This window comes from Actinomyces succiniciruminis (genome assembly GCF_900002405.1).
Classification (GTDB): Bacteria; Actinomycetota; Actinomycetes; order Actinomycetales; family Actinomycetaceae; genus Actinomyces; species Actinomyces succiniciruminis.
This window is the reverse complement of sequence record NZ_LK995470.1, coordinates 1-56915: the sequence shown is the minus strand read 5'-3', so window position 1 is coordinate 56915 and position 56915 is coordinate 1. Positions and strand designations below refer to the sequence as shown.

Annotated in this window: 53 protein-coding genes and 7 tRNA genes (1 of these 60 running past the window's edge); 19 read left to right on the top strand and 41 right to left on the bottom strand. The window is 70.1% G+C overall.

From position 1 onward, the window contains the following. The 10 genes from BN1056_RS01810 to BN1056_RS01760 form a co-directional block, all read left to right on the top strand. Window positions 1-573, top strand: partial view of a fibronectin type III domain-containing protein gene (locus BN1056_RS01810; RefSeq protein ID WP_210578561.1) — the 3' portion only. 1470 nt of this gene lie to the left of the window's left edge; 573 of the gene's 2043 nt are visible here — the last part of the coding sequence; its start codon lies off the left edge, out of view; the stop codon is at window positions 571-573. Window positions 574-602: 29 nt separating this feature from the next. Beyond that, window positions 603-1220, top strand: coding sequence for a hypothetical protein (locus BN1056_RS01805; protein ID WP_210578559.1), 618 nt, complete (start codon window positions 603-605; stop codon window positions 1218-1220). Window positions 1221-1346: 126 nt separating this feature from the next. Next, window positions 1347-2609, top strand: coding sequence for a hypothetical protein (locus BN1056_RS01800; protein WP_210578558.1), 1263 nt, complete (start codon window positions 1347-1349; stop codon window positions 2607-2609). Between the two features lie 10 nt (window positions 2610-2619). Further along, window positions 2620-2766 carry a hypothetical protein gene (locus BN1056_RS01795; RefSeq protein WP_210578556.1) on the top strand — a complete coding sequence of 49 codons (147 nt, stop codon included), beginning with the start codon at window positions 2620-2622 and terminating at the stop codon, window positions 2764-2766. 84 nt (window positions 2767-2850) lie between these two features. After that, on the top strand, window positions 2851-3795 hold the full coding sequence (locus BN1056_RS01790) for an N-acetylmuramoyl-L-alanine amidase (RefSeq protein WP_210578554.1): 945 nt from the start codon (window positions 2851-2853) through the stop codon (window positions 3793-3795). Window positions 3796-3805: 10 nt separating this feature from the next. Beyond that, complete coding sequence (locus BN1056_RS01785) at window positions 3806-4162, top strand: hypothetical protein (protein WP_210578553.1); 357 nt, start codon at window positions 3806-3808, stop codon at window positions 4160-4162. A gap of 7 nt (window positions 4163-4169) precedes the next feature. Then, on the top strand, window positions 4170-4712 hold the full coding sequence (locus BN1056_RS01780) for a hypothetical protein (RefSeq protein ID WP_210578552.1): 543 nt from the start codon (window positions 4170-4172) through the stop codon (window positions 4710-4712). After that, window positions 4696-4995, top strand: coding sequence for a hypothetical protein (locus BN1056_RS01775; protein ID WP_210578551.1), 300 nt, complete (start codon window positions 4696-4698; stop codon window positions 4993-4995). The genes BN1056_RS01780 and BN1056_RS01775 overlap by 17 nt, the downstream gene beginning before the upstream one ends. 113 nt (window positions 4996-5108) lie before the next feature. Then, window positions 5109-5453, top strand: a complete 345-nt coding sequence (locus tag BN1056_RS01770) for a hypothetical protein (protein ID WP_210578550.1) — start codon at window positions 5109-5111, stop codon at window positions 5451-5453. Between the two features lie 272 nt (window positions 5454-5725). Further along, window positions 5726-7147 (top strand): glycerophosphodiester phosphodiesterase family protein, encoded by a 1422-nt coding sequence (locus BN1056_RS01760; RefSeq protein ID WP_210578548.1) that lies wholly within the window; start codon window positions 5726-5728, stop codon window positions 7145-7147. A 74-nt stretch (window positions 7148-7221) separates the two neighbouring features. Here the strand turns inward: BN1056_RS01760 and BN1056_RS01755 are convergent, their stop codons facing one another. After that, window positions 7222-7638, bottom strand: a complete 417-nt coding sequence (locus tag BN1056_RS01755) for a helix-turn-helix domain-containing protein (RefSeq protein ID WP_210578547.1) — start codon at window positions 7636-7638, stop codon at window positions 7222-7224. 87 nt (window positions 7639-7725) lie between these two features. Beyond that, window positions 7726-7932, bottom strand: coding sequence for a hypothetical protein (locus BN1056_RS01750; protein ID WP_210578546.1), 207 nt, complete (start codon window positions 7930-7932; stop codon window positions 7726-7728). 222 nt (window positions 7933-8154) lie between these two features. Between BN1056_RS01750 and BN1056_RS01745 the strand changes: the two genes are divergently transcribed. The 3 genes from BN1056_RS01745 (at window position 8155) to BN1056_RS01735 (ending at window position 9197) form a co-directional block, all read left to right on the top strand. Further along, window positions 8155-8224: transfer RNA gene (locus BN1056_RS01745), tRNA-Arg, on the top strand. 61 nt (window positions 8225-8285) lie between these two features. Then, window positions 8286-8906 carry an oligoribonuclease gene (orn, locus tag BN1056_RS01740; RefSeq protein WP_210578712.1) on the top strand — a complete coding sequence of 207 codons (621 nt, stop codon included), beginning with the start codon at window positions 8286-8288 and terminating at the stop codon, window positions 8904-8906. Between the two features lie 215 nt (window positions 8907-9121). Then, a tRNA-His gene (locus BN1056_RS01735) sits at window positions 9122-9197 on the top strand. A gap of 643 nt (window positions 9198-9840) precedes the next feature. Here BN1056_RS01735 and BN1056_RS01730 read toward each other — a convergent pair. From BN1056_RS01730 to nadD, 6 genes are all read right to left on the bottom strand, one after another. After that, window positions 9841-9913: transfer RNA gene (locus BN1056_RS01730), tRNA-Ala, on the bottom strand. Between the two features lie 37 nt (window positions 9914-9950). Then, window positions 9951-10023, bottom strand: a tRNA-Ala gene (locus tag BN1056_RS01725). Between the two features lie 168 nt (window positions 10024-10191). Continuing rightward, entirely contained in the window at window positions 10192-10806 is a 615-nt protein-coding gene (locus BN1056_RS01720; RefSeq protein ID WP_210578545.1) for a histidine phosphatase family protein, read from the bottom strand. A gap of 1 nt (window position 10807) precedes the next feature. Continuing rightward, on the bottom strand, window positions 10808-11188 hold the full coding sequence (rsfS, locus tag BN1056_RS01715; protein ID WP_210578544.1) for a ribosome silencing factor: 381 nt from the start codon (window positions 11186-11188) through the stop codon (window positions 10808-10810). Window positions 11189-11329: 141 nt separating this feature from the next. Beyond that, window positions 11330-12820 carry a hypothetical protein gene (locus BN1056_RS01710; protein WP_210578543.1) on the bottom strand — a complete coding sequence of 497 codons (1491 nt, stop codon included), beginning with the start codon at window positions 12818-12820 and terminating at the stop codon, window positions 11330-11332. Further along, window positions 12813-13493 (bottom strand): nicotinate-nucleotide adenylyltransferase, encoded by a 681-nt coding sequence (gene nadD, locus BN1056_RS01705; RefSeq protein WP_073330869.1) that lies wholly within the window; start codon window positions 13491-13493, stop codon window positions 12813-12815. The genes BN1056_RS01710 and nadD overlap by 8 nt, the downstream gene beginning before the upstream one ends. A 359-nt stretch (window positions 13494-13852) precedes the next feature. On the opposite strand from nadD, the gene BN1056_RS01700 reads away from it, so the two are divergent. Further along, window positions 13853-15163, top strand: coding sequence for an anaerobic C4-dicarboxylate transporter family protein (locus tag BN1056_RS01700; RefSeq protein ID WP_210578541.1), 1311 nt, complete (start codon window positions 13853-13855; stop codon window positions 15161-15163). A 30-nt stretch (window positions 15164-15193) separates the two neighbouring features. Here BN1056_RS01700 and BN1056_RS01695 read toward each other — a convergent pair whose 3' ends face one another. From BN1056_RS01695 to BN1056_RS01680, 4 genes are all read right to left on the bottom strand, one after another. After that, entirely contained in the window at window positions 15194-16273 is a 1080-nt protein-coding gene (locus tag BN1056_RS01695; RefSeq protein WP_210578539.1) for a sensor histidine kinase, read from the bottom strand. A 60-nt stretch (window positions 16274-16333) separates the two neighbouring features. Then, complete coding sequence (locus tag BN1056_RS01690; RefSeq protein ID WP_073330876.1) at window positions 16334-17002, bottom strand: response regulator transcription factor; 669 nt, start codon at window positions 17000-17002, stop codon at window positions 16334-16336. Window positions 17003-17099: 97 nt separating this feature from the next. Then, window positions 17100-18158, bottom strand: a complete 1059-nt coding sequence (locus tag BN1056_RS01685) for an adenylate/guanylate cyclase domain-containing protein (RefSeq protein ID WP_244671455.1) — start codon at window positions 18156-18158, stop codon at window positions 17100-17102. 185 nt (window positions 18159-18343) lie between these two features. Then, window positions 18344-19252: a biotin--[acetyl-CoA-carboxylase] ligase gene (locus BN1056_RS01680; protein WP_210578536.1), complete on the bottom strand. Its 909-nt coding sequence runs from the start codon at window positions 19250-19252 to the stop codon at window positions 18344-18346. A 756-nt stretch (window positions 19253-20008) separates the two neighbouring features. On the opposite strand from BN1056_RS01680, the gene BN1056_RS01675 reads away from it, so the two are divergent. After that, window positions 20009-20665 (top strand): Maf family protein, encoded by a 657-nt coding sequence (locus tag BN1056_RS01675; protein WP_210578534.1) that lies wholly within the window; start codon window positions 20009-20011, stop codon window positions 20663-20665. A 6-nt stretch (window positions 20666-20671) separates the two neighbouring features. Here BN1056_RS01675 and BN1056_RS01670 read toward each other — a convergent pair whose 3' ends face one another. The 5 genes from BN1056_RS01670 to BN1056_RS01650 all read right to left on the bottom strand — a co-directional run bounded on the left by BN1056_RS01670 (window position 20672) and on the right by BN1056_RS01650 (window position 22226). Continuing rightward, window positions 20672-21505: a MaoC/PaaZ C-terminal domain-containing protein gene (locus BN1056_RS01670; RefSeq protein WP_210578532.1), complete on the bottom strand. Its 834-nt coding sequence runs from the start codon at window positions 21503-21505 to the stop codon at window positions 20672-20674. Window positions 21506-21609: 104 nt separating this feature from the next. Continuing rightward, entirely contained in the window at window positions 21610-21777 is a 168-nt protein-coding gene (gene rpmG, locus BN1056_RS01665; protein ID WP_073330885.1) for a 50S ribosomal protein L33, read from the bottom strand. A gap of 58 nt (window positions 21778-21835) precedes the next feature. Beyond that, window positions 21836-21909: transfer RNA gene (locus BN1056_RS01660), tRNA-Met, on the bottom strand. A 40-nt stretch (window positions 21910-21949) separates the two neighbouring features. After that, a tRNA-Thr gene (locus BN1056_RS01655) sits at window positions 21950-22022 on the bottom strand. A 119-nt stretch (window positions 22023-22141) separates the two neighbouring features. Further along, window positions 22142-22226, bottom strand: a tRNA-Tyr gene (locus tag BN1056_RS01650). Window positions 22227-22520: 294 nt separating this feature from the next. On the opposite strand from BN1056_RS01650, the gene BN1056_RS01645 reads away from it, so the two are divergent. Beyond that, a complete protein-coding gene (locus BN1056_RS01645; RefSeq protein ID WP_210578530.1) occupies window positions 22521-23171 on the top strand; it encodes a hypothetical protein in 651 nt (216 codons plus the stop codon). A gap of 31 nt (window positions 23172-23202) precedes the next feature. Here BN1056_RS01645 and htpX read toward each other — a convergent pair whose 3' ends face one another. From htpX to BN1056_RS01550, 19 genes are all read right to left on the bottom strand, one after another. Further along, entirely contained in the window at window positions 23203-24066 is an 864-nt protein-coding gene (gene htpX, locus BN1056_RS01640) for a zinc metalloprotease HtpX (RefSeq protein WP_210578528.1), read from the bottom strand. A 51-nt stretch (window positions 24067-24117) separates the two neighbouring features. Then, the gene (gene ald, locus BN1056_RS01635) at window positions 24118-25233 is read right to left on the bottom strand and encodes an alanine dehydrogenase (protein ID WP_210578527.1); all 1116 of its coding nucleotides are present in this window, start codon (window positions 25231-25233) and stop codon (window positions 24118-24120) included. A gap of 73 nt (window positions 25234-25306) precedes the next feature. Next, on the bottom strand, window positions 25307-26794 hold the full coding sequence (locus tag BN1056_RS01630; protein ID WP_210578526.1) for an FAD-dependent oxidoreductase: 1488 nt from the start codon (window positions 26792-26794) through the stop codon (window positions 25307-25309). 220 nt (window positions 26795-27014) lie between these two features. After that, complete coding sequence (locus BN1056_RS01625) at window positions 27015-28121, bottom strand: polyprenyl synthetase family protein (RefSeq protein WP_210578525.1); 1107 nt, start codon at window positions 28119-28121, stop codon at window positions 27015-27017. Then, window positions 28118-29683 carry an NADH-quinone oxidoreductase subunit NuoN gene (gene nuoN, locus BN1056_RS01620; RefSeq protein ID WP_210578524.1) on the bottom strand — a complete coding sequence of 522 codons (1566 nt, stop codon included), beginning with the start codon at window positions 29681-29683 and terminating at the stop codon, window positions 28118-28120. Before nuoN ends, BN1056_RS01625 begins: the two co-directional genes overlap by 4 nt. Further along, window positions 29680-31251: an NADH-quinone oxidoreductase subunit M gene (locus tag BN1056_RS01615; protein ID WP_210578523.1), complete on the bottom strand. Its 1572-nt coding sequence runs from the start codon at window positions 31249-31251 to the stop codon at window positions 29680-29682. Before BN1056_RS01615 ends, nuoN begins: the two co-directional genes overlap by 4 nt. A gap of 17 nt (window positions 31252-31268) precedes the next feature. Beyond that, window positions 31269-33293 (bottom strand): NADH-quinone oxidoreductase subunit L, encoded by a 2025-nt coding sequence (nuoL, locus tag BN1056_RS01610; RefSeq protein ID WP_210578522.1) that lies wholly within the window; start codon window positions 33291-33293, stop codon window positions 31269-31271. A gap of 14 nt (window positions 33294-33307) precedes the next feature. Then, the gene (gene nuoK, locus BN1056_RS01605) at window positions 33308-33613 is read right to left on the bottom strand and encodes an NADH-quinone oxidoreductase subunit NuoK (protein WP_073330915.1); all 306 of its coding nucleotides are present in this window, start codon (window positions 33611-33613) and stop codon (window positions 33308-33310) included. Next, window positions 33610-34593, bottom strand: coding sequence for an NADH-quinone oxidoreductase subunit J (locus BN1056_RS01600; RefSeq protein WP_210578521.1), 984 nt, complete (start codon window positions 34591-34593; stop codon window positions 33610-33612). Before BN1056_RS01600 ends, nuoK begins: the two co-directional genes overlap by 4 nt. After that, window positions 34590-35285, bottom strand: a complete 696-nt coding sequence (nuoI, locus tag BN1056_RS01595) for an NADH-quinone oxidoreductase subunit NuoI (RefSeq protein ID WP_210578519.1) — start codon at window positions 35283-35285, stop codon at window positions 34590-34592. The genes BN1056_RS01600 and nuoI overlap by 4 nt, the downstream gene beginning before the upstream one ends. Next, complete coding sequence (nuoH, locus tag BN1056_RS01590) at window positions 35278-36711, bottom strand: NADH-quinone oxidoreductase subunit NuoH (protein ID WP_244671452.1); 1434 nt, start codon at window positions 36709-36711, stop codon at window positions 35278-35280. Before nuoH ends, nuoI begins: the two co-directional genes overlap by 8 nt. Next, window positions 36708-39425, bottom strand: a complete 2718-nt coding sequence (locus BN1056_RS01585) for an NADH-quinone oxidoreductase subunit G (RefSeq protein ID WP_210578517.1) — start codon at window positions 39423-39425, stop codon at window positions 36708-36710. Before BN1056_RS01585 ends, nuoH begins: the two co-directional genes overlap by 4 nt. Before the next feature lie 4 nt (window positions 39426-39429). Next, complete coding sequence (gene nuoF, locus BN1056_RS01580) at window positions 39430-40716, bottom strand: NADH-quinone oxidoreductase subunit NuoF (RefSeq protein ID WP_210578706.1); 1287 nt, start codon at window positions 40714-40716, stop codon at window positions 39430-39432. A 71-nt stretch (window positions 40717-40787) separates the two neighbouring features. After that, window positions 40788-41555 carry an NADH-quinone oxidoreductase subunit NuoE gene (gene nuoE, locus BN1056_RS01575; RefSeq protein ID WP_108968059.1) on the bottom strand — a complete coding sequence of 256 codons (768 nt, stop codon included), beginning with the start codon at window positions 41553-41555 and terminating at the stop codon, window positions 40788-40790. Next, the gene (locus tag BN1056_RS01570; protein WP_083565836.1) at window positions 41555-42925 is read right to left on the bottom strand and encodes an NADH-quinone oxidoreductase subunit D; all 1371 of its coding nucleotides are present in this window, start codon (window positions 42923-42925) and stop codon (window positions 41555-41557) included. The genes nuoE and BN1056_RS01570 overlap by 1 nt, the downstream gene beginning before the upstream one ends. An 8-nt stretch (window positions 42926-42933) precedes the next feature. Then, complete coding sequence (locus BN1056_RS01565) at window positions 42934-43704, bottom strand: NADH-quinone oxidoreductase subunit C (protein WP_073330935.1); 771 nt, start codon at window positions 43702-43704, stop codon at window positions 42934-42936. Continuing rightward, window positions 43701-44321, bottom strand: a complete 621-nt coding sequence (locus BN1056_RS01560) for an NADH-quinone oxidoreductase subunit B (RefSeq protein WP_210578515.1) — start codon at window positions 44319-44321, stop codon at window positions 43701-43703. The genes BN1056_RS01565 and BN1056_RS01560 overlap by 4 nt, the downstream gene beginning before the upstream one ends. Before the next feature lie 14 nt (window positions 44322-44335). Then, complete coding sequence (gene ndhC, locus BN1056_RS01555; RefSeq protein WP_210578512.1) at window positions 44336-44695, bottom strand: NADH-quinone oxidoreductase subunit A; 360 nt, start codon at window positions 44693-44695, stop codon at window positions 44336-44338. Beyond that, window positions 44692-45984, bottom strand: a complete 1293-nt coding sequence (locus BN1056_RS01550) for a geranylgeranyl reductase family protein (RefSeq protein ID WP_210578511.1) — start codon at window positions 45982-45984, stop codon at window positions 44692-44694. Before BN1056_RS01550 ends, ndhC begins: the two co-directional genes overlap by 4 nt. A gap of 342 nt (window positions 45985-46326) precedes the next feature. Between BN1056_RS01550 and BN1056_RS01545 the strand changes: the two genes are divergently transcribed. Together BN1056_RS01545 and BN1056_RS01540 are read left to right on the top strand one after the other, a co-directional pair. Further along, complete coding sequence (locus BN1056_RS01545; RefSeq protein ID WP_210578510.1) at window positions 46327-47061, top strand: demethylmenaquinone methyltransferase; 735 nt, start codon at window positions 46327-46329, stop codon at window positions 47059-47061. Between the two features lie 61 nt (window positions 47062-47122). Then, window positions 47123-48475, top strand: coding sequence for an isochorismate synthase (locus BN1056_RS01540; RefSeq protein WP_210578703.1), 1353 nt, complete (start codon window positions 47123-47125; stop codon window positions 48473-48475). Between the two features lie 64 nt (window positions 48476-48539). On the opposite strand, the gene BN1056_RS01535 is transcribed toward BN1056_RS01540, so the two are convergent. Genes BN1056_RS01535 through BN1056_RS01525 form a run of 3 tightly spaced genes read right to left on the bottom strand, consistent with a single transcriptional unit; the run spans window position 48540 to window position 51801 of the window. After that, on the bottom strand, window positions 48540-49679 hold the full coding sequence (locus BN1056_RS01535; RefSeq protein ID WP_210578509.1) for an ABC transporter permease: 1140 nt from the start codon (window positions 49677-49679) through the stop codon (window positions 48540-48542). Window positions 49680-49687: 8 nt separating this feature from the next. Further along, window positions 49688-50818 (bottom strand): ABC transporter permease, encoded by a 1131-nt coding sequence (locus BN1056_RS01530; RefSeq protein ID WP_210578508.1) that lies wholly within the window; start codon window positions 50816-50818, stop codon window positions 49688-49690. Then, the gene (locus tag BN1056_RS01525; RefSeq protein ID WP_210578507.1) at window positions 50815-51801 is read right to left on the bottom strand and encodes an ABC transporter ATP-binding protein; all 987 of its coding nucleotides are present in this window, start codon (window positions 51799-51801) and stop codon (window positions 50815-50817) included. The genes BN1056_RS01530 and BN1056_RS01525 overlap by 4 nt, the downstream gene beginning before the upstream one ends. A gap of 39 nt (window positions 51802-51840) precedes the next feature. On the opposite strand from BN1056_RS01525, the gene BN1056_RS01520 reads away from it, so the two are divergent. After that, window positions 51841-52461, top strand: a complete 621-nt coding sequence (locus BN1056_RS01520) for a TetR/AcrR family transcriptional regulator (RefSeq protein ID WP_210578506.1) — start codon at window positions 51841-51843, stop codon at window positions 52459-52461. Here the strand turns inward: BN1056_RS01520 and BN1056_RS01515 are convergent. Beyond that, complete coding sequence (locus BN1056_RS01515) at window positions 52439-53614, bottom strand: ATP-binding protein (protein WP_244671451.1); 1176 nt, start codon at window positions 53612-53614, stop codon at window positions 52439-52441. The two genes, BN1056_RS01520 and BN1056_RS01515, sit on opposite strands and share 23 nt — an antisense overlap. Window positions 53615-55187: 1573 nt before the next feature. Next, entirely contained in the window at window positions 55188-56729 is a 1542-nt protein-coding gene (locus tag BN1056_RS01510) for a S1C family serine protease (RefSeq protein ID WP_210578505.1), read from the bottom strand. Window positions 56730-56915 lie beyond the last annotated feature (186 nt).

Here is a 56915-nt window from a genome sequence, read left to right as displayed (position 1 = left end):
GGCTGGTCCGCGGTTGTGACTATCACGACCGCGTCGGATGTCACGCCGCCTCCTGTGCCCACGGTGCCGGTGCTGTCGCAGACCCTCGGGGTCCTCTCCGTCGTGTGGGACGGGCAGGGTGTGGGGGCGGAGACCATGCCGGCGGACCTGTCTCACCTGGACGTGTCCGTGCAGGTACCGGGCGATGCTCCAGCGCCTACGGCCACCATGATCAGGCCGGCACGCAGAGCCATCGTCTCCGGGCTGGAGTCCCGCCAGTACGAGGTGCGCCTACGGTCCGTGGACCGGTCCGGCAACGCCTCCAACTGGTCATCTGCTGCACTGATCACGCTGGAAGCGCTGATCGACGTGGACACGATCTCCGACGAGGTCGAGTCTCGCCTGTCCTCCAGCCAGGCACTGCAGCAGGCCGCCGTCGCGCAGACCCTGGCGACGATGACGCAGCTGACCGACGCGATGACAGCCGTCGCGACCTCTCTGGTCTCTACCAGCCCATATCCGCCGGACGACGGCACCGTCGACTCCACCATCTGGGTCTCCCCCGACGCCAGAGTCTTCGTCCTCCGCCAATAACCCCATCCGGGCTCTCGGAAGGAATGCCGATGCCATATACGCGTGCGCAGAACTGGGTCGACGGATACGACGGCAGGACGCCGATCACCGCCGCCGCCCTGAACCACATCGAGGACGGTCTAGCCGAGGCGACTCTCACCGCCGAAGCTGCTCACGCTACCGCTGACGGGGCGGCCACGGCTGAGGCGCTCGCGGCCGTGAGGGCGACGGCGACATCTGCCCAACAGACCGCCAATGCCGCGCTGCCGAAGACGGACATCAGGACCGTGTCGTGGACATCGACAGCGACCACCTACTCAGCCGCAACATGGACCGTGCTGCCGATAACGCCCCCCGCGCCACTCATTCGGGTAAATGCGACGACGTTCCGCGTTCCCCCCAGCGCGCTCGGGGCAGTGATCATGCTGTCAGCGCTCTTCAGCTCAGGCGGTGGCGGAAGCTCAAGCCAGCAGAGCCTGGAGGCAGATTTTGCCGGAACCGACATAGGCCCAGGAGACAGCGTTACCGGCGTCCGCACAACCGCATACAACGCGGACCGGCTCGCGCTCACATTTTTGGCAATCCCCGGCGGTGAATACAACTTCTGGGCACGCCACCAAACCCAAGCGGGGACCGTAACTAGCCTGGTCAGAGCCTTCCTACTGTGAGGGTGTGTGATGACAGCTGAGTACATTGAGTGGCCAGGGGCCTCTACGTTCCCGGGCTCGCATACGTTCCCGGGGTGGGATGACCGCGCCGATGGCGCTGACGTCGTCCACTCACACACTGGCCGGGTGTGGCAGGAGACGACGAACGCCTATCAGCAGCAGGTGGCTGCCCTGGCTGCCGGCGCGGTTGAGGCCGCGGTGACCCGTGTGCGCACTGTTTTCGGGCGGGTGTACTACATCAAGGGCAGCCCGGACACCATGCCGTCATTCGACGGTGAGACCGCCGGTGACACGGTGCGCGTGCAGGACGCCTCCACGCTGGACATCGTGGCGGAGTGGCGGTGGACCGGGGCCGGGTGGGAGCGGATGCAGGTCTCCTCTGAGCAGATCTCCAATCTGGATGTCGGCAAGTTGACCGTGGGGGCTGCGGAGATCACCGAGGCCGTCGCCCGCAGGCTCGCGGCTGTCACCGGCGAGTTCTTGAGTATCACCACGTCGCAGCTGACGGTGTCTGAGCAGGCGTCGATAAATCAGGCGGTGCTGCAGGAGATATGGACCCGGATCGTCACCGCCGATGACGGTGTGTTCGCCCGCATCCGGGCGGGCATGCTGGCTGCGAACTCGGTCACCGGCGATGCGATCGCCGGCGGGGCGATCGACGGCATGGTCATTACCGGCGCGGTCATACGCACCGCCGCCACAGGGGCTCGCGTGGAGCTCACCGAGGACGGGCTGCGCGCATATAACGCGGCCGGTGACATCACCACCCAGATCCGGGGGCAGGCGGCGGAGATCATCGGCGGCACCATCACCGGTGCGACGATCCGCACATCCGCGGGAGCTGACCGCACGGAGATGACCCAGGTAAACGGCTTGCGAGTCGTCAAGAACTCCAGGGTGGTGGCGCAGCTCAGCTCTAGCATCACCAATGGGCTATCTCTGATGAATCCTGCAACGGGGAGTCTAACTCCGGTTGCCGGGACCGTATTTGGTGGTCAATTCAAGGACAAGACCTACACGGGTGGCGCCGGGGCTCCTAATACGGGTAATCGTCGGTACGAGAAGATGGACTTTACCGCTTCGCCCAGCGGACGCGGCATCGTGATCGTGTACGGCAATTTCGCAGCGGGTGCCGCGTCTCCTCTTCACATGATGCTCGCTTGCTCCAAGGACACCGGATACACCAACCTGGTCTGCACAACCGGATACATCTACGCCGACGGCGGCCATACCGGGGGTGCGTGGACAGTCATGGGGCTAGCCACGGGGCTGCCTACGACCGGAACGTTCAGCCTGTACCCGTTTATGGCTGCTGCCGGATCAGGCTACGCCGCGCTGTCATCCGGCTGGTCCGTGTCGCGGCTGGCATGCGCGTTCATCCCAACATAAGGAGGCACCCTTGGAATCCCTCGTCAAGGCATATGCGGCTGAGCTTGCCGCAATGACGCATCGTGCGCTGTCCGCTGAGGCACGCGTGCAGGAGCTGGAGCGGCAGCTGCAGGAGCAGTCCGCCGACGTCGACGCCGACCCGCCGCCGCAGCAGTAGCCCATCATTCCCTGTATTCCGTTCTTGGCCCCGCCTGTTGGTCGGGGCTTTTCTCATGCCCGAATTCAACAGAGAGAGGACGCTATGACCACCATTGCTCCCAACCGGGCCGTCACAGCGGTTCGACAGTCACCCAACTACAGCGCCGGCCGTCCGGCCGGGGCTCCGAATACGATCACGATCCACTGGTGGGGCTCCTACGGGCAGTCCCACGACGGCGTCGTCAACTACCTCTGCCGCCAGGGCGGCAACTCCTCCGCCCACTACGTCGCCTCCTCCCAGGGTGTGACGCAGCTCGTCTCGGACCGTGACCGTGCGTGGCACGCGGGCGCGCTCGGCAACCCTCGCAGCATCGGTATCGAGTGCCGGCCCGAGATGAGCGACGCCGACTTTGCGATGGTCGCGAAGCTGATCGCGGCTATCCGCGCCGAGCACGGCGACCTGCCGCTGCGCGGTCACAAGGATTGGATGGCGACGCAGTGCCCAGGCACGTGGTACGCCCAGCTGGCTCGCCTGGACCAGCTGGCCCGCGGACAGAAGGCCTCTGCCGCGTCCGCCAATACCACGGCACTCCAGGCCCAGACCGCCCCTGCGACCAAGGCCGCCAAGCTGACCGCCACCGACCGGCAGTTGATGCTCGACGTCGATGGCATCCCCGGCGGTCACACCTACGCCCGCCTGAACCAGGTCATGGGCACCGGCACCAAGGGCTCGCCCTCCGAGGCGATGTGGAAGAAGTTCCAGCTCTTCCTGAACACGGTCGTGTCGTCCAAGGACATCCGGAACCTTACCGGCGCCCCCTCGCTGGACGCGGACGGTATCGCAGGAGCAAAGACGTGGAAGACGTTCCAGTACTGGAGCGGCAACGTCAAGCCCGCCTGGATGGCCCAGGTTGGCGGACCGAGCAAGCTCACCGGGGCCACCTGGAACCAGTGGGTCGACGGCGTAGCCGGGGTCAAGACCTGGAAGATGCTCCAGCACTGCCTCAATTCCAGCTACGCCAACTCCGGCAAGCTCCTATCCAAGTAAGGAGCCAGTCATGCTTGACCTGATTGACGGAGCCGACCAGCTCACCCTCGCCACCATCGCGGGCCTGCTGTGGCCCCTCGTGCAGGCGGTCATGGACCGCGTGGAGTGGACCGCCAACCGCCGCCGCCTGGTGGCTATCGCCGCCGCCGTCGTCATCTCCCTGGTGGCCTGGTGGATGGGTAGCTACCCGCTGCAGGCGGACATGATCGCCACGCAGGCGGCCGTCGCCCTCGGTTACACACAGGCCAGCTTCGCCGTCTTGAAGCGGCTCGGCGTCCTGGACTGGGCGGGGGCTGTCACTCCCGGTGGTGAGAGCCGCGAGACCTACGAGGCTCGGCACCGCGCCGGCTACGGCGACGAGGGGTGACCCGGTCATGCGCGCCGGCCCGCTCGCCGTGTCCCGCTCCGTGTGGGGCTCGCTCACTCCGCCGCGGGTGATATCCCTGCTCGCGGCCGCCACCTACGTGTGCCTGGGCGCCGCCGGGGCAGCGGTCCTGGCCCGCCCCGGCCCCACGCCGGCGGACGTGGCTATCGGGGCTGTCCTGATGATCGTGGGGGCGCTTGCGGCCGCGCCGGCGGCCTGGCGGGGCTGGTGGGGCGTGGAGGCTCCCGCCGCCGCACTCACGGTCCTGGGCATGGGCGCCGTCACCGCCTTGGGTGTCGCCCGCTCCGTGCTGTCCGACAGGTGGCCGTCATGGCACCTGTGGATCGCGCTCGCGGTCGCCCTGCTCATCGGGCAGCGGGTCCTGCGGATCTGGGGCCGGTGGTGGGAGCCCGGATGCGAGCCGCACACGCGCCTGCGCAGGGAGGAGACGCGCCTGCTGGCGGCACGCACTATCGGCGCGGACATCCTCGCCGCCTACGACGACGTTGACGCTCCAGAGCGGGAGGAGTCCTCCCATGACCATCCGGCCTGACCTGCTCGTCAGCGTGATCGTGGCAGCGCTTGGCTCCCCGCTGCTGCTGTCCCTGGCCCAGGCGGTACGCAGGTCGTGGATGCAGCGTCGGGATATCGAGACCGAGGTGCAGCGCTGGCGCCGCCAGGCCGCCGCGTGGGAGACCACCTGCTGGGCCACCAGGGCGCTCGCCGTCCAGGCCGGCGTGCCGATCGACCGGCTCCCCCACGGCCCCGGAGAGGGCACCAGCGGGGCCTGGCGAGACGTCGAGGAGCAGCGACCTGACGAGAGGACAGATGGATGACTGCGGTGATCACTGGGCGTGTGGTGTCCCCGACCATGACGGGTGTCCACGCGACGCTCACCTTGACGCCTGCTGATGGGCCTGTCGGCATCAGGGAGGAGAGCGGGTCGGCAGTGCTTGCAGGATCCGCCCTGATCGCAGCCGACGACGGCGTGCTGCGCGTGGAGGTGGTCGCGGGTCGATATGGCCTGCGCCTCACGGTCGGTGCGGCAGTCTCTGTTGGGGCGGTTGTCGTGCTGGAGGACGGGCTCACGTATGACCTGTCCGCGCTGCTCGGGCTGGCCCCCGACGGTGGCGGAGTCTCGGATGCTGGCGGAGACGCTACGCCTGTCGTCACGGTCGCCGCCGATGGGCTGAGGCTCCTCGTCCCCGAGCACATGGTGTCCGGGGACGGCCTGACATACACGATGACGGATGCCGACGCTGAGGGTGTCGGCCTGATCATGATCGGAGACTGAGCGATGGTTGTGGAGGCGTACACGCGAGCGGGTGCGGACGCGGCGATAGCGGCGGCTGTAGCCGCTGTAGAGGCCGTCCCAGGCCCAGCGGGCCCGCAGGGTGAGCCTGGCCCGCAGGGCCCGCAGGGTGAGCCTGGCCCGCAGGGGCCGCAGGGTGAGCCTGGCCCAGCAGGAGAGGCGGGACGTGACGGGATGGCCGTCCTGACTCTCGCCGCAGGAGAGGAGGTCCCGGACGGCACTCCGGCCGGGACCCTGGTCGTGCGGGTGATCCCATGACCGCCACCGTGGTCGGCGCGGCCACCACCATCACCGGCGGTGGCACCCTGTCGGTGGAGGGCGCCCAGGCCGGGGACGTAGCGGTGCTCGTCATCGGCTGCCAGTACGGCAGCACCGGGGACATGACCCCCGAGGGCTGGGCGGGCGTCTATGAGGACGGCTCCAGCGCCGGCCGGTCGGGCACCATCGCCACGCTGTCGGTCACCGGCCCGGCCGACACTGTGGGTGTGCCGGTGCCGGCCCCGGCCGGCGGCCGTATCGCTGCCACGCTGGTCGTGCTGCGGGGCCTGCTGTCCGCCCCCACGCCGGTGGGCTGGCAGTCCGAGACACCTACCCTGCCCGAGGACGGGGCGGCCCTGGTGCTGACCCAGCAGCACGGTGTGGCCACGGCGCAGACGATCACCCACACGCCCGCCGGGCGGGCGGTGGTCACCGCCGACGGGCAGCGTCCGACCGGGCAGTCGTGGTCAGCTGTGACCACCGCCCTGGTGGACGACTGCCGCGGCCAGACCCTGGCGCCGTCCATCGCCGGCGAGAGCGCCCTCAAGTGCTGGGCGGTCCTCCCCCTGGCGCTGGACCCCGACTACTCCGAGCCCGCGCCTCATGTGGGCCTGGAAGTGGACGGGCAGCCGGTGGAGATCGTCGGCTGCCAGACCTCCGGCGGCCTGGCTCCCGCCCGGCTCGTGCCTCACGGAGCGACCACCGTCGCCGGGCTCCTCACCATGGGCGAGCCATGGCTGGTGGCGCACCGTGGCGGGTCTGCGTCGTGGCCGGAGCACACCCAGCGGGCGTACACGCAGGCAGTGTGGGCAGGCGCGCACGCTCTGGAGGTCTCCTGTGCCCGCACGTCGGACGGCGTGTGGCTCGGCTGCCACGACCTCACCCTGGCCCGTCTCGGCGGCCCGGACACTCCCGTGGCACAGATGACGTGGGCCGAGGTCGAGCAGGCCATGAGCGGCCGTGAGACGATGCCTGCCCGCCTGGACTGGCTGCTAGAGCACTACGGCGACAGTCACGCGATCGTCTTCGATCCCAAGTACGCTGCCAGCACGGCCATGAGCGAATACCTGGCGCTGCTGGACCCGTATAAGGACCGCACGATCCTTAAGTTCAGCGGGGATGGGACGTGGATATTCGGGGAGTGGAAGCGTGCCGGGTGGGTCACCTGGGCCTACGGGTATCAGGCGTGGAGGACCGACTCGCCGGACGCGTGGACCAGCCTGCTCACCGACCCGGCCAAGGACATCCTCTCCCTCGACGGCCCCTACAGCTCGGAGGCGTGGGCTGAGGCCATCGCAGTCGGCAAGCCGCTCACGGCGCATATCCTCGCGTCCCGTGCCGCGTTCAACTCCGCCGTCGCCGCCGGCGCCGTGGGGGCGATGGTCTCCGCCATCGGGAACTGGGCACCAGACGTCTAGGCGCCGCGGGAGCCTCGTTGCGTACTGAGGGGCCGACCACCACATTGGTGGTCGGCCCCTCGTCTTCGTGTTTCTCAGCGGGCGAGCGTGCGGGCGGGGATGACCCACTCCCGCCCGATCTTCCGCCCCGGCAGCGTGCCCGCGCCCAGGCGCTCGCGGACTGCCTGGGGTGTCACGCCGAGTCTGCTGGCGGCCTCGGTGACGCCGACCAGGTCTTCGCCTGAGCGGACGTCCTGGTCCGCGCGCCGGTCCCAGGCCGTGGTCGGTACGACCTCCAGGCCGATCATGCCGCCCAGGTGCTCTCCAATCGCCCGGGCGGTGGTCAGAGCCTGCCCCAGAGTCTCAGCGCCGAAGGTGATCACGGCATCCCAGGCGTCCTCCGCGAGGAGGGACGGGGATACGGCGGGGTGGTAGTCGCGCAGCGCGTCGACCAGGGCGTCGTCGACGTCGTCGCCCTTTGCGCGGATGGTGAGGGTCGCGTTGTACTCCATGATCGGCTCCTTCCCAGTTGGGTGAGATGATGTAAGGGACCTGGGGAGGTCGGAGGCACCACATCTGCCTCCGACCTCCCCAGCTCGTCAGCGGCGGGGCGGCCACTGGAAGCCATCGCGCTTGAGCGGGGCAAGCCCGTTGGCGAGGCTCCGGCGGTCCGAAGCCGTCCCCGAGAACGTGGTCAGGAGGCGACCGTCCTTGCTGACTCGGATGTGTCCGCGACGGGTCTCCTCGACGCTGTACCCGGCAGCCCTGAGCGCCTTGACGAGCTTCTTGAGGTCCTTATCCATCATCTACCACCCCCTTTCGTTATGGCAAGAGTCTAACACTCAACCTTGCGATAACGCAAGGCCGGAGCGTGCGGAGGTGGAGTGTGCCGCCTTGCCTCCACCCGCCGCTACCAGGCGGGCACCACCTAGTAGCGGCTGCATCTATGGCTGCACTCGGCCTACCGCCGTCCAGCAGATCGGCACAACAAAACCGCAGCACTCCGGCAAATAAACCGGGTCAACGTCGCCATGTACAGAGTATTTCGGCGGCCTTCTAATCCGCAGGTTCCCGGTTCGAGTCCGGGCGGGGGCACCAATGCGGGCCCTGGCCACGCCTCGCGCAGCCGGGTCTAGACTCGGCGACCGTGAGCCGACAGATAACTACCGCCGATCCCCTGGTGTGGATCGACTGCGAGATGACGGGCCTGAACCTGGAGACAGATGCGCTGATCGAGGTGGCCGTGATCGTCACCGACTACGAGCTCAAGCCGCTCGACAAGGGCATCGACGTCCTGATCAAGCCCCCGGCGGCCGCCCTGGAGCAGATGGGCGACTACGTGCGCGAGATGCACACCAGTTCCGGCCTGCTGGAGGAGCTCGAGGAGGGGCTGACGCTGGAAGAGGCCAACCGCACGGTCCTGGACTATGTGAAGTCCCTGGTGCCGGAGGCCCGCACCGCGCAGCTGGCCGGCAACTCGGTAGGCACCGACAAGACCTTCCTGGCCCGCGACATGCCCGAGCTCATCGACTACCTGCACTACCGCATCGTCGACGTGTCCTCCATCAAGGAGGTCGCCAAGCGCTGGTTCCCGCGCACCTTCTTCCACGCGCCGGAGAAGCACGGCGGGCACCGCGCGCTGGCGGACATCCTGGAGTCGATCGACGAGCTGCGCTACTACCGCGCGGTGCTGTTCCCCAGGGATGAGGGTCCGACGAGCGAGGAGTGCCAGGCGGCCGCGACCGAGATCGTCGCGCACCCGACGGCGGAGCTGCTCTGACGCCAACGGCTCCTCCGGCGTCCGTGCACCGGGCCGACGGCGGTAGCGCCCGTATCCGCGCCAGTTTCCGCCAGTGCGGCCGATGACGGGGCGGCCGTCCCGGCGTGTGTGCTCGCTCCCCTGCAGCGAAGGTGACGTAGTACACGGGGCTCGGATTGGTGCCAGCACGGGCTAGCCGATAAAGTACCGACTCGGTGCGACGACGTCGCCCCATGGTGGCTGTAGCTCAGTCGGTAGAGCGCCTGGTTGTGGTCCAGGAGGTCGCGAGTTCAAGCCTCGTCAGCCACCCCACTTCGCGCGGCCACAGTGGCTGCCACAAAACCCTGTCGATTCGCTGCCTTCCGAGCCGCCGCTTCCCGCAGCCGCAGTACCGGGTCCTCGCTCACCCCCACTGTCCGCTCACGGCATCGGGCTGTCCAAATCCGGCATAAACAAGCCTGTAATGGCGATCGGCGTTCTCCCGACCGTTGGAATCATGCGGTTTGGTCGCTCGGCAGTCGAGGTCTCGCCAAAGTTTATGCCGGATTTGGACATTCGGTCCGGCGATCCGGGGAGCCACCATCCGCACGGCGGCTCCCGGTCGACGGCGCTGCACCGCGTAGCCAACCACCGCAAGACCGCGCGCGAGCACGGCCAGGAGTCCCGGCGTCGGGAGGTCCGCTGCTACCGCTGCAAGGAATGCCGCGGCTGGCACCTGACTTCGAAGCCCGCACTACCCAAGCGAGCAGGTCGAGAGTGAAGCGCCCGACGCGATCGCCGCTCCGACGGGAAAGTGTCCAAAATCGGCACGAACGGGCTCGCGGCGCGCGGGCACGCCCGAAGGAACCTTGAAATCATGCGGATCTGCAACCGACCCGACAGAGCGTCGGCGTCGTTACTGCCGAATCCGGACATTCGCGCCGGCGATCCGGGCCTCAAGCAGACGAAACCTGGGTGGAGCTAGGGGGATTCGAACCCCCGACCTCTTCCATGCCATGGAAGCGCGCTACCAACTGCGCCATAGCCCCGAAAGGGTGATCTACCCGCCACGGACGGCGGTGATCGTGGAGCTAGGGGGATTCGAACCCCCGACCTCTTCCATGCCATGGAAGCGCGCTACCAACTGCGCCATAGCCCCTTGCGGGTCTCGCCCTCGCGGGCGACGTCCAAACTCTACGGAGTCAGACGGTCCTCGAGCAAATCAAAAACGCGTGCCGTGCCTCACCCGCCCGTGCACGCCGGCATCGCTCACCGGCCGGCGGCGACTCGCCGGTGGGCGCACCCCGCCCGTGCACGCCGGCACCGCTCACTGCACGTTCCACTCGGCGAGCGTCCACCCGGGCACCCGCTCCCCCGGTACAACGACCCCGTGGCGGCAGTTGTCCAGGCTGCGCAGCCCGAACCAGGCGGAAGGGTCGAGCCCCAGCAGGTGGGTGATGCCCAGCGTGATCGCCGAGCCGTGGGAGACGACCACCACGGTCTGGTCGTCGTCGGCCCGCGGAGTCTCCTCCAGGATGCGTTCCAGGGTGCCCCCCACGCGAAGCGACACCGCCTGTCGGGTCTCCACCCCGACGTCGGCCGGGTCCTCACCCCGCTTCCAGGCGGCGTAGGCCTCGGGCCACTGGCTCTCCATCTCGACGCGCGAGAGTCCCTCCCAGCGCCCGAAGGAGCGCTCCAGCAGCCCTTCGTCCAGCTCGATGTCGACGCCGGCCAGGTCGGCCAGCGCACGCGCCGTCTCCTGGGCGCGAGACAGCGGGGAGGAGACGATCCGCACCGGCTCCAGCGCGGCGAGTCCGGAGGCGGCGGAGCGCGCCTGCTCGCGGCCGATCGCGTTCAAGGGAATGTCGACGCGCCCCTGCACGCGCGCATTGGCGTTGTAGTCGGTCTGGCCGTGCCGCCACAGGATGAGTCTGGTAGTCATCTCAGGCCTGGGCCGGTTCCGAGGCGAATTCGGGCAGAGGCACCAGCGGGCAGTCCTTCCACAGGCGCTCGAGCCCGTAGTACTCACGGTCCTCGGCCTGCAGCACGTGCACGACGACGTCGGCGTAGTCCAGGAGCACCCAACGGGCCTCCTCGAGCCCCTCCCGCGATCGCGCCTTGGCGCCCGCCTTGAACATGGCCTCCTCGACGGCGTCGACGATGGTGCGCGCCTGGCGCTCGTTGGCGGCGGACACGATCAGGAAGATGTCGGCGAAAGGCAGACGCTCGGATACGTCAATGGCGACGGCGCTGTCCGCCTTCTTCTCGGCGGCGGCGCGGGCCGCGACGGCGGCCAACTCGACGGCGTGTTCAGTAGCGGGCACGGGGCTCCTTCTCCGGCTGAGACATCGGTGTTGGCCCACCACTCTACGGGCCGACTCGCGGCATGAAGCACGCAGGCGGCCTAGTGTGGCCAAGCCGACGTCCGCAGCGGAGCGCCAGAGGGGCGAGTTGGTTGCGCCGGGCTAGACGAGCAGGTGCGTCCAAGTATCGAGCGTCTGCGGCAGCGAGCCGATGATGCCGTTGTGGTACAGGAACCACACCACGGCGAGCACAACCAACGCGATCACTACGGCCAGCAGCACGATCAGCAGCGTGTGCCCCGCGCGCGAGCCGCCCTCGGTCTGGGCCGAGGCCGGTTCCGAGCCCGCCTCGACCGGTGCCTGTGCCGCTTCGCCCTCAGCCGACGCCGCCTCAGCCTCTGCCTCCGGGGCCGGCGCTGCCGCCGGGGCGCTTTCAGCCTCGGCCTGGTCCGCGGCCTCGGAACCGGCCGCCTCCGCGTCGGTCAGCGAGCGCCACTGCGGGTTGTCGATGCCACCGAAAACCTCGACGTCCTCGGCTTCATCCTCGCCTGCGGCGCCCTGGGAGACCTGCAGTGCCGCGTCCGGCTGAATCACCGGCTGGACGGCGCTGAGCTGTCCGGTGTCGGTGTCCACCGTGCGCACGCCCTGGGCGGCGGCGGGAATGCGGACGATCGGGCGGCGGGTCGGCGTCTTGGGTTCTTCCCCCTCCGCGGCGGGCTCGGCGGCCTGGTCGTCGGCGGCCTGGTCGGACTCTTCGGCGACGTGGCGGTGCCGCAGGGAGCGACGCGTGGGGGTGGGGGCAGCCGCATCCGGCTGCACGTCTGCGATCGGGGCGTCAACCGCCTCGAGGACCCCGGTGGGCAGGCTGGCGATCTCTTCCTTCTGCGCGTCGGTCAGGCTGGTGTCGGCCGCTTGCGGGGAGGGGGCGCTGGGCACACCCGTCACCGGCGTGGCATCCGCGGATGCATCCGCTCCTTCGACGGCCGGGGTCTCCTCGGCTGCGGGTTCCTCATCCGGCGCTTCCTCGGTTGCCGGCTCCTCGGCGGGGGCCTGCGCCGGGGTCGGGGCCGACGGCGACGCAGCCTGGTCGACCGACTCGGCCTGCGCGGGGGACGCGGCTTCGGACTCCGCCGATGCCTCAGCCTCGCTGGCGGCCTCAGAATCTGCCTCGGAGTCGGCATCGGCGCCGGCTTCCTTCGCCTCCGGCTCGGCCTCCTCCAGCACCTCGGCCTCCGACGCACCGACCGCCTCGGCCTCAGTCCCCGCGGCCTCCTCAGGCTCGGCGGGGCTCTCGGCGGTGGCGGGAGTCGGCGTCGTCTGCTCGACGGGAACGGCGTCGGCGGGCGTCGAGGCGACGGCGTGCTGACCGGTGGCCTCTTGCGCAGGCACACTGATGACGGGCTGGTCTGCCAGCGGATCCTGGAGGGCGCGGGCCTGCTCGGGAGTGATCTCCCCGGCTTCAAGCGCCCGCTGCAGCGCCTCCGCCTCCTCCCGCAGGCGCCGCATCTCCCGGCGAGTGAGCAGCGGCTGCTGCCCGGTCAGTATCGCCTCACGCTCGGCGGCGCGCTCCGCCTCCCGGATGGCACGACGGCTGCGACGCGGGGCAGCCCCCGAGCCGGACTCGGACTGGTTGACGTCGGTGTTCTCACTCACCTTCGCTCTCCTTCCTCAGGGACTGCTCGCGCGCTACGTGGGCGGTCATCGACGTCGTCGACGCCGACCGCTCGGCCACGCGGTAAAGACCATATTTGCGGATGTACTGGACGACGCCGTCGGGCACCAAGTACCAAACGGGACCGCCGTGGCTGACCCGCTCGCGGCAGTCGGTGGAGGAAATAGCCATTGCAGGCACCTCCACCAGGGAGATCTTGTCCGCGGGCAGACCCGTGTCCGTGAGCACGTGGCCGGGCCGCGTCACCCCCACCATATGCGCCAGGGAGAGGATCTCCTCGTTGTCCTTCCAAGTCAGGATCTGGGCGAGGGCGTCGGCACCGGTGATGAAGTACAACTCGGCGCCCGGATACTCCGCCATGATGTCGTGAAGCGTGTCGATGGTGTAGGTGGTGCCACCCCGGTCAATGTCCACCCGAGAGACCGTGAAGCGCGGGTTCGATGCGGTCGCGATTACCGTCATCAGATAGCGGTGCTCGGCCGGGGAGACGCGCCGGTCCTTTTTAAACGGCTGCGCCCACGTGGGCACGAAGATGACCTCGTCCAGTTTGAAGACGTCCTGTACCTCAGAGGCCGCCACGAGGTGACCGTGGTGGATTGGGTCGAAGGTGCCGCCCATAATGCCGATGCGCAGGGGACGCGCGCTGCCGCTCACAGGCACCTCACTAAGGTGTCGGTCTCCACGCACACTCCTCCGGTTCGTTCCGCACGCCGAATACGCGCGGGCGCCTACATACTGCCACGTTGGGGGCAGCATGGCCGATTCTCACACGCGGGGAGCGACTGTTATCAGGCCAACGCCAACCAAAAGCTGATACATCCGAGCACTCAAAACCCGCACAAAGCAAAACAAGTATGGCTACGATCACATCAGGTTGTCGTCATCCTCCTACCGCTCCTTCCAACGACACCTGACTGAGTCCCTGCCAGGCCAGTACCGGTGGCGACAACGCAGGAGTTGCGCGGAAAGCCGGCCGACGGCAGCGCTGGCCCCCATCCCGAAAGGAGACCACGATGATCTGGTTCCATCTGGCCATCGTCTTACTGTTCATAATCATCGGCGCCCGCATGGGCGGTGTCGGCATCGGCCTGGCCGGCGGCGCCGGCATCCTGGTGCTGGTACTGACCGGTGTGCACACCTCCGCCGATGACGCCCCCTGGGAGGTCATCGGCATCATCATGTCGGTGATCTGCACGGTTGCGGCACTGCAACTCGCCGGAGCCATGGACCACCTGGTCCACCTCACCGAGGTGCTGCTGCGCAAGCACCCCAAGCAGATCGTGTTCCTGGCACCGCTGGTCACCTACCTGATGTCGTTGCTGTGCGGTACCGGGCACACCGCCTACTCCGTCATCCCCGTCATCGTGGACGTGGCCAAGGGGCACGGCATCCGCCCCTCGCGACCGCTGTCGATCGCCGTGGTCGCCTCGCAGGTGGGCGTGGCCGCCTCCCCCATCTCCGCTGCCATGGTGGCCCTCGTCGTCGCCCTGGAGCCGATCAACATCGGCTACCTGCAGTGCCTGGCCATCGTCATCCCCACCACCTTCATCGGCTGCATGGTCGGCGCCGTCGTCGCCTACTTCCAGGGCAGCGAGCTGGAGGACGACCCGGTCTACATCGAGCGGAAGGCCAACGGCCTGGTCAAGCCCTCCACCGCCGCGGCCTCCGACTACCAGGCAGCCCCCAGCGCGGTTCCCAGCCTGTTCATCTTCCTGGGTGCCCTGATCGTGGTGGTCGCCTACGCCACCATCTCCTCCCCCGAACTACACATCATGTCCGACCCGCCGATGGGCTCCACCCCGGCGATCATGACCATCATGCTGGCCACCGCCGCGATCATCTGCACCGCCGCGAAGAAGCCGACCACCCAGATCGCCTCCCAGGACACCTTCCGGGCCGGCATGACCGCCGCCGTGTGCATCCTCGGCCTGGCCTGGCTGGGCAACGCCTTCGTCAACCAGTATGAGGAGACCATCTCCAACGCCCTGTCCGGCCCGTTCCAGGCGGCCCCCTGGCTGGTGGCGGTGTTCTTCTACTTCGCCGCGCCGCTGATGTTCTCCCACGCCGCCACCACCCGCGCGTTCATGCCGCTCATGGTGGCGCTCGGCCTGCCCGGGACGGCGCTGGTGGCCTCCTACCCGGCCGTGGCGAACTACTACCTGCTGCCCAACTACCCGACGACGGTCGCCGCCATGGAGATGGACGACACCGGCTCCACGCGCGTCGGCAAGATGGTGCTCAACCACCCCTTCGTGCTGCCGGGCACCGCATCCATCATCGTGTGCGTGGCCCTGGGCTTCCTCATCGCCCCGTTCATCCTCTGACCACACCGCCCGGGGCGCGCAGGAATGGGCTCAGAGTCGCCGCCTACGGCCCACGCTCACCAGCGCGCCTCGGGGCAGCACGTTGTTGGGGTCCAGGGACTTGGGCACGGCGTTGAGCAGGATCGAGAAGACGGCGGGCTTGCGCTGAGACAGTTCGATGCGCCCGCCGTCGGCCTCCACCAGATCCTTGGCCAGCGCGAGCCCCACGCCGGTAGAGCCGTGCCCGGAGACGTTGCGCTCGAACACGTTCGGGGCAATGTCCTCGGCCACGCCCTCGCCCTCATCGGCGACGTCAATGAAGACGCCGTGCCCGCCGTTGGCGCTGCGCACGTTCACGCTGGTGGTGCCGTCGCCGTAGCGCAGCGAGTTCTCGATAACGGTGGCCAGCACCTGCGCCAGCGACCCGGGCGTGGCCAGCACCGGCATGCCGATCTCGTCGGAGAAGGTGATCTCGCGCCCCGCCTCGTGGAAGGCCGGCTCCCACTCCTCGCGCTGCTGGTCGAACAGGTCCTTCAGGTGCAGCGCCTCGGTGGTGCCGCCGCCGGTGCGCCGGGAAATGCGCAGCAGATCCTCCACCACGCCGGCGAGCCGGTCCACCTGCTCAATACAGGCGCGGGCCTCCTCGCGCACCTCCTCCTGCGTGGACAGCAGCTCAATCTCCTCCAAACGCAGGCTCAGTGATGTCAGGGGCGTGCGCAGCTGGTGGGAGGCGTCGGAGGCGAACTGGCGTTCGGCGGCGATACGACCGGCCACGCGCTCGGCACTGCGCACCAGCTCGGCCTGCACCAGGTCGATCTCCTCGATGCCGGACGAACGCAGCCGCGGCCGCACCTGCCCGGATCCGAGCTGCTCGGCCTCGGCCGCAAGGTAGATCAGGGGGGCGCTGATGCGCCGCGACGCCCTGGCCGCGACGATGTAGGCGGCCACCAGCGCCACCGCGGCCAGGCCGACCGTGGTCAGCACCACGACCATGATGACCCGCAAGTGGTCTTCACTGTCGGAGGAGGCTCGGGAGGCGACGGCGATCCAGGCTCCGCCCAGCGGCACCCCCAGGAGGAGGACCGCGACGGAGACCGCCGCCATGGTCATCTGCATCGCTCGGCGTTGCATTGTCCCTGCCTTCACAGACGGTCGCTTTGAGTTGTGGTCGGTGCCGGATCCGCGGTTCGGTCAGACCGCCAAACGGTATCCGGCGCCGTCGGCCACGAGCAGTGCCGGGGCATCGGCGTCGTCACCCAGCTTGCGGCGCAGCCACGTGATGTGCATGGCCAGGGTGTGCTCGGTGCCGGTCGGATCCTCACCCCAGACCTCCTTGAGGATGTCCTCGGTGGGCAGCACCTGGCCGCCGCCGCGCACCAGCACGCGCAGCAGCTCGAACTCCCGCGTGGTCAACTGAAGTTCGTCCCCGCCGACGAAGGCGCGGTGGGCGGCGATGTCCACACGAATGTTCCCGGCCACCAGCTCCTCCTCGATCGCCTCCCCGGAGGCGCGCCGCACCTGAGCCCGCACGCGGGCGAGCAGCTCGGCCAGGCGGAAGGGCTTGGTCACGTAGTCGTCCGCGCCGGCGTCGAGGCCGACCACCAGGTCGGTGTCCTCGCTGCGGGCGGTGAGCATGAGGATGGGGATGGTCAGTCCCTGGGCGCGAACCTGCCGGGCCACGTCCAGGCCGTCGATGTCGGGCAGGCCGAGGTCGAGGACGATGATGTCCGCCCCATCCAGGTCTTCGAGGGCGCCCTTGCCGGTGCCGTGGGCGTGGACCTCATAGCCCTCACGGCCGAAAGCGCGGGCGAGCGGCTCGGAGATGGCGGGGTCGTCCTCAACGAGAAGCACAGTCGTCATGCCCAGGATCGTATGCGACCGAGGCGGCAGGCGTCATCCTCCCCGCGCAGGAGCCGTCCCGCCTCAGGCCGGGGCGAATGCCCGGGATCGGTGGGTCTCAGGCCAGGGCGAGCGCCCACGGGGTGACGTTGCCCAATCCCTTGGCCACCACCTCATGACAGGGGTGAACCGTGTACTTGTGGGCGTCCGGGCCATTGAGAATGTCCATGGCAGTGGCCTCATCCATGCGAATGCCACCGGGCTCGGCGGTGTCCACCAGCCGGGAGGCGAGGTTCACAGGCGGGCCGAAGACGTCCCCGGAGCGGGAGACGACCCGTCCCTGCACCAGGCTGGCGCGCACCCGCATCATCTCCGGGCCCGACTGGAGCTCATCGACGAGCGCGGTAACGACGTCGGCCGCCGTGGTCAGATCGTCGGCTATGTACATGACCGCGTCCCCAATGGTCTTGACCACGCGGGCGCCGCGGGAGGTGACCACGTCACGGGCGGTGGACTCGAAGTCGTCGAGCATCTCCGAGAGCTCCAGCCTGCCCATGGTCTGGGCGCGCTGGGTGAAGGAGACGATGTCCACAAACCCCAGGGAGCGGATCAGCGGGTAGAAGTCGGGTCCGGCATCCTCCCGGCCCCGGCGGGAGACCTCCGAGTCGGTGCGGTCCAGCAGCGAGGCCAGGTGCCGGCGCCACACGTAGATCAACTGCTTGGAAAGGGAGTCGATCATCTCGTCAATGTGGTCCAGGGCCACCAGACGCGCGGCGGTGTCGTCCAGGTGCAGGCGCTGGGAGATGTCGGCGACGAGGGTTTCCAATTGCCAGAGCACCAGCCGGTCCATGGTGAAGGACTGGGCGCGCAACAGCTCCAGGACGCTGCTGGCGGCGAGCCCGCCCCCGGGCGCGTGCGCGGACGGCAGGCCGTCGTCGGTCTCGTCGATCAGGTCTGCGATGGTGCGCAGGGCGACGGCATCCTGATCGGTGAAGCAGATTTCGTCGGGGTCGACGTCGGCGAAGCCCATGGCGCGCCAGAAGCGGCGGGCCAGATCCATCCCGGTGCCGGCGCGGTCGGCGATCTGGCGCAGGCTCAGGCTGGGGGTTCCCTGAAGTAGCCGCTGCTCATGACCGCGGACCGTGCCCCAGGCGTCGTCGGCCGGGGCGCCCGCTATGGATGCGGCCTCGCCGGGATCGGAGTCCCCGGCGGGGGTGCTCGGGTCGGGCGTCTGCTGATGGGTCACCGCGCAAGAGTAGCGCACATCACAGGAGCGTGATCAATTTGGCGGAACAATCGGGGCGATTCCGTGCCCGAGCCCGGCCCTCGTCTCCCACGCCCGCTCCGGCGCTGCCCCTTGCGCTACCCCGCCGCGCGCACCGTGGTGACATCGCCCGCGGTGACGACGACGCGGCGCGTGCCGGCGCCGTCGCCCACCTGCAGTACCAGGCCCGGGGCGAGGTCGACGGCGGTGCCGGTGACGACGCCGCCCGGGCCGGTGACGCGCACGCTCTGCCCGAGGGTGGCGCAGGCGCCGCGCAGTTGCACTCCCAGCGCGCCCGCGCCGGCGTCCGGGTCGCCGCTGCTCGCCTCCCAGGCGGCGAGCAGCTCCGCCAGGTGGCGTCCGCAGTCCTCCAAGACCTCCGCGGCCGCTGGTACGGGGGCGCCGAGTGAGGCCAGGGAGGCGGCCCAGGGCACCGGCAGCTGCGCGGCGGGCTGGGCGAGGTTGATGCCGATGCCGACGACGACGGCGGGTGCCTCACCCCGGTGGGCCGCGGCGGCGGAGCCGGAGGCCTCGCTGCCACCGGGCGCGCCGATCAATTCCGTGAGGATGCCGGCGACCTTGCGGCTGCTCCCCCAGCCCGGCACCTCCGCAGGCGCCGACACCGCAGGCGTGGGGACGGCGACGACATCGTTGGGCCACTTGGTGGCCGCGCTCCAGCCGGTCGATTCCAGGCGGGGGGCGAGGGCGCGGGCGACGGCGAGGCCGGCCAGCAGCGGCAGCCAGGCCAGGCTGGCGGCGGGCACGAGCGGCCGCACCACGATCGAGGCGGTCAGTGCACCGGTGGGCGGCGTGGTCCAGGTGTGGTCGGCGCGGCCACGGCCGGCGGTCTGTGTCAGGGCGCGCAGGGCGGACAGGTGGGGCCAGGCGGCGGCCGCGGCGGGGTCGAGGGCGCCGTCGGGGCCGGTCAGCGCCCGCCGCAGGTCGGTGTTGGTCGAGCCGGTGCGCTCCACCACCACGAGCCGGCTGAACGGGGAGCGGGCGGTCATGCCACCAGCCTATGCGAGCACCGAGGTCGGTTGAAGGTACGGCCGAGGTGGTGGTGTCAGGGGGTGGTTTGAGCGCCGATGTTGGGGCCGGTCGTCGGTGTGATTGGTGCATCTACTCGGCGGCCGGGGCGGCGGCCGGCCCAGTGGCGTTGTTCGAGTCCCTGTGGTGAGTCTGCACACTCCAGAAGTGAGCGCCGCGACAGAATCCGCGGAATTGTGCGGATTTGACCTGCGGCCCTGGTGTCATGACAGTGCTCCAGTGTGCAACGAGGGCCTCGTTGCACACTGGAGCGATGTCACCGGATTCGGGCCGCGAAACCACTTCCGCGTATTTCCAGGGGAAAACGGCGGTCAGCCGAGTCCGCTCGGATCACCCTTGCGTGCAGACCGGCGCTAGTTCGTGTTGCGTTAGTCGGGGTGGTGTTGGCGTGGTGGTGTTGTCGTGGTGTGTGGGATGGAGTGAGGCTTTCGGGGTATCACGGGTGGCGTGAAAATGCCACGGGGCTTGCCCCTGTGGGTCTGGCACCGGCCCGTTGGACCGCCCACGCCCCCTTGGACCGCCCACGCCCCCTTGGACTGCCCACGCCCCGTTGGACCGCTGTAACCGGCGGCTACGGCGGTCCAACGGGGGAACAGGGGGTCCAACGGGCGGGTCGGCAGCCGCGCACGCAGACACCAGGGCTTGCCCCGACGCTCCCGTACTACGCCCTACGGTCACGAACCACACCCCTGACTTACTCATCTAGGCTTGAGCCCGTGCTTGTTCTGGCATCTCAGTCCACCGGTCGGCTGGCCACCCTGCGCGCGGCCGGCGTCGATCCGCAAGTGCGGGTCTCGGACGTCGACGAACCCCGCGTCCTGGCCGAACTCGCCGACGCCCACGCGGCCGCCGACGCTCCCGCCCCCACGCCCGCCGAGCAGGTGCAGGCGCTGGCGCGGGCCAAGGCGCTGGACGTGGCCGATGCCCTCCCGCCCGCCGCGGCGGAGGCGGACCCGGACCTGGTGGTGGTCGGCTGCGACTCCATGCTGGAGATCGATGGCGCGGTGGTCGGCAAGCCCGGCACAGCGCAGCGGGCCCGCGAACGCTGGCTGACGATGCGCGGCCGCAGCGGCACCCTGCACACCGGTCACAGCCTGGTGCGCGCACGCGATGCCGCCACCGTCGAGGGCGTGTCCTCCACGATCGTGCACTTCGGCTCCCCCAGCGACGCCGAGATCGACGCCTACATCGCCTCCGGGGAGCCTCTGTGGTGCGCGGGCGCATTCACCATCGACGGCCTGGGCGGCGCCTTCATCGACGGCGTCGAGGGGGATCCGCACGGCGTGGTGGGCATCTCTCTGCCGCTGCTGCGGCGCCTGCTGGCCCACCTGGGCGTCACCTGGACCAACCTGTGGTCCGCGCCGGCGCACTGAGTCCGCTCAGCGCCGCACCAGCACGGTGCGCCCGGCGATGGTGAGGCTGCCGGCGGGGAGGACACCGAGTCGGGCAACCCCGTCGACCGACAGTGCGGCGGGCACCGGGAAGCGCAGGTCGACGACGCCGGTCGTGGGAGCGAGGGCGAGGCTGAGTGCGCCCAGCAGCAAGCCGTGTGCGACGAGCTCCTGCTCCCCCACCGCCAGCCCGGCTCGGTGGGCGGCACCGAGCTGGAGGTGGATGGGGTTGTGGTCCCCGGTGGCGTCGGCCCAGGCGCGCACATCCGCAGCCGTGAGGGTTAGGGACCCGGGTGTATCGGCGTCACGGGGCACCGAGTCGGTGTCGACATCCGGCGGGTGCGGACCGGTGCGGAAGGAAGAGGCGGTCGGCGGTGTGCGGCGGGCGAGATCGTGGGTCACACGGGCGCCGGCGGGCCAGGCGGGTCCGGCGTCGCGGACGACGACCACCCCCTGCAGCAGTTCCCAGCCGCCGCGGGCAGTTCGCCGAAGGCCGATCTCGGCGACGCCGGCACCCGGCTCCTGCGTACGATCGTCGGGAGCCTGGGTGCCGACCGGGGTGGTCCGACAGCGGCGATGGATGAGGCCGGCCGCGCCCGTCACCATGGGGCGCTCCGGCGGCCACTGCCCGGCGCTATCCGATTCGCAGATGCCGCTGCGCACCAGGTGCTCACTCAGCCGCCCCAGTGCCAGGACTGCGGGCAGGAGCTGCTGCGCCGCGCCGGTTGCACGGGACCACGGCGCGGACCGGGCGGTTGCGACCGCCTCGCGCCCAGGGGTCGGCGCTGCGCGCATGAGCACGCGCGCTATCACAGCGGCCATGTCCGCGGCCGTCACGGCAGCCGGAGTCGCCGTCGTAGGGGTACAGCAAGGCCCCGGCGACCTGGAGTCGTCGGGGCCTGTGTGCGCGCGGGGCGCCGCCATGATCAGCGGGTCTCGCGGTGCTCCGTGTGCTTGCCGCAGCGCGGGCAGAACTTGGACAGAGACAGCCGGTCCGGGGTGTTCCGGCGGTTCTTCTTGGTGATGTAGTTGCGCTCCTTGCACTCCGAGCACGCCAGAGTGATCTTGGGGCGAACGTCGCTGGACTTAGCCACGTAACTCTCCTCTCAGTGATCCTCGAGCGGCCCTTGGGGTGCCATGCTCGAACTTGCGTAGCGGGGGAGGGACTCGAACCCTCGACCTCACGATTATGAGTCGTGCGCTCTAACCAGCTGAGCTACCTCGCCAGATGACACGTCAGGGGCCCGTAGGCCCCCGCAGTATCAGAGCCCCGAAAGGGATTCGAACCCTTGACCTTCTCCTTACCATGGAGACGCTCTACCGACTGAGCTATCGGGGCAACGAGCGGAACTTTAGGCAGATCGGATTCGCACATGCAACTCCGTTCGCCGTGGCTTCGCTCACCGCGGCCCCGCCTTGCGGGCGGGTCTGACTGCGTGCGCGCAAACGCCGCAACCATGGTGGCGGGTGAGGGATTCGAACCCCCGTAGCATACTGCGGCTGATTTACAGTCAGCTCCCATTGGCCGCTCGGGCAACCCGCCGGGCTCCGCGCTCGCCGTGGGCCGTTCTCACGGCCTCACGTCCTCGCTCGGTGCCGTGGAAGGATAGCAAGCCGACGGCGGCGCGCGCCAATCGCCACCGTAGGACCCTGCTCACAGCGACGCGGGCGCCACGTCTAGTCCCACAAGCACCGAACACCTTCTACAGTCGTTGCCATGTCGCAACCTAAGCCCCCTTACCGTCCCGATCAGCGATCCGTCCCTCCAAGCAAGCACGCCCCAGCGCCGTCCCATCAGCCGCAGCCCAACATGGCGGCGCAGACACCGGGTGTCCCGATGCCGATGCAACCCGAACAGCCTCAACGCAAGCGCCGCAGTCCCCTAGTCCTCGTCATTGCTGTGGTGGCCGCCATCGTTGTCGCCGCCGGCATCGGCGTCGGCATCATCGTCAGCGCGGCATCGCAAGACCGGCCTGTCCCGGCAGCACAGGCCACCGCCGGGCAGTGCATCGAGGACCCGGAGGTGAAGGAACTGGGCCACGTCTACGTCGCTGACTGTGACTCTGAGGATGCCGCCTACAGGGTCACCGCCGCTGCCGGTGCAGATTGCACGACCGTGCCGGGAACAACCACCACTTACCAGGATCTATGCCTGATCGGCGTTGACGAGGACCCGAGCGCTTCGTTGATCGAGGTTCAGGAGGGCGACTGCCTGCGCATTGACGACGCTACGCAGGATGCCACCGTTTCGGAGTGCACCAGCGGCACCTACCCGGTACTGAAGGCACTTACCGACGTCGCCGACTCCGACCTGGGGCTGATGGCGGGCGACGAGGACGCCTGCACGGCCGCGGGCGTGGATGAGGACGCCTACTCCTTCTGGTACAAGTGGAACCTGACCTCCTTCATGTTCGACACGGCAGGCGACACGAGCAAGTTGCTCAGCGACAACCAGTTCGTCTTCTGCCTGGGCGCCCCGCAGTCCTGAGCAGCCGCCCCCAAACGGGTTGCAGCCGGATTCAATAGCCGGCCATCCGCTCCAGGCGGGCGATGCGCTGCGCCATCGGCGGGTGGGTGGCGAACAGGTTTCGCACCCCGCCGAAGGGGTTGGCGATCATCATGGCGCTGACCGGCTCCAGGCGCGGGTCCTGCGGCATGGGCGCGGCGGCCACGCCCGTCTCCAGCTTGTGCAGCGCACTGGCCAGGGCCAGCGGATCGTTGGTCAGGACCGCGCCGTCGTGGTCGGCGTCGTACTCGCGGGTGCGGGAGACTGCGAACTGGGTCAGGCTGGCCGCCAGCGGAGCCAGCAGCGCCAGCAGGAGCAGGACGAGCGCGTTGGAGTCGCGCCGGTCCCGGCCCCCGCCGAACCACATGATGCCGGTGGCGATCGAGGAGATGACCCCGGCGATGCCGGCGGCGATCGAACCGGTGAGGATGTCCCGGTTGTACACGTGGGACAGCTCGTGGCCGAGCACCCCGCGCAGCTCCCGCTGGTTGAGTAGCTGGAGGATGCCCTGGGTGCAGCAAACGGCGGCATGTTGCGGGTCACGGCCGGTGGCGAAGGCGTTCGGGCTCATGGTCGGCGCCACGTACAGGCGCGGCATGGGCTGTCCCGCCGCCGTGGACAGCTCACGCACGACGGCGTACATGACCGGCTGCTGCGCCTCACTGACCTCAATGGCGCCCATGGAGCGCACCGCAAGCTTGTCGGAGTTCCAGTAGGAGTATGCCGTCTGCACTACCCCGATCGCGGGCATGAGCAGCAGCCATACGCTCGAGCCGGTGCCGCGCGCCAGCAGCCAGCCGATCAGGAGCAGCAACCCCCACAGTCCCCCCATGAGGACCGCCGTTTTAAGTCCGTTGTGGTGGTTCGTGCTGGTCATGTCGACGAGTGTATGAACACTCGCTGTGGCCTTGCTGGGAACGGGCCGTCTTCAGGCCAGCACAGTGGCCACGTCGGCGACGTCGAGGTCCAGGGCCAGACCGACGCCGGCCGTGTACAGGGCGCCGGCGTGGGTGGCCAGGCCGCGGGCGAGGTCGGACCGCTGCCGGCACGCGTCGCGCCAGCCGTTGTCCGCCAGGGCGACGGCGTAGGGCAGGGTCGCGTTGGTCAGTGCGTAGGTCGAGGTGTAGGACACGGCCCCGGGCATGTTGCCGACGGCGTAGAAGATCTTGCCGTCCACCTCGTAAGTGGGCTCGGAGTGGGTGGTGACGTGGGAGTCCTCGAAGCACCCGCCCTGATCGATGGCGATGTCCACGAGCACCGAGCCCGGGCGCATCGCCTGGACCATCGCGTGGGTCACCAGTCTGGGGGTGCGAGAACCGGGGACGAGCACGGCCCCGATGACGAGGTCGGCGTCGGCCACCGCACCGGCCACATCCAGCGGGGTGGAGAAGCGCGTGCGGACCGTCCCGCCGGTCAGTTCGTCGATCTGGCGCATGCGGACCGGGTTGACGTCCATGACGGTGACGTCCGCACCCATGCCGGCCGCCACGCGGGCGGCGGCCAGGCCGGCGGTGCCACCGCCGAGGACGACGACGTTGCCGCGGCGCACGCCCGCGGCGCCGCCCAGCAGCACGCCGGAGCCGCCGTTAGGGGCGAGCAGGGCGTCTGCGCCGACCTGTGCCCCGAGCCGCCCCGCGATCTCGGACATGGGGGCGAGCAGCGGCAGACCGCCGTCGTCGGTGGCGACCGTCTCATAGGCGACGGCGGTGACCCGCTTCGCCAGCAGGGCCTCGGTGAGCGCGCGGTCGGCGGCCAGGTGCAGATAGGTGAACAGCAGTAGGCCGTCCCGCAGGTAGCCGAACTCGGCCGGAACCGGCTCCTTGACCTTGAGGATCATTTCGGCGTCGCCCCAGACGGCGGCCGCCTCGGCGGCGATGTCCGCGCCGGCGTCGAGGTAATCCGCATCGGTGATGCCGGCGCCCAGCCCGGCGCCGGCCTGCACGGTCACCTCATGCCCGTGGCGCACCAACGTGTCCACACCTGCCGGCGTGAGCGCGACGCGATACTCGTGATCCTTGACCTCGGTGGGGACGCCGATGCGCATGGGAGGCTGCCTTTCTCTGGTTGGCGCCTGGACAACAGGCCTGAGCGGCACAGCCTACCGCCCCGGCGACGAGTTAGTCCTGCAGTCGGTGTGCAACCCGCTCGGGCACGCGGTCGGGGTCCGGCTGGCCGATGAGGTCGTCGGGCACCTCGGTGCTGCGGGAGATGGCGGTCATGGCATCCCGGGCGACGACCTTGACGCGCTCGCGCGGCTTGGACTCGCCCCCAGTGACGGTGACCTCGCCGTACTCCTCCCCCAGGTGGCGTTCGTAGGCGTCCAGCAGCTCCCAGCCCTCCCAGGTGGTGTAGGGCACGTCGCGGGAGTCGAGCAGCGCCAGCACGGCGTCGTGGCCGACCTGGGACTCGTCCTCCGTGGTGGCGTGCAGCAGGCCGGCGTTGGCGTCGGCGACCAGGTTCGTGATCGTCTCCTGGGCGTCGGACTTGGTGGAGCCGATCAGGCCGACCGGGCCGCGGCGGATCCAGCCGGTGGCGTAGATGCCGGTGAGCGGTTCACCGTCATCGCCGAGCACGCGGCCGCCGGCGTTGGGGATCACGTGACGGTCGGCGTCGAAGGGCAGGCCCTCGATCGGGCTGCCGGCGTAGCCGACGGCGCGGTAGACGGCCTGCACCGGCCAGTCCCGGAACTCGCCGGTGCCGGAGACGGTGCCGTCGCCGTTGAGGCGGGTGCGTTCGGTGCGCAGGGCGCGCACATGCCCGGCGTCGTCGGTGAGAATGGCGGCCGGCGCCTGGAACAGGTGGATGTGGATGGTGCGGGAGGCGGTCAGCTCCTCGGGTTCCTGCATGGCGTAGTTCTCCAGCGCCTTGACCACCTGCCGCTGCTGGTTGGAGGCGGCCAGGGCCTCGCGGGAGCCCTCGTCGTACTCGAAGTCCTCCTCGTCGACGGTGACGTCCACGTCGGGCTGCTTGCCGAGTTCGCGCAGCTCCAGGGGGGTGAACTTCACCTGGGCGGGGCCGCGGCGACCGAATACGTGCACGTCGGTGACCGGGGACTTCGCCAGGGTCTCGGCCACATTCGCCGGGATCTCCGTGGTCATCAGGTCCTCCACGTGCTTGGCCAGGATGCGGGAGATGTCCAGGGCGACGTTGCCGACACCGATAACAGCGACCTGCTGGGCCTCCAGCGGCCAGCTGCGCGGGTGGTCGGGGTGACCGTCGTACCAGGAGACGAAGTCGGCGCCGCCGTATGACTCGGGCGCGTCAATCCCGGGGATGTCCAGGGGGGCGTCGGTGTCGGCGCCGGTGGAAAAGATCAGGGCGTCGTAGTGCTCGTGCAGCTCGGCGACGCTGATGTCGCGGCCGACCTCCACATTGCCGATCAGCCGGATGTCGCCGCGCTGGAGGATCTTGTAAAGAGCCACGATGATCTGCTTGATGCGCGGGTGGTCCGGAGCAACGCCGTAGCGCACCAGCCCATAAGGGGCGGGAAGGCGCTCGAACAGGTCGATGTTCACGTCCAGGCCCGACTTCGACAGGATGTCCGAGGCGTAGATGCCGGCGGGGCCTGCTCCGATGACGGCGACATTGAGGGGGCGTGCGTTCACTGCTCTTCGTTCCTGGTTACAACGGGTGGGATTTCTGGTGACCGCGGGTGGGTGGCCCCGGCGCGCACCGGGCGGTGCGCCGCTTAGGTCGGCCCAAGTGTATGCGGGTGTTCGCCGACCGCGGTGTGGCGTGCATCCCGCCCGCCTGACCAGCCACCGCCGCTCCGCTCGCCGAGGTCGGTGAGCACGCGGGGCGTTGCGGGCCGTGCGGTGAGACGGATCAGGCGGCGCGGTCCACCAGCAGATGGGCGAACTGCTCCATGCCGTCGTGCACCAGCGCCGCCCGCTCCCGCGCGTCGGCCAGGGCGGACTCGCGCGCAGGTCCGGTCACGCCCGTGGCATCCAGACGATCCTTGGTACCGGCCAGCACGGCCTCTTCCAGTCCGTTCAGCACCGCGATCGCCTGGTCCGCCCAGCGCGTCGCCATTTCCCGGGTGCGGCTCAGCACCGGGTGCACCCGAAGCTGGGCGACGACGTCGGACAGGACCGCGTCGTCGGACAGGTCGGCGCTAGACAGGGTCGCCAGGATCGACTGTCCGGCGGCGTCGAGCTCGCCGGCGGCAAGCGCCTGGCGCAGCAGCAGCACCGGCATGGTGTCCACGCCCTCCCGCAGGTCTGTGCCCGGTGTCTTGCCGGTGGTGGCGGCGTCGCTGGTCAGATCGATGCAGTCGTCGGCCAGCTGGAAGGCCACGCCGATCTTCTCCCCGAAGGCCTCCACGATCGCCTCGGTAGCCTCCCCCGCCCGGGTCAGCATGGCACCGTAACGGGCCGAGACCGCGATCAGCGAACCGGTCTTGTCCGCCAACACCTGCAGGTAGTGCGCCACCGGATCGGTGCCCGCGGGGCGCGGCAGGGTCTCGTGCAGCTGCCCCATGCACAGCCGCTCAAAGGTCTTGGAGTGGGCCAGCACCGCCTGCGGTCCCAGCGCCGCCACCAGCTGGGAGGCGCGCGCCACCAGCACGTCGCCGGCGAGGATGGCGGCGGAGTTGCCCCATACGGTCTGTGCGCTCGGGGCGCCGCGCCGCAGCGGGGCCTCGTCCATGACGTCGTCGTGGTACAGGGTGGCGATGTGGGTCAGCTCTACCGCAACGCCGGCGTCTCGCACCTGCTCGCCCGTGGCCAACTCCGGGTCGCCCAGTTGGGCGGTCAGCAGCGTCAGCACCGGGCGCAGCCGCTTCCCACCGGCCGCCGCCAGGTGGGAGGTCGGCGGGTTGATGGTCGCGTCAGCGCTGCTGACGACCTCAAGCAGGCGCGTCTCGACGGTCTCGAGCTCCGGAACAATCCGGTCTTCGAGCTGCGGCAGGCTGAGTGGCAGCGTTCCAATCACGGCAGGAGCATAGCGGCGTCCGCCAGCGAGCGGACCACGGCCTGCGGCAGCACGCCGATCAGGACGGTGGCGGCGGCCGCCAGACCGATCGTCAACGCGGCCGGGCCCATCGAGCCGACCACGACCACGCGGTCGCCGTCGGGCTCCCGGAAGAACATGAGCACGATCAACCGCATGTAGAAGAAGGCCGTGGCCACGGAACTGACGATGGCGACGATCACCAGCCAGGTGGCCCCACCGGCGATGCCGGCGATGAACACCTCGAACTTGGCCATGAATCCGGCGGTCAGCGGGATCCCGGCGAAGGACAGCAGGAACACGGTCATGGCGCCGGCCAGCCAGGGGCTGCGGCGGCCCAGGCCGGTGAAGGCCTCCAGGTCATTGGCTTCGGCACCGGGGGCACCGTCGTGGCTGGTGCGCACCAGGCCGATGATGCCGAAAGCGCCGACGGTCGCGATGCCGTAGGTGAGCGCGTACAGCAGCAGGGCGCTCACGCCCACCCCGTTCCAGGCGATGATGCCGATGAGCATGTAGCCGGCGTGGGCGATGGCCGAGTAGGCGAACATGCGCTTGACGTCCTTCTGGATGACGCCGACGACGGTGCCCACGGCCATGGTCAGGATGGCGACGGTCCACAGGAAGGGGGCCAGGTCCCAGCCGAGCGTCCCGCCGAGCACGTAGTAGAAGCGCACCAGGGCGAGGAAGGCGGTGGCCTTGACCCCCGCCGCCATGAAGCCGGTCACGGGGGTCGGTGCCCCCTGGTAGACGTCGGGGCTCCAGGCGTGGAAGGGGGCGGCAGCGGTCTTGAACAGCAGCCCGATGGTGACCAGGGCGACCCCGGCCAGCGCCAGCCAGTCCATGCCGGCCACTCCCCCACCGCCGATGGCCGCGGCAATGTCGCTGTACGCCACGGAGTCGGACACGCCGTATAGGAAGGCGGCGCCCATGAGCAGGAAGGCGGAGGAGAAGGCGCCCAGCACGAAGTACTTCAGGGCGGCCTCCTGGCTGAGCAGGCGGCGGTGGCGGGCCATGGCCGCCATGATGTACAGCGGCAGCGACACCAGCTCCAGGGCGACGAACAGGGTGATCATGCCGTTTGCCAGCGGGAACAGCATCATGCCGCCCAGCGAGAACAGGGTCAGGGGGAACATCTCGGTGGCGACCCAGCCGGCGTGGATGGATTCCTCCTCCTCGGCGCTGCCGGGCCGGTCGGCGGCCTGGGCGGCGAAGGCGCCGTCGTCGGCGGTGGTGCGGTCGGCCATGACCAGGACGGCCAGCAGGCCGATGGCCAGCAGAATGCCCTGGGCGGCCACACCGAAGGGGTCTTCGGCGATGCCGGTGGTCAGCTCCCGCCCGCTGCCGGCAGCCACGACAACACTCCAGCGGCCCGCCAGGGCGACGGCGGAGGCGAGGATGGCCAGCAGGCTAAGGAGGGCCTGGACGGCCGGGCGGACGCTACGGGGCACGAAGGCCTCCACGAGGACGCCGACGACGCCCGCGCCCAGAATGATCAGTACCGGGGTGAGGCCGGCCCATTCAATGACCGGGGCGGTGAAGCTCACTTGGTGTTCCCTTCTGCGATCACGACGGCGACAGCGGGGTCGGCCGGGGCGGTGGGCACGGTGGCCAGAGCGGCGGTCTCGCCGGGGGCTTCCACGGCGGCGGCGACCTGGCCGGCGACGTCCTCGAAGGCGTCTGTCAGCGGTGCGGGTGCCAACCCGACGGCGAGCATGGCGGCGATCACCGGAACCAGGACCAGCTTCTCGCGTCCGTCCAGGTCGGCGCTGCCCACCCGCTCACGGGCGGGGGCGCCGGTGAACACCCGCTGGTAGGGCAGCAGCACGTACACGGCGGCGATGATGACGCCGAGCACGGCGACGACGCCGAGCGGCACCGACTTCGAGAAGGTGCCGGTCAGCACCATCCACTCCGGCACGAAGCCGCTCAGGCCCGGCAGGGCGATGGAGGCCAGGCCGGAGATGAGGAAGGTGCCGGCGATCAGCGGCATGACGCGCTGCATGCCGCCGAGTTCACTGATGGCCACGGTGCCCGTGCGGCGGGCGAGGAAGCCGCTGACCAGGTACAGCCCGGCGATCGACAGCCCGTGGGCGACCATGTAGACCATGGCGCCGGTGGCGGCGATCTGGCTGCCGACGAACAGGCCCAGCACCATGAAGCCGAAGTGGCTGATGGAGGTGTAGGAGATCAGCCGGTAGAGGTTGTCCTGCGCGATGGCGGCCAGGCCGCCGTAGATGATGCCGACGACGGCCAGCACCAGGATCACCGGGGCGGCCCAGGCGGATTCACGCGGGAACAGGGGCAGTACCAGGGCGGCCATGCCGTAGGTGCCGATCTTGTCCAGCACGCCGATCAGCAGCACGGAGGTTCCCGGAGTGGCCTGCTCGGCGGTGTCCGGCAACCAGGTGTGCACCGGCACCATCGGCGCCTTGATGGCGAAGGCGATGAAGAAGGACGCGAAGATCCAGCGGCCGGCCGTGGTGGAGGCGGTGATCTGGCCGACCAGGTTCTCAACCAGGTAGGCGCCCTCGCCGCGCGGCCCGTACACGTACAGGGCCACCACGCCGACCAGCATGATCAGTCCGCCGGCCAGGGAGTACAGCAGGAACTTCAGAGCGGCGCGGCGGCGGCGCTCACCGCCGAAGCGGCCGATCAGGAAGTACACCGGCACCAGCATGGCCTCGAAGCAGATGTAGAACAGGAAGACGTCGCGGGCGGCGAAGATGACCACCACGAAGGCCTCCAGCACCAGCACCAGGCCGCTGAACAGGCCCTGCTGGTCGGCGGGGATCTCACCCCAGCTGGCCAGTAGCACCAGCGGCACCAGGAAGGCGGTCAGCAGCAGCATGGCCAGGCCGAGGCCGTTGACGCCCAGCGCCCAGGACACGCCCAGCATCGGAATCCAGGAGTGGGTCTCGGTCAGCTGGATGGCGCCGGCCTGGGAGAAGTCGAAGCGGGCAAGCGTCCAGATGCCCACGCCGAGGGTGGCCAGGGCGAACAGCAGGCCGATGACCCGGCCCTGGCGTCGCAGCGGCGGCACGAGCCACAGCAGCAGTGCCCCGGCCAGCGGGACGATGGCCATGGTGGTCAGTACGGGGAACGTTGCATTCATGGGCTTGTCGTGTCCTCTCAGAACCTGCCGGCCAGGACGGCGATGAGTGCGAGCACCGTTCCGCCGAGCATGTAGCCGGCGTAGGAGCGGACGCTGCCGGACTCGGTGCGGGCGGTGAGCCGGCCCAGCGCCGCGGTGCCCTTGGCGAGCCCCTCGACGGCGCCGTCGACGACGTAGTGGTCCGTGGCTCCGGCCGCCAGGACGAGTCCCTGGCCGGGCCGCATGGCAACAGCCTCGTTGATGGTGTCCTGGTACATGTCGTGGCGGGCGGCCTCCACCACCACGTTGGAGCGCTGCACCACCGTGGGCACCGCGCGGCGCACGTACATGGCCCAGGCGACGACGGCGCCGACGATCACCAGGGCGAGGGTGGCGACCATGATGACGGTGGCCGGGAGAACCGGCTCGCCGTGCGCGCCCGCCTGCCCGGTGACGGGCTCCAGCCAGGTGACGAAGGTGTCGCCGATGCTCAGCGCCCAGCCCAGGCCGACGGAGAAGACCGACAGGACGATCAGCGGCAGGGTCATCAGCCAGCCGGACTCGTGCGGGTGGACCTCGCCCTCAATGTCCTTGGCCGTGGTCCAGCGGGGAGTGCCGTGGAAGATCATGAAGAACAGCCGCGACATGTAGAAGGCGGTGAGTCCCGCCCCCAGCAGGGCGATGGTGCCCAGGATCCAGGGGCGGGCGCCGTCGCCGACGAAGGCCGCCTCGATGATCTTGTCCTTGGACCAGAAGCCGGAGAAGGGTGGAATGCCCATGATGGCGAGCCAGCCGATGCCCATGGTGATCCAGGTGAGCTTCATGGCGCGGTGCAGGCCGCCGAAGCGGCGCATGTTCACCTGGTCGCTCATGGCGTGCATGACGCTGCCGGCGCCGAGGAACAGCTGCGCCTTGAAGAAGCCGTGGGTGAGCAGGTGGAAGATGGCGAAGGCGTAGCCGATCGGGCCGAGGCCGGCCCCCAGCATCATGTAGCCGATCTGGCTCATGGTGGAGGCGGCCAGCACCTTCTTCATGTCGTCCTTGGCGCAGCCGATGATGGCTCCCAGGGCCAGGGTGATGGCTCCGACGACGGCGACGGCCAGCTGGGCGTCGGGGGCGCCCTCGAAGACGGCGCCGGAGCGGACGATCAGGTAGACGCCGGCGGTGACCATGGTGGCGGCGTGAATCAGCGCGGACACCGGGGTGGGGCCGGCCATGGCGTCGCCCAGCCAGGCCTGTAGCGGGAACTGGGCGGACTTACCGCAGGCGGCCAGCAGCAGGAAGAAGCCGATGGCGGTCAGCCAGCCGGTGGAGATGGCCCCCTCCTGGGCGGCGGGCAGCACCGCGTCGTAGGCGACCGAGCCGACCTGGGCGATGCAGGCCATCATGGCCAGCAGCAGGCCCACATCGCCGATGCGGTTCATGATGAAGGCCTTCTTGGCGGCGGCCGCGTTCTCCCGGCTGGTGAACTGCTCCGCCTGGGGGGCGTCGGCGTCGGCGGTGTTCCAGAAGCCGATGAGCAGGTAGGAGGCCAAGCCCACGCCCTCCCAGCCGATGAACAGGGCGATGTAGGAGTCGCCGAGCACCAGGGTGAGCATGGCGGCGATGAAGAAGTTCAGGTAGGCGAAGAAGCGGCGGCGGTCCCGGTCGTGGGCCATGTAGGCCACCGAGTAGACGTGGATGAGGAAGCCGACACAGGTCACCAGTGCCACGAAGGTCAGTGACAGCGGGTCCAGGCGCAGGCCCAGTTGCACGTTCAGGTCGCCGGCGCCGAACCAGCGCCACAGTGGTACGCCCAGGACCCGGCCGGCGGCGTCCAGGCCGAGCACCTGCGCGAGGATGATCAGCCCCAGGACGGCGCTGAAGAGCGATGCGGCCACGCCCAGCCAGTGGCCCCAGGCGTCGGCGGCCCGGCCCGCCAGCAGCAGGATGGCGGCCGAGGCGGCGGGCACGGCGATCAGCAGCCAGGCCAGTGCGGCGGCGCCGGTGGCCGGGGCGGCGGCCCCGACGACGGACTCGGCGGCCAGCAGGCAGGTGGAGAGCACGAGAGGGGATGCGGTCATGGTCTCGGGCTCCTTCAGTGCTTGAGCAGGTTCAAGTCGTCGACGGACGTGGACCTGCGGGTGCGGAAGATGGACACGATGATGCTCAGCCCGACCACGACCTCGGCGGCGGCCACCACCATGACGAAGAAGGCGAACACCTGCCCGGTCAGGTCCCCGTACAGGCGGGAGAAGGTGACCAGGACCAGGTTGACGGCGTTGAGCATGAGCTCCACGCCCATCAGCTCGATGATGGCGTTGCGTCGCAGCAGCACGGTCAGGGCGCCGAGGGTGAACAGCACCCCGGCCAGCACGACGTAGGCGGTGATGGGGACGCTCACTTGTGCTCCTCCTTCTGGGCCGGGTCGGCCGGGTCTGCCGGTTCGTCGGCGACGTCCGCCGGCGCCTCGGCCGGGGCCAGGGGTTGGACGACGTCCGGGGCGGGCGCGCCGGGCATCGCCGGCATGCCGGAACGGCCCACGCTCGCGTCCTCGCGGCTGGTGATCCGGCCGGCGCGCTGGGCCGCTCCCATCTCCGGGGAGACATCGGACAGTTCCAGGTCCTGCCCGCGCACGCGCAGCACCCGGGGAATGGACTCCTCCAGGGCCTCGCCGGAGGCGGCCAGGGCGGGGGCGGCGGCGGTGTTGGTGGCGGCGTAGACGCCGGGCATGGGCTTCTGGCCGGGGTGGGCGCCGGTTTCGGCGTAGGCGCGCATCTTGGCTTCCACCCGGTCGCGCTGGGTCAGGCGGGGGCGCACACGCTGCCGGTGGGTCAGGGTCAGCGCCCCGACGGCGGCGATGATCAGCAGGAGGCCGGTCAGCTCCATGGTGACGACGTGGTCGCCGAACAGCACGGCGGCCAGCGTCTGGGGAGTGGCATCGTCGCCGTCGGCCAGGCCGGCGGCGGCCGGGAAGACGGTGCGCCACACGACGGCGGAGAGCACCACGATCAGGCCGGCGCCGAAGAGGGCGGCCAGGCCCTTCGTGGCGGTGGAGTGGGCGGCGATGGGCTCGTCGCCGCCCACGCCGACCATCATGATGACGAACAGCACCAGGGTCATGACGGCGCCGGTGTAGACGACCACCTGGGTGATGCCCAGGAAGGGCGCCTCGCCGGCGATGTACAGCACCGCCAGGCCGAGCATGATCATGATCATGCTCACGGCGGCGATCACGGCCCGCCTGGCGGTCAACAGGCCGATGCCGCAGCCGACGGTGATGAAGGCGACGACGACGAACAGGATCGCCTCGCCGCCCGAGACGGTGCCGGAGGCGGTGAGCGTGGCGGGCAGGGCGGATGCGGCCGCAATGGCGGGCGTCATGAGTGCACCGCCTCCTTCTGGGGCGCGGGGACCGGGCGGGCGGTGGCGAGGGTCGGGTCGTCGGGGCGGTGTGCGCGCACCCAGTCGGCCTGGCCCTGGGTGGGGCCGGTGACGGCGCCCCGGTAGTAGTCGGCGTCCTCGGTGCCCTCGACCATGGGGTGGGGGGCGGCCAGGGCGCCGTCGGGGACGGGCGCCAGCAGGTCCTGCTTCTCGTAGATCAGGCCGGTGCGGTTTGGGCCGACCAGTTCATCGATCTCGTGGGTCATGGTCAGCGCGCGGGTGGGGCAGGCCTCGATGCACATGCCGCAGAAGATGCAGCGCAGGTAGTTGATCTGGTAGACGCGCCCGTAGCGCTCGCCGGGCGAGTACTGCGCCTCGGGGGTGTTGCTGGCGGCCTCCACGTAGATGGCGTCGGCGGGGCAGGCCCAGGCGCACAGCTCGCAGCCGACGCACTTCTCCAGGCCGTCGTCGTACCGGTTGAGCTGGTGCCGCCCGTGGTAGCGGGGCATGAGCACCGGCTTCTCGAAGGGGTACAGCTCGGTGACCGTGGGCTTGAAGATGGAGGAGAGCGTCACCCCGTAGCCGGCGACGGGGGCGAACACGCGTCCCAGGGCGCTGGGCTCGTCGCGCAGCCACTGGTCGTGGTCGGTGCCCTCCCGACCCCGGGGGGCCTGGGGTGTGGGGTCAGTCATCGGTTTCCTCCTGAACGGTGACGTCGGAGTCGGTGGTCGTGGCGCCCGCAATCGCCAGGTCACTGGCGGCGTCGTGCACGGGGGCGGCCGTCTGCGCGGCGCGGCGGGAACGCGGCGAGGGCGGCAGTTGCTGGCCGGGCAGCGGCGGGACGGGGAAGCCGCCGGCGAAGGCGTCCAGTTCCTCGCCCGGCACGGTGATGTCCACGCCGGCCGCGGCGGTGGTTGCCTCTTCCTCTTCCTCCCTCTCGGGCAGGACCAGCAGGATGATCATGGCCACCAGGAAGATGGCGGCCAGCACGAGCAGCAGCCCCTGAGTGGAGCCGCCGGAGAAGGCCCGGTAGCCCTGGACGATCGCGACCAGTACGAACCACACCAGGGAGACGGGGATGAGGAACTTCCAGCCGAGCTTCATGAAGTGGTCGTAGCGGATGCGCACCAGCGTGCCGCGGGTCCAGATGAGCAGGAACATCACGCACCACACCTTGGCCAGGAACCACAGCATCGGCCACCAGCCGGAGTTGGCGCCGTCCCAGAAGCTGGCCAGGATGAAGGAGCGCCACCCGCCCAGGAACAGGGTGGTGCACACGGCCGAAACGTTGAGCATGTTCAGGTACTCGCCCAGGTAGTACCAGGCGAACTTCATCGAGGAGTACTCCACCATGTGCCCGGCGACGAGCTCGCCCTCGCCCTCGGGCAGGTCGAAGGGCAGCCGGTTGAGCTCTCCGACCATGGAGACCAGATAGATCAGCAGGCTGGGGATCATGGCCAGTCCCCACCACAGGCGCTCCTGGGCGGCGACGATCCCGGAGGTGGACATGGTGCCCGAGGCCAGGAAGACCGTCAGGATCGACAGGCTCATGCTCAGCTCGTAGGAGATGACCTGGGCGGCCGAGCGGACGGCGCCGAACAGCGGGTAGGTGGAGTGCGTGGACCAGCCGCCGAGGATGATGCCGTACACGCCGAAACCGGTGATGGCCAGCACGTACAGAATGGCTACGGGGAAGTCCGTCAGCTGCAGCGGGGTGGAGTGGCCGAACATGCTCACCTGCGGCCCGAAGGGGATGACCGCGTAGATCATGAAGGCGGTGAAGGCGGCGATGACCGGCCCCAGGACGTAGATGAACTTCTCGGCGCCCTTGAGCCAGAAGTCCTCCTTCATGATCAGCTTGGCGGCGTCGGCGATCAGCTGCGGCAGGCCGAGCGGACCGTTGACGTTCGGGCCGGGGCGGGTCTGGATGCGCCCCAGGATGCGGCGCTCGGCCCAGATCGCGACGATCACGCTGAGGATCAGGAAGACGATGATGAAGACGGCCTTGATGAGGGTCAGCCACCAGGTCTCGTCGGAGAAGTCGGCCACCACACCCCCCTGGGCGGCGAGTGCCGCCGGCAGGGCGGCGGGGATAGCGGAAACACTGAGCGGATTCACTGGGCCACCTCCGGGCTGTCCACAGTGGTGAGCGAGAGGGAGACGCCGGCGCCGTGGCCGACGCCGAGGCTCTGGCGGACCGTGGAGCCGGGCGAGCACTCCGGCAGCCAGACGGTCCCGTCGGGGACGTTGCCGATGGCGGCAGGCAGCGTGATGGTGCCGGCCGGGCCGGTCACGGCGACGCTTTCGCCGCCGGTCAGGTGCAGGCGGGCGGCCAGGTCGGCGCCCACGCGGGCGACGGGGCGCAGGGCGGTGGCGGCCAGGAAGGGCTCACCGTCCTGCAGGCGGCCGGAGTCGAGCATCGGCTTGTGGGTGGCCAGGACGGCGTCCAGGCCGGAGACCGTGGAGCGGCCCGGCTGGTCCGCCGCCTCCGTCGCGGCCGGGGCGGGCTGCGCCTGCGGGCTGAAGGTGACGCTTGGGCGCGCTCCGGCCCACAGGCCCAGCGCGGCCACCTGCGCGTGCACGTCCTCCAGCGTGTCCACCCCCAGGTCGGTGCCCATCTCGGCGGCGAGCGCGGCCAGCACCTGCCGGTCGGTGCGGGCGCGGGAGACGTGGGCCTGCCCGAAGGGGCGCACGCGCCCCTCCCAGTTGACGAAGGTGCCGTTCTTCTCCACGGGCGGCGCCACCGGCAGCACCACGTCGGCGTGCTCGCTGACTTCGCTGCGGCGCACCTCCAGCTGCACGGTGAAGCCGGAGGCGGCCAGGGCGGTGCGGGCCAGGCCCGGGTCGGGGAAGTCGCGCAGGTCGACGCCGCCGATCACGACGCCGCCGAGCTCGCCGTCGGCGAGGGCGTCCAGGATGGCGGTGGCGTCCCGGCCCGGCTGCGCGGGCAGCGGGTCGGGGGCGTTCAGGCCGCCGCCGGGCGCCCACAGCTGCTGGACCTCGGCGCGGGCGGCGGGGTCGGCGACGGGGCGGCCGCCGGGCAGCAGGTGCGGCAGCAGGCCGACCTCGATGCCGCCGCGCTCACCGGCGCGGCGCGGCACCCAGGCCAGGCGGGCGCCGGTGGCTTTGGCGAGCGTGTCCACCACGGACAGCAGGCCGGGTACGGCGGCGGCCCGCTCCCCCACCAGGATGGTGGCGCCGTCCTCGCCCAGGGCCCGGGTCAGCTCCGGGTGGGTCTGGGACAGCAGGGCGACGGCGCGGGCCTCGGTGCCGGGGGCGGCGAGGATGACGTCGGCGTCGAGCTTGCGCGAGCCGGCCGAGGCGAGGTTCGCGACGGTGGCGACCTTGACGCCGCCGGCACGCACCCCCTTGCGCAGCCGCAGGAACAGCGAGCCGCATTCGTCCTCGGGCTCCAGGGCGATCAGCAGCACCTGGCCGGCGCTCTCCAGCGACCGGTAGGTGACCGCGCCCAGGCCGGTGCCGGCCACGCGGGCGGCGAGGAAGGAGTCCTCCTCGGGGGAATGGTCGCGCACGCGCTGATCGATGTCGTTGGTGCCCAGCACGGTGCGGGCGAACCGGGACCAGGCCCAGCCGTCCTCCAGGGTCAGGCGGGCGCCCGGCAGGAGCCCCACCCCGCCGTCGGCGCGGGCGGCGGTCAGGCCGCGGGCGGCCACGTCCAGGGCGTCGGACCAGGAGGTGGGCACCAGCTCACCGGTGTTCTCGTCGCGCACGAGCGGCACGTCCAGCCGGTCCTCCAGGGTGGACCAGGGGAAGGCGAAGCGGTCCTTGTCGGTGATCCACTCCTCGTTGACCTCCGGGTCGTTGCCGGCCAGGCGGCGCAGCACCACGCCGCGGCGCATGTCCACGCGCAGGGCGGAGCCGGAGGCGTCGTGCTCGGTGACCGTGTCGGTGGACACCAGGTCGTCGGGGCGGGCCCGGAACCGGTAGCGGGCGCTGGTCAGGGCGCCCACCGGGCAGATCTGGATGATGTTGCCGGAGAAGTAGGAGGCGAAGGGGCGCCCGGAGACGTCCAGCTCCTCGGCTCCGCCGAGCGTGCCGGGCCCGTAGACGGTGCCGTCGACGACGCCGGGCTGCCCGCCCGGGCCGGTGAGGTCGTCCTCGGTCACCAGGTGCTCGCCGCCGCGCACGGTCTGGGTGGGCGCGGTGGCTTCGGGGTTGTGGAAGTCGAGCACGCCCGCGTCGAAGCGCCCGATCTGCTCGGAGTAGAGCCCGCCGGTGATCTCGCCGCCCGCGTGGCCGGCGCCGCGCCCCTGCAGGGTGATGAAGCGGTCGCCGGCGATCTGGTCGGCGAAGCGCACGCAGCGCTGGCACAGGATGCAGCGGTCGCGGTCCAGCAGAATGTTGCTGGTCAGGCGCAGCGGCTTGGGGAAGGTGCGCTTGACGTCGGTGAAACGGGTGACCGCCTGGGCGCCGGTCGCCATGAGTTCCAGCGCCTGGTTCTGCAGGGGGCACTCGCCGCCCTTGTCGCACACCGGGCAGTCCAGCGGGTGGTTGATCAGGAGGAACTCCATGTTGCCGGCCTGCGCCTTGGCGGCCATCGGGCTGGTGGCCTGGGTGGAGACCTCCATGCCGTCGGAGACGGCGGTGGCGCAGGCGGGCTGGGGCTTGGGCATGGGGCGGACCACGCCGTCGCGGCCGGGCGCGGCCACCTCCACCAGGCACTGGCGGCAGTTCGCCGACGGCGACAGCAGCGGGTGGTCGCAGAAACGCGGGATGCGCACGCCGGCCCGCTCGGCGGCACGGATGATCGGCGTGCCCTTCTCAACCTCGAGGTGCGTGCCGTCGATCGTGATGTTGACCGTGTCAGTCATCTGGTCACCGTCCGCTCTGAGCCTGGCTGTTGACAATGGAGGAGGCCGCCGGCGGGAACAGCTCGGCAGCGGGAGTGGTGTAGCCGGCCTCGAACTCGCTGCGGAAACGCTTGATGCCCGACGCGATCGGGGTGGCGGCGGCGTCCCCGAGGGCGCAGAACGAGCGGCCGGAGATGTTGGCGGCGATGTCCTCCAGCTTCTCCACGTCACCGGGCCGGCCCTGCCCGGCCTCCAGGCGGGTCATGATCTGCCGCATCCAGTAGGTGCCCTCGCGGCAGGGGGTGCACTTGCCGCAGGACTCGTGCTGGTAGAACTCGGTCCAGCGGGACACCACCCGCACCACCGAGACGGTGTCGTCGAAGACCTGCAGGGCGCGGGTGCCCAGCAGGGAGCCGGCACCGATCACGGACTCGTAGTCGAGCGGGACGTCCAACTCCTCGGGACCGAAGATGGGGGTGGAGGAGCCGCCCGGCACCCAGAACTTCAGCTTGTGGCCGGGCCGCATACCGCCGGCCAGCTCGATCAGCTCGCGCATGGTGATGCCGAAGGGGGCCTCGAACTGGCCGGGGTTGACCACGTGCCCGGTCACGGAGAACAGGCCGTGTCCCTTGGAGCGCTCGGTGCCCATGGAGGAGTACCAGGCGGCCCCGCGGGTCAGCACCCCGGGCACGGAGGCGATCGTCTCCACGTTGTTGATGACCGTGGGGCGGGCGTACAGGCCCTGCACGGCCGGGAAGGGGGGCCGCAGGCGCGGGTGGCCGCGCCGTCCCTCCAGGGAGTCCAGCAGTGCCGTCTCCTCACCGCAGATGTAGGCGCCGGCGCCGGCGTGGGCCACGATCTTCAGCGGCTGCTGGCCGTCCAGGCCGAAGCCGTCGTCGAGCAGGCCGGCGTCGGTGGCATCGTGGATGGCGTGCAGCAGTCGCCGGTAGGCGTGGGCGACCTCGCCGCGCACGTATACGAAGGCGCGGTCGGCGCCGATGGCGCGGGAGGTGATGGCGACGCCCTCGACCAGGGCGTGGGGGTTGGCCATCAGCGTGGGCATGTCCTTGCAGGTGCCGGGCTCGGACTCGTCGGCGTTGACCACCAGGTAACGGGGCAGGCCATCCGGGGCGGGCAGGAAGGACCACTTCAGGCCCGTGGGGAAGCCGGCGCCGCCGCGGCCGCGCAGGTTGGAGGCCTTGACCAGGTCGACCAACTCACCGGCGCTCATGGTCTTGGCGCGGGCCAGGCCCTGGTAGCCGCCGGCGTCCCGGTAGGCGTCCAGCGTCCAGGAGCGCTGCTTGTCCCACATGTCGGTGACGACCGGGGTGAGGGTGCCCGGGGCGGTGAAGGTCGGCTCCGCAGAGCCGGGAGTCTGCTCGCTCACTTGTCCTCCTCCTGAGTGGGTGCGTCGGTGTGGGCCGCCTCGGCGGCGGGCTGCTCGCGGGGAGCGGTCCAGTCGTGCTCGCGGGCCAGGCGCAGGCCGCGCAGGCTGGACTCGCCGGCGGCAATGCCCTCGTCGGCACGGCCGTCGTCGAAGCCGGCCAGCAGCCGCTCGTTCTCCCGGAAGGTGGGCACGGTCTCCGGGCCGCGGGTGGGGGTGATGTCCTCGCCGCGTTCGAGCCGCTCAACCAGGTCCACGGCGGAGGCGGGGGTCTGGTTGTCGAAGAACTCCCAGTTGACCATCACCACGGGGGCGTAGTCGCAGGCGGCGTTGCACTCCACCCGCTCCAGGCTGATGCGGCCGTCCGCGCTGGTCTCGTCGCTGCCCAGGCCGGTGTGCTCGCTGACGGCCTGCCAGACGTCGTCGCCGCCCATGACGGCGCACAGCGCGTTGGTGCACACGCCCACGTGGTACTCGCCGGCGGGGTGACGGCGGAACTGGCTGTAGAAGGTGGCGACGGCGGACACCTCGGAGCGGGTCAGCCCCAGCTTCTGGGCGACCAGGGCGATGCCGGCCGGGGACACGTAGCCGTCCACGCTCTGCATCAGGTGCAGCATGGGGATGATGGCGCTGCGCTCATGCCCGGCCGGGTAGCGGGACATGATCTCGGCGATGTCGGCGTCCAGCTGCGCGGCCACGTCGGGGGCGTAACCGAGGGCGATGCCGGCGGCGTCGGCCGGGGCGGGGGTGTTCTCAAGGGTGCTCATTAGCGGTCCACGCCTCCCAGGACGGGGTCGATCGAGGACAGTGAGGCGACGACGTCGGCGATCATGCCGCCCTCGCACATCATGGCCAGCGATTGCAGGTTGGAGTAGGAGGGGTCGCGGAAGTGGACCCGGTAGGGGCGGGTGCCGCCGTCGGAGACGGCCTGGATGCCGAGGACGCCCTTGGCGTGCTCAACGGTCTGGTACACCTGCCCGGCCGGTACCCGGAACCCCTGGGTGACGAGCTTGAAGTGGTGGATCAGGGACTCCATGGAGGTGCCCATGATCTCCTTGACGTGCTCCAGGGACTGGCCCTGCCCGTCGGTGGCGATGGCCATGCGGGCCGGCCAGGCGATGGTCGGGTCCGCGACCATGACGGTGTTGGACGGATCGTCGCCGCGGGCGGCGATCTCGTCGAGCCGGTCCAGCGCCTGGGAGACGATCTTGAGCGACTGGTAGCACTCGTCGAAGCGGACCCGCAGCCGGTTGTAGCAGTCGGAGTTGTCGTAGACGGGGACCTCGAAGTCGTAGGTCTCATACCCGCAGTAGGGGCGCAGCTTGCGCATGTCCAGCGGGTAGCCGGCCGCCTTCACGCACGGGCCGGTCAGGCCCATGGCCATGGCGGCGGCGAGGCTCATCTCGCCGATGCCCACGAACCGGGACTTCAGAATCGGGTTGGCCATGAGCAGGGATTCCAGCTCGCCCAGGTCGTTCTTGATGTTGGGCATGACCGAGCGGACGAAGTCGGTGAATCCCTCCGGCAGGTCCTGGGCCAGGCCGCCGGGGCGCACGTAGGCGTGGTTCATGCGCAGCCCGGTGGCCATTTCGAAGGCGCGCAGGATGTTCTCGCGGCAGCGGAAGGAGATGGTCATCAGCGTGGTGCCGCCCATCTCGTTGCCGGCCGAGCCGATGGCCACCACGTGGCTGGCGATCCGGTTGAGTTCCATGAGCACCACGCGGGCGACGGTCGCCTTCTCGGGGACGTCGTCGGTGATGCCCAGGAGCTTCTCCACCGCCAGGGCGTAGCCGACCTCCTGGAAGAAGGGGGCCACGTAGTCCATGCGGGTTACGAAGGTCTCCCCCTGCACCCAGGTGCGGTACTCCATGTTCTTCTCGATGCCGGTGTGCAGGAAGCCGGTGCCGGCGCGCAGCTCGGTGACCGTCTCCCCGTCCGTCTCCAGCAGCAGGCGCAGCACCCCGTGGGTGGAGGGGTGGATCGGGCCCATGTTGACCACGACGCGGTCGTGCTGGAGGCGGTCCTCCTCATCACGGGCGGCGATCTGGGCGGCGATGTCGTCCCAGTCGCCGCCGTTGGCGGTGAACTGGGGGGCGCCGTCGGCGAGGGAGTCGGTGGCGGGGCCGGTGGCGTGCATGTTGCTCATCAGCGGTACGACCTCCGGGTGTCGGCGGTGGCGGTTGAGGCGCCCTTGTACTCGACGGGGATGCCGCCGAGGGGGTAGTCCTTACGCTGGGGGTGCCCGACCCAGTCGTCGGGCATGGCCGAGCGCGTCAGGTTGGGGTGGCCGTCGAAGACGATGCCCATCAGGTCCCAGGCCTCGCGCTCGTGCCAGTCATTGCCCGGGTACACCGGCACGAGCGAGGGCACGTGCGGGTCGGAGGCGGGGCAGGTGACCTCCAGGCGCAGGGCGCGGGCGCCGTGGGTCAGGGAGATCAGCTCGTAGCAGGCGTGCAGCTCGCGGCCGGCGTCGCCCGGGTAGTGCACGCCGGTGACGCCCAGGCACAGCTCGAAGCGCAGGTCCTGGTCGTCACGCAGGGGCCGGGCCACGTCCAGCAGGTGCTCGCGGGTGACGAACACGGTCAGCTCGTCGTGCTCGACAACGACCTTCTCGATGGCGGCGGCCGGCTCGACCCCCGCCTCGGTGAGGTCCTCGATCAGGGCGTCGACGACGTCGTCGAACCACCCCCCGTAGGGGCGGGTGGCGGCGGGCGCGAGGGCGACCACGCTGGTGGTGTCGCCGTAGCCGGTGGTGTCGCCGGCGTCGGCGGCGCCGAACTGGCCGGTGTGGGCACCGATGACCTCCAGGCGCAGTTCCTCGCGCACCGGCTGGCCGGCGATCTCCGGGACGGCGGGGGCGGTCTCGGCGACGGCGTCGGGCTCGGCTGTGGGGTTCGCGGCGTTGTCGGTGCTCATGCGAGCAGCCCCTTCATCTCGGCGGTGGGGGTGGCCTTGAGGGCGGCCGCCTCGACGGCGCGGGCGATCTCCTCGCGGTGGGCGAAGATCGGCTTGCGCTCGATCTGGCGGGTGAGCTCAAGCATGGCGTTCAGGAGCATCTCGGGGCGGGGCGGGCAGCCGGGCAGGTAGATGTCCACCGGCACGATGTGGTCGGCGCCCTGGACCACGGCGTAGTTGTTGAACACGCCGCCGGAGGAGGCGCAGGCCCCCATGGAGATGACCCACTTGGGCTCGGGCATGGAGTCGTAGACGTTGCGCACCACCGGCGCCATCTTGTGGGAGACGCGGCCGGAGACGATCATGACGTCGGAGTGGCGCGGGGAGGCGCGGAAGACCTCCCAGCCGAAACGGGCCATGTCGAAGCGGGGCGTGCCGGTGGCCATCATCTCGATGGCGCAGCAGGCCAGGCCCATGGTCACCGGCCACAGCGAGCGCGCCTGCGCCAGGTCGGCGAGCTTGGCCACCGTGGTGAGCATGAAGCCGGGGCCCTCGACGCTTTCCAGCGCCTGGGCGTACGGGTCATCCCGCTTGGAAGGGATGTGGAGCATCTTCTCCCGGTACTCGTGCATGTCCATGAGGGGGTTACTCCTTACTCCCAGTCCAGGCCGCCGCGGCGCCACTCGAGGACGTAGGGCACCGTGATCAGGACGATGAAGACGAGGGCCGCGCTCAACCCGAAGAAGCCCAGTTGCGCGAAGGCGGTGGCCCAGGGGTAGAGGAAGACGACCTCGACGTCGAAGATGATGAAGGTCATGCCGACCAGGTAGAAGGCCACCGGGAAGCGCCCGTGGTCGGTGTTGGTCGGGGTGGGGTCGATGCCGCACTCGTAGTTGGCGACCTTGACCCGGTTGCGCCGGTTGGGGCTCACGATGGCGGACAGCACCAGGCCACCGATGGCGATGACCATGGCGACCGCCGCCATGATGAGCAGAGAGACGTAGGGGTTCATGCTGCCGGCACCATCCTTGTCAGAAGTTGGATGAAGTGGTCGATTCCGTCGCCGCCGCGGCGCTCCCAGCCGTCGGACAGGAGCTTGGCGACGAGCCGCATGAGGCGCTTGCGGGGCAGCCCGTAGCGGGTGCACACGCGCATCACCTCGGGATGCTCGATCAGGGCCACGAAAATGCGGCCCAGCGTGTAGTAGCCGCCCATCTGCGTCTCCAGGGCGGCGGGGTACTGGGACAGGGCGAGCTCACGGCCCGACGCCGTGGGACGCGCCGCCGCCTGGGCCGCCGCCTCGGCCGCCAGGCGCCCGGATGCGAGCGCCTGGGCGATGCCCTCCCCGTTGAAGGGCGAGACCATGCCGCCGGCGTCGCCCAGCAGCATGAGCCCGTCGGCGTAGTGGGGCTTGCGGTTGAAGGCCATGGGCAGGGCGGCCGAGGCGGTGCGGCCGACCTGGTTCTCGGGGGTGAAGCCCCAGGATGCGGGCACGTGCGCGAGCCAGCGCTTGAACACGGCGCGGTAGTCGATGCCACGGGTGGAGGCGGCCGCCGGCGTCGAGCTCACCGACCCCAGGCCCACATTGACCAGACCGTCGCCCACGCTCCAGATCCAGCCGTAACCGGGCAGCAGGTCGGAGTGGCCGGCGGGTCCGTCCCACAGTTCCAGGCGGGACTCCATCCAGTCGTCGTCGGCGCGCGGGGAGCGGAAGTAGGCGCGCACGGCCACTCCCAGCGGTCGGCGCTCGTCGCGGGTGCGGCCGACGGCGGTGGCCAGGCGGGCGGAGACCCCGCCGGCGTCCATGACCAGCGGGGCGGTGATGGTGGTGGGCGCCTCGACGCCGGGCTCGGGGTGGCGCGGGGTGGGGCGGACCTGCACGCCGATGACGCGCCCCGAGGGGCCGGTGACGGGGGCGGTGGCGGTGACGCCGGTGAGCAGACGGGCGCCGGCGACGACGGCGTGGGTGGCCAGGTCCCGGTCCAGCTGGCTGCGGCGTCGCGCCAGCGCATAGGCGGGCAGGCTGGCCTGCTCGGGCCAGGGAATATGCAGCTGATGCCCGCCGCCGATGACGCGCAGCCCCCGGTTGCGCCGCCAGGTGGAGGTGTCCACACCCATGTTGACCAGTTCACGCACGGCGGAGGGGGTGAGCCCGTCCCCACAGACCTTGTCGCGGCCGAGTTCGTGGCGCTCGAGCAGCAGCACGTCCAGACCGAGCTTGGCCAGGTGGTAGGCGGCGGAGGATCCGGCGGGACCGGCCCCCACGACTACGACGTCGGCGCTCAGCTGCTCGGTCGTCACTGCGCGCCTCCTTCGTTTGCGCTCGTACGGGTGGGGATGCTGGCCGCCGGACGGCCACGGCCCTGCAGGCAGACGGGACCGCCGAAGACATTACCGACTGTTCCCGGCGCCGCAGGCAGGGGGCGGCGGCTCGGCGCGGGCCGAGCGGTTTTCCCCCGGAATTCCCAGAAGTTCGTGTTCCCGACGCGCTCGGGGGCGGCCCCGGGAGGGCAGCACAGGTCACCTATTTAGACATACCTTGCCTTGCGAATTAGTCCCCGTTGACGCGGCGGCGCCGGCACTCCCCCGACGCGGGCGGCCCGGCGTGTCGGAGGCGGCCGCGGAATCTGCGAGGATCGGCCCATGAGTCGAGCCTCTCTCGCCAAGGACCCGCGCGAGGTCGCGGGCATGTTCGACGCCGTCGCGCGCCGCTATGACCTGACTAATGACGTCATGAGCCTGTGGCAGGTGCGCATGTGGCGCGCGGTCACGCGCGCGACCGTCGCGGCCCGCCCCGGCATGCGGGTGCTGGACCTGGCCGCCGGCACCGGCACCTCCAGCGTCGATTACGCGGCCGACGGCGCGCAGGTGGTGGCCTGCGACCTGTCCGCCGGCATGGTGGCCGAGGGACGCCGCCGCCACCCCGAGATCGAGTTCGTGGTCGGCGACGCCACCGCCCTGCCCTTCCCCGACGCCGACTTCGACGTGGTCACCGTCTCCTACGGACTGCGCAATGTGCAGGACACGGCGGCGGCGCTGGCGGAGATGGCGCGGGTGACTCGGCCCGGTGGGCGGCTGGTGATCGCCGAGTTCTCCACCCCCGTGCATGCGGCGTTCCGGCGCCTGTACCGCTTCTACCTGGGCACTGCCCTGCCGGCGGCCGGGAGGCTGGTGTCCTCCAATGCCGACGCCTACGGCTACCTGGGCGAGTCGATCCTGGCCTGGCCCGACCAGGAGGCCCTGGCCGCACTGATCCAGGACGCCGGCTGGCGGGGCGTGGGTTACAAGAACCTGTCCGGCGGGATCGTGGCCATCCACCGCGCCACCAAGCCGGGGATCCCCGCGGACGCCGCTGCGCCGACGGCCCCGGAGGCCTGAGGTGGGTGCTCCCGGGCCCGCCCCGGACTCCTCGGCCCACCCCGCGCCCGCCGCACCGGCCTTGTCCGCGGTGCAGGCCGCCGCCGCACCGCCGCACCTGTCCTTCCGCACCGTCGCCCTGCCAGCCGGCGTCATCACCCCGGAGGGCGGCGACGGCGGTACGGGACTGCTCGACCTCCTGGCGGGGCGGGAGGATGTCGTCAGCTGGGTGCGGCACGGGCGCGGCCTGGTCGGTTGGGGGCAGGCGCTGCGGCTGGAGGCGCAGGGGCCGGATCGGATTGAGGCGCTGCGGAGCGCCTGGCGGGCCACCGTGTACGCCTCCTGGTGGCGCGACGCGCTGGTGCGGCCCGGCACCGGCCCGGTGGCCCTGGGCGCCATCGCCTTCTCCCCCGCCTCCGCCGCCGTCTCCGTGCTGACCGTGCCGCGCGTGCTCGTGGGCCTGGATGACTTCGGGGCGTGGCTGACCACCGCCGTGGCCGATGGCGAGGCGCACCCGGAGGTGGCGGAGGTCCTGGCCCGGCTGCGCCCGCCCGCGTCCGCCCAGACGGATGTCCCCTCCCCCGAGGCCCCCGTGGTCTCGGCCGGGGCACTGCCCGAGGCCGACTACCTGGCCGCCGTCGCGGAGGTGCGACGACGCATAGCCGCCGGCGAGGCGCGCAAGGTGGTGCTGGCGCGGGATCTGCTGGTGAGGCCGGCAGCACCCCTGGCGACCGGTGATCTACTGCGGCGCCTGGGGGCGAACTACCCGCCGTGCTGGACCTTCGCCGTGGATTCCATGGTGGGAGCCACCCCGGAGCTGCTGGTGCGGCTGGAGAATCGGCGCCTCGCCAGCCGGGTGCTGGCAGGCACCGCGCGCCGCCACCCGGGTGACGCGGCGACCCGCGAGCGCGAGGCGGAGCGACTTGCGCAGTGGCTGGCGGCGTCGGCGAAGAACCGGGCCGAGCACGAGTTCGCGCGCGCCTCGGCGCTTTCATCCCTGGAGCCCTTGTGCTCGGTGGTGGAGGCCGCCGCGCCGCGGGTGCTGACGCTGCCGAACGTACTACACCTGGCCACCGACATCACCGGCGTGGTCGCCGGGGACACGGGGGCGCTGTCCCTGGTGGGCGCGCTGCACCCCACCGCCGCCGTATGTGGCACCCCCACCGCCGCGGCCGCCCGCGTCATCGCCGAGGTCGAGGGCATGGACCGGGGCCGGTACGCCGGTCCGGTCGGCTGGGTGGACTGGCACGGCGAGGGCGAGTGGTGCATCGCGCTGCGCAGTGCCGCGCTGCCGCCCGGCGGGGCGGGACCGGAGGCGCCGGCGCGGGTGTTCGGCGGTGGCGGGATCATGCCGGAATCGGTGCCCGCCGACGAACTGGCTGAAACCACGGCGAAGATGCGCCCCATGCTCACCGCCCTGGGCGCGGATGTCTAGCCGTCGAGCGGATCCATGCTGATTGGACCCGTCAGACACCACGCCCTCGAACTGGCTAGCCCGCCTATAGCCGCCGGCGCAGGGCCCACGCCCCAAGCCCAACTCCCACCGCGGCGGCCACGGCGCAGCCGATCAGCGCGGGCATCGCCGATGGTGGCGCGGTCATCCACGCCTGGGCCTGCATGGTCTCGAACACGTAGGCCGGTGGCCAGAAGCGGTCGAATGTCTGCACCGCACGGGGCAGGGTGGCGAGCGACGAGAAGCCGCCCGAGGCGAAGAACGATCCCGCAAAGGTGATCATGAGCAGTGGCTGCACGGTGCGATAGTCCCGCAGCCAGGCACCGATCGCGACGCCGAACCCGGCGCACGCCAATGAGGTCAATGCGGCCAGGGCCGCCAGCGCCGGTAAGCGCCCCATGGGAATGCGTACCCCGAAGACGGCCGCCGCGACCGCCAGCGTGACCAGGGTGCTGATGCCTCCGGCGATGACGGCGGCGACCAGCGTTCCGGCGGTGACATCGCCCAGGGGCCGGGGCGCGAGCCGCACCTCCTTGACGGTGCGGTGCTCCCATTCGCGCGCAACCATGATCGCAGCGTTGAGGGCGGAGCCGACCATGACTGCGAGGATGACGGCGCTGTGTCCGATGAAGGTGCGCCGCCATACGTCGTCTGAGCGGGTGGTCGTCTGGATGACGGTGACCGGCGCGGCGCCGGGCGCCTGCGCGGCGGCGTAGTCCTGTATTGCGCGACTCAGCCGCAGGCGGGCGTTCTTCATCATGTCGGTATTGATGTTGTAGGTCCTGGTGTGCAGTACCGGGGTCTGCCCCGCCTCGACGCGTTCATCGAAGTCGGCTGGGATGGTGACCACCAGGTGCAGGCGGCCGGCGGCCACCAACTGCTCGGCCCGCTCGGCGTCGGTGGTCACCACGCGGAAGTAGGGGCTGATGTTGCTGCGCAGGCCGCGAACCTCCGCCTCGAAGGCGGCCGCGTGCGGCCCCTCCCCCTCATTGACCAGTCCGATGTTCCACTCGTCTCCGCCGAAGCCGAACAGGATGCCGCACAGGAACATCAGCACCAGCGGGATGAGCATGGGGCCGGCCAGGGCCTGTCGGTCGCGGGCCCACTGACGCAGGTCCTTGCGGGCGACGGCACCCACGCGGTCCAAGTGCCCTGAGATTCGGCGTGTCTGGATGCTCTGCATCATGGTCTGTTTCACTGTCCTCCGGTCAGGTGGGTGTAGGCGCGGCGCAGCAGCCATCCGGCCAGGCCCAGAATCGCCGCCGTTGAAATCAGCACGATGGCGAGGTTGCGGGCCAGATCCGAGGTGTCGCCGGTGAGGAAGATGGAGCGGGCACTCATGAAGGCGTAGGTGGTGGGCAGTGTCCGGGACAGCTGCCACAGCGCGGTGATCGGCTGTCCCCAGGCGAGCCCGCGCATGGACTCCTCGTTCCCTGACACCAGGAAGAGGGCCACCGCCGCAGTGATCAGGCCCGACGCCGTCGCCAAGGTCTTCTTCGAAGCGACTCCGACCACCATGCCGATGCCTGCTCCCATGAGCAGCACCACCCCGACGATGCCCGCCATGGCCAGCAGGCTGCCGCTGGGTTGGAAGTCGAAGCCGACCACGAGCACCAGCAGCACCAGAGCCACCGATGCCAGCGACTGCCCCAGCCCCGCAATCACCTTGCCCGCCACGAGCGCGCCACGTCCGAGCGGCGCCAGCAGCAGGTGCTTGACGGTACGATCGTTCCACTCCGCGGCGATCTGCAGGCCGGTGTTGACCATGGCGGCGTACAGGCAGCCGAACAGGAGCAGGCTGGTGGAGATGTAGCCGAGCATGGTGGGGTCGGTGAGCAGCCAGCGGGTCTCCTCCACCTCCACCACCGGGCCGGCCAGTTCCTCATTGAGCGCGCCTACCGCCGCGTCCAGGCGCAGACGCAGGTTCTTGGAGTAGTCGGAGTTGAGGTTGTTCAGCCGCAGCTCCACCCGGGCGTCCCCGGCGGCGACGGCCTGGGAGAACCCGTCCGGAATGATGACGACGGCGAGCGCCTCTGTGTCATCGAAGGCCTTCAGCGCGGTTTCGGGGTCGGTTGTGCGCACGTCGTAGTAGGGGCCCTCGTCGGAGTGGATGGTGCGCACGGCCTCGTTCAGGCGCTCTGCGACGGGACCGCCGTCCAGGTCGGCGATCATGATCGGGTTGTTGTTGGATACGGGGATTACCAGCGAGTAGAAGAAGATGAACACCAGCGGGATGACCACGCTGATGACCATGAGGAAGGGTTGACGTACAAACCTGGTCCAGTCCTTAACCGCGATGGCAACGGCGGCCCGGGCGCCGGTCATGACTCTCCCCCGTCGCGCAGTGCCTTGCCGGTCAGGTCCAGGAACACGTCATTGAGGTCGGGGCGGCGCACCCCCACCAGGGCGGCCCCGGGATCGTGCTCGGCGAACCAGTCGAGGATGGCGCGGGTGGTGGCGGGTGAGTCGTCCGCGGCCACCGCGGCGACGCCGTCGTGCCAGGAGACTCCCGTGACGCCGGCCAGATGCTCGAGTCCGGGATCGGGGCGGCTGCAGCGCACGTCGATGAAGGTCTTGCCGAGGCGCCCGCGCAGTTGGTCCGGGGTGCCGGTGGCGATCAGCGCACCGTGGTCGAGGATGGCGAGGTTGTCCGCCAGCGCCTGTGCCTCCTCCATGTAGTTCGTGGTCAGCAGTACGGTGCCTCCGTCGGAGGCGATGCGTCGCACTCGTTCCCACAGGGCGGCGCGGGACTGCACGTCCACTCCCAGCGTGGGCTCGTCAAGGACGACGACGCTCGGCTGGGCCAGCAGTGCCCGAGCCAGGGCGAGCCGGCGTTGCATACCCCCGGAATAGGTGCCCACGCGGTCACCGCGACGCTCCTCCAGCCCGACAAGCTCGAGTACCTCGTTGATGCGGGTGCGGCGCTGCGCGCGGGCGACGCCGTACAGGCGCGCGTGGAAGGAAAGATTCTCATCGGCGCTCAGGTCGTTGTACAGGGCGGTTTCCTGAGGGACAACACCCAGACGCGCCCGCACCGCGGTGACGTCGTCACGCACGTCGATGCCCTCCACCAGTACCGTGCCGCCGGTGGGCCGTAGCAGTCCGCATAGCAGATTCACCGAGGTGGTCTTCCCGGAGCCGTTGGGCCCCAGCAGGCCGAAGACCTGGCCGGGGGCCACGTCGAGGGTGAGCGAGTCGAGCGCGACCAGGGGCCGGGATCGGCGGCGTCGGAACTCCATGCGCAGTTCGCGGAAGCTGATGGCGGAGGCTTCCGAGGGGCTGACGGCGAGGGTTTTCGAGGGGCTCATGCTTGCCAGGAAACGTCTGCGCCCACCATGATTTCTACTGTGGTGAATAAACGGCGCGGGCGCCCCTCTGGTCCCTCGAACACCCGCGAACGAATCCTGGCCGCTGCTCGGAAGCGTTTCGAACAGGACGGCTACGCCGGCACGTCGCTGCGGTCAATTGCGGCGCAGGCCGACGTGGACCACTCCCTGATCACCTACTACTTCGGTTCCAAGGAGGGACTTTTCCGTGCGGTCGCGGAGCTGGCGCTGAGCCCGGCGCGGGGTTTCGACATTGTTTCCGCCAAGGTCGCGCCGGAGCACCTGGCGCCAGCGCTGCTGCGCTCGGCGCTGTCCGCATGGGACCGCCCCGGCTACCGCGATGGGCTCGCCCGCCTGTTCGCCGATGCCCTCACTTCCGAGGCCGCGCTGCGGGTGTTGCGGGAATATCTGCACACGGAGATGGTCGGGCGCCTGACCGAGCACATCGGCGGCTCGGACGCCGAACGGCGAGCGGCCACGGCGGCAACGATCTTCTCCGGCCTGTTCCTGACCCGCTACCTGCTGCGGCTCGAACCGGTCGCCTCGCTGTCGGCCGACGACGTCGTGGCGCAGCTGGCACCCGCGCTGCGCTCGGCGTTGACGCCGCATAGCCCCGGGACTACCAGGGCCAGTCGGAGGTGAGGTAGGCCTCGATGGCGCGATGGCGGAAGCTGTAGGGCCTGGTGCGGCGGATAATGCGTCGGGTGAGGTCCAAGCGCTGCGCCGTAGGTCCGGCGTCGGTCCCCTTCGCATAGCCGGCGGCCCGGGCGATATTGGTCAGAGTGCGCTCCTCGGGCTCCAAACCAGCCATGGTCTCGAGGAACTGCCGTTCGCGCCCGGGGAGTCGATCCAGGATGCGCTGAACGTGCGCTTCGGCCTCTGGGGCGGCGTCACGCCACCCGGTTCGCACCTGCGCAGCAGTGATGAGATTGCCGGTACCGGCATACCAGGCGCGCTCCCCCGCGAGCTGGAAAAGGAACGGCTCTCCACAAGAAAGCTCCACGATGGCGCGCTGCGCCGCGGGTTCCATTAACACTCGATCCGCATCGCCGCCGTCGTTGGCGATTGGCCAGCCCTCCGTGACAAAGGGCTGGAGCGCGGTCATGAGGGCACCATCGTCTATGGCATCGAGGGTGATGGTGCGGAAACGGCGCGCGAAGGTTGCTCCTGTACGGGCACCCGCCGTATCTGCGAACTCGGGTAATCCGGTCAAGTACACGGTGATCGGAAGGCCGCGATCCACCTGCATGCCGCCGGGGACGGCAATGGTCTCCTCGTGCGCGAGGGCGTCACCCAGTGCGGTCAGCAGTTGCGAGCGGCTGCTCTCATCGGTGATGTTCTGTACTTCGTCGATGTGGATTAGCACCATGACGTCTCGGCGCTGAATGGCTGCGCGTCCGATCTCGATCAGCAAGTCGGTCAACACGGTGTACGGCCCCGGCCCCTCCTGCGCACGCACGGACGGCGAGACGCCGGAGATGGCCACGGCCTCTACCCGCCGCAGGAGTTCTGATATGTGCTGCTCACGGGCCGTCGCCAGCCCCGCTGCCGACGCCAGATCGAGCAGGGCCACGGCGAGCCGCTTGATGGGGTCGGTTCCGGAAGGGATGCGCAGCTGCGGAGTCACCCAGTCACCGACGTCGGTGGCGTCACGCGCGATCCGCCGCACCAGTGAGGACTTGCCCGAGCCCGCCTCTCCGAGGATCGTACGGCCCCGCTCGTGGATGCCGGCCAGGCGTCGCGGTCGCAGCACGTCCCGCCAGTCGCTGAGCTGATCGGCTCGTCCGGCCCACACCTCGGGGACCGTGCCTGAACCCGGGCTGAACGGCGAATCGAGAGGAGTCCTCGCGTTGATAAGTTTATCAAGGGCGCCGGTGCGCCGCTCCGCGAGCGCCTCAGCTCGCCATATCGGGCTCTTCCGGTTTGAGGGTGTGGTGCGGGGAGGTCGTACTCGACCCGCCGGGGTCGCGTTCGGGCGTAGGAGGTCGTGTTCGCCCGGCCGGACCGGATCGTTCTGAGGCTCGCGAGGACGTCTTGGGGCTCGCGAGGTCGTACTCGAGCACCCCGCGCTCGTCGAATACGACCTTTTCCGCCCGAAACCCTCCACATCCGGGAGGGTTTCGGGGCTCTTCGTGTTTGGGGGTGTGGCTGGTGGTGTGTTCTGGCCGGTCCGAGGACGGCCTCTCCCGCGCTCTAGCGCTACCTTCCTGCGCCCGAGGATGGCTTGTCCTGGACCTGAGAATATGGGCGGTCAGCGGCGCTGCCCTCCCGCGCCCGAGCGAGGCCTCCGCATCGTTGTTCCGAGCTACCGCACCCTCAAGCTCAAGCGCGAAACGCTGGTTTCCGACCTTGGGGTGTGGTTTACGACCCCGGGGTGGTCGTGAATCGCACCCCAAGGTCGTAAAACGACATAACGGCCGTTTCACGAAGCACAGCCGGCCAGGGATCGCGGGCTCCTCGGGTCCGCGGGTGTGGTGGTGTACAGCTGGCGGCGGTCGTTACGGACGTCCGGCGGGAGCGTTCTGGCGGGCACGATAGGTAGGGCGGGTGCAATTGGTCGCCGCGAGCCTGGGCAGGCTACGACAGGTCCCGGCGGATGCGGCGAACCCCGACGTCTCCCTCTGGAATATGGCGGTTCGGGCGGGAGGACTCGAGTGCTCGCCTGACGGGGCGACCCCTCTCGGGTCGACGATTCGACACTTCCGGCGACGGTACGTACCTTCTGATCAACGATTCGTACTCTTATGGGACGGTACGTACCTCTAGGTGCCGAACCGTCACGAGAGGGTACGAATCGTCGGCGCTAAGTGCCGAACCGTCAACCACAGGTACGAACCGTCAGGGCCCGCGCCGGCCTACGCGCCAGATCCCACCCGGGAAAACACGCTCGACAGCCCAGCCCGCCCGCCCCGGCCCCCCCCCCCGACCAGCCCGCTGCCGCCGGCGTGGGTCTGCTCCCAGGGGCGCACTCGGCACCCCGACTTGCCTGCGGTTAGCGGCACGGGCCCGCGCCAGGCGCTGAAGTCGTGTACGACGCTACTTAGACGCCTGCTGAAGACCTCCGGGCCATGCAGCAGGCCCCTTAACCGGCGTACCCAACAGCGAACTGGCGTAGCAGACGCGCCCCCCGGGGAGACCAGCGATAGCGACGCGCCTCCCACCAACCACTGCGCACGCACCCCCCAAACGCTACTGGCCCAGCCATCAACGATGAGACTCAGCCCTCCGCCCCCCCAGCCGGCAGCACCTACCCCCACCGACCACACCCCCAAACCTGAAGAACCCCATATCTACCGACCTCGGCGGTTACTTCAACCGACCTCGGCAAAGAAGGAGAGGATGGCCAGCGGGCACAGGGGCCCACGCGGTCAGGAGTCTTTGCGCTCCTTGAGGGTCACGGGCACCTGGAGCTCTTCGCCGTCGCGAATGATGGTCAGCGTCACCTCGTCGCCGGCCGAGTACTGGCGCACGAAGCCGGTCAGGGCGGCCGCCTGGCTGGTGGCCTTGCCGTCGATCGCGGTGATGACGTCACCCTGCTTGATGCCGGCCTGATCCGCGGGCGAGCCGGATTCGACGGAGCCGACCTCGGCACCCGCACGCGTGACGCCGTCGGAGGTGGTGGCGCCGCCGTCGCCGATGGACACGCCCAGGTAGGCGTGTGTCGCCGTGCCGGTCTCGATGAGTTGGTCGGCGACCTTCTGCGCCAGGTTGGAGGGGATCGCGAAGCCGATGCCGATCGACCCCGCGGAGGAGTCCGCGGAGCTGGACAGACTGGCGATCGAGCTGGTGATGCCGATGACGGCACCGGTCTCATCGAACAGCGGTCCGCCGGAGTTGCCGGGGTTGATGGCCGCGTCGATCTGGATGGCGTTGGTGTACACCTGTGTCGTGGTGGTCTGGGACTGCCCCAGCAGGCCGCCGAGCTGGCCGGGCAACGCGGATCCGGACTGCTCCTCGGTTTCCTCCTGGGTGGTGACCACGGGGCGGTTCAGGGCGGAGATGATGCCGGTGGTGGCCGTGGAGGACAGCCCCAGCGGGTTGCCGATCGCCATGACGTCCTCACCGGTGACCAGCTCGTCGGAGTTGCCGAACCGGGCGACCGTGAGATCACTCGGGGCGTCGACCAGCTCGATGACGGCCAGGTCGGTGGTCGGGTCGGTGCCGGTCAGCTCCGCGTCGAAAATGCGTCCATCGGCGAGCGTCACCTGAATCTGGCTGGCGCCGGAAACCACGTGGTTGTTGGTGATGATGTGTCCGTCGGCGTCGTAGATCACGCCGGATCCCACCGCGGTGCCGTCGTTCAGGGCGACGGTGATGGATACGACGGAGTTGGAGACCGCTGCCGTGACGGCCTCCCAATCGGGGGCGGTACCGGTGGAGGAGACGGTCTGGGTAGTGGCGCCCGTGGCGATCGCGGTGGGCGCGGATACGGAGGCGGTGGGAGCGTCGTCGTCGAAGTGGTGCAGCGCGGCCACGGTCCCGCCGCAGGCGAGCAGCGCGGTGACCAGGGACGTGACGATGACGCCGCCCCAGCCGGGGCCGCGGCGGCCGGAATCGGGGGTGGAGGGCGTCGGCGGCTGGTAGGGGGGCTGGCCGAAGGCCCCGGAGCCGGCGCCCTGTGCGGGCCGGTCGTAGGGGCTGGATGCCGATGCGGACGGGCGGCCGAAGCTGTAGCCGGCGGGCGGCTGCGGCGCGGAGGTGTAGGGCGAGGAGCCGGCATCTGCATAACCCGAGTTGGCCGCGCCGGCATTGCCGCTGGAGTAGTCCGCGCTGCTCGCGTAACCCGAGCTGACCGAGCCGCCGCCGGAACCACCCTGGTATGAACTCGCACCGCCGGACAGCTGCTGAGTTTCATCGCCGGCCGGCTGCGCGGCGTCACCGGATGCGACAAAGGGCTCGTTCGTGCTCATGGCTCTCCTCCTCGGGCCGTTGGCCCGTTCACTAAACGAATCTCACCTAATACGCACGACCTGGGGCATCACCGACACTCATCTGGGACTTGCCTGTGAACCGGGGGGTCGAGCGAGCGCGCCGGGCTGTGTCACGTGGAGCTGTCATCCCCCGCCTCGGCGGCGAGGCGCACGTTCACCAGGCTC

Coding starts and splice junctions, on each gene's coding strand:
- BN1056_RS01785 (WP_210578553.1), top strand. CDS start 3,806: ATGCTTGACCTGATTGACGGAGCCGACCAGCTCACCCTCGCCACCATC.
- ndhC (WP_210578512.1), bottom strand. CDS start 44,695: ATGAACCCCTACGTCTCTCTGCTCATCATGGCGGCGGTCGCCATGGTC.
- BN1056_RS01750 (WP_210578546.1), bottom strand. CDS start 7,932: ATGATGGATAAGGACCTCAAGAAGCTCGTCAAGGCGCTCAGGGCTGCC.
- BN1056_RS01805 (WP_210578559.1), top strand. CDS start 603: ATGCCATATACGCGTGCGCAGAACTGGGTCGACGGATACGACGGCAGG.
- nuoI (WP_210578519.1), bottom strand. CDS start 35,285: ATGACTGACCCCACACCCCAGGCCCCCCGGGGTCGGGAGGGCACCGAC.
- BN1056_RS01565 (WP_073330935.1), bottom strand. CDS start 43,704: ATGAGCACCGACAACGCCGCGAACCCCACAGCCGAGCCCGACGCCGTC.
- nuoF (WP_210578706.1), bottom strand. CDS start 40,716: ATGTGGGACAAGCAGCGCTCCTGGACGCTGGACGCCTACCGGGACGCC.
- BN1056_RS01570 (WP_083565836.1), bottom strand. CDS start 42,925: ATGCACGCCACCGGCCCCGCCACCGACTCCCTCGCCGACGGCGCCCCC.
- BN1056_RS01760 (WP_210578548.1), top strand. CDS start 5,726: ATGACCGCCACCGTGGTCGGCGCGGCCACCACCATCACCGGCGGTGGC.
- nuoE (WP_108968059.1), bottom strand. CDS start 41,555: ATGAGCACCCTTGAGAACACCCCCGCCCCGGCCGACGCCGCCGGCATC.
- nuoL (WP_210578522.1), bottom strand. CDS start 33,293: ATGACCGCATCCCCTCTCGTGCTCTCCACCTGCCTGCTGGCCGCCGAG.
- BN1056_RS01670 (WP_210578532.1), bottom strand. CDS start 21,505: ATGGCCGCTGTGATAGCGCGCGTGCTCATGCGCGCAGCGCCGACCCCT.
- BN1056_RS01790 (WP_210578554.1), top strand. CDS start 2,851: ATGACCACCATTGCTCCCAACCGGGCCGTCACAGCGGTTCGACAGTCA.
- BN1056_RS01600 (WP_210578521.1), bottom strand. CDS start 34,593: ATGACGCCCGCCATTGCGGCCGCATCCGCCCTGCCCGCCACGCTCACC.
- htpX (WP_210578528.1), bottom strand. CDS start 24,066: ATGACCAGCACGAACCACCACAACGGACTTAAAACGGCGGTCCTCATG.
- BN1056_RS01615 (WP_210578523.1), bottom strand. CDS start 31,251: ATGAATGCAACGTTCCCCGTACTGACCACCATGGCCATCGTCCCGCTG.
- BN1056_RS01585 (WP_210578517.1), bottom strand. CDS start 39,425: ATGACTGACACGGTCAACATCACGATCGACGGCACGCACCTCGAGGTT.
- ald (WP_210578527.1), bottom strand. CDS start 25,233: ATGCGCATCGGCGTCCCCACCGAGGTCAAGGATCACGAGTATCGCGTC.
- BN1056_RS01755 (WP_210578547.1), bottom strand. CDS start 7,638: ATGGAGTACAACGCGACCCTCACCATCCGCGCAAAGGGCGACGACGTC.
- BN1056_RS01695 (WP_210578539.1), bottom strand. CDS start 16,273: ATGCAACGCCGAGCGATGCAGATGACCATGGCGGCGGTCTCCGTCGCG.
- BN1056_RS01545 (WP_210578510.1), top strand. CDS start 46,327: ATGAGTCGAGCCTCTCTCGCCAAGGACCCGCGCGAGGTCGCGGGCATG.
- BN1056_RS01530 (WP_210578508.1), bottom strand. CDS start 50,818: ATGACCGGCGCCCGGGCCGCCGTTGCCATCGCGGTTAAGGACTGGACC.
- BN1056_RS01525 (WP_210578507.1), bottom strand. CDS start 51,801: ATGAGCCCCTCGAAAACCCTCGCCGTCAGCCCCTCGGAAGCCTCCGCC.
- BN1056_RS01535 (WP_210578509.1), bottom strand. CDS start 49,679: ATGATGCAGAGCATCCAGACACGCCGAATCTCAGGGCACTTGGACCGC.
- BN1056_RS01560 (WP_210578515.1), bottom strand. CDS start 44,321: ATGGACATGCACGAGTACCGGGAGAAGATGCTCCACATCCCTTCCAAG.
- BN1056_RS01690 (WP_073330876.1), bottom strand. CDS start 17,002: ATGACGACTGTGCTTCTCGTTGAGGACGACCCCGCCATCTCCGAGCCG.
- BN1056_RS01645 (WP_210578530.1), top strand. CDS start 22,521: ATGCCGATGCAACCCGAACAGCCTCAACGCAAGCGCCGCAGTCCCCTA.
- BN1056_RS01780 (WP_210578552.1), top strand. CDS start 4,170: ATGCGCGCCGGCCCGCTCGCCGTGTCCCGCTCCGTGTGGGGCTCGCTC.
- BN1056_RS01680 (WP_210578536.1), bottom strand. CDS start 19,252: ATGACCGCCCGCTCCCCGTTCAGCCGGCTCGTGGTGGTGGAGCGCACC.
- BN1056_RS01510 (WP_210578505.1), bottom strand. CDS start 56,729: ATGAGCACGAACGAGCCCTTTGTCGCATCCGGTGACGCCGCGCAGCCG.
- BN1056_RS01775 (WP_210578551.1), top strand. CDS start 4,696: ATGACCATCCGGCCTGACCTGCTCGTCAGCGTGATCGTGGCAGCGCTT.
- BN1056_RS01720 (WP_210578545.1), bottom strand. CDS start 10,806: ATGACTACCAGACTCATCCTGTGGCGGCACGGCCAGACCGACTACAAC.
- BN1056_RS01700 (WP_210578541.1), top strand. CDS start 13,853: ATGATCTGGTTCCATCTGGCCATCGTCTTACTGTTCATAATCATCGGC.